The organism is Nonomuraea sp. NPDC004354, from assembly GCF_053602555.1.
Genome location: NZ_JBSGDV010000002.1, coordinates 357,718 through 415,388 on the forward strand (window position 1 = coordinate 357,718; position 57,671 = coordinate 415,388).

At 70.0% G+C, this 57,671-nt stretch carries 49 protein-coding genes and 1 tRNA gene (1 of these 50 running past the window's edge); 32 read left to right on the forward strand and 18 right to left on the reverse strand.

Annotation, left to right across the window (positions count from 1 at the left end):
- Positions 1-535: 535 nt before the first annotated feature.
- Positions 536-1,153 (reverse strand): GNAT family N-acetyltransferase, encoded by a 618-nt coding sequence (locus ACWENQ_RS07365; protein ID WP_354919262.1) that lies wholly within the window; start codon positions 1,151-1,153, stop codon positions 536-538.
- 262 nt (positions 1,154-1,415) lie between these two features.
- Here ACWENQ_RS07365 and ACWENQ_RS07370 point away from each other — a divergent pair, with 262 nt between their 5' ends.
- From ACWENQ_RS07370 to ACWENQ_RS07385, 4 genes are all read left to right on the forward strand, one after another.
- Positions 1,416-2,648, forward strand: a complete 1,233-nt coding sequence (locus tag ACWENQ_RS07370; protein WP_354919306.1) for an aminotransferase-like domain-containing protein — start codon at positions 1,416-1,418, stop codon at positions 2,646-2,648.
- Between the two features lie 675 nt (positions 2,649-3,323).
- Entirely contained in the window at positions 3,324-4,283 is a 960-nt protein-coding gene (locus ACWENQ_RS07375) for a D-alanine--D-alanine ligase family protein (protein ID WP_452413163.1), read from the forward strand.
- A 510-nt stretch (positions 4,284-4,793) separates the two neighbouring features.
- Positions 4,794-5,840 carry a threonine aldolase family protein gene (locus ACWENQ_RS07380; RefSeq protein ID WP_452413164.1) on the forward strand — a complete coding sequence of 349 codons (1,047 nt, stop codon included), beginning with the start codon at positions 4,794-4,796 and terminating at the stop codon, positions 5,838-5,840.
- A 1,404-nt stretch (positions 5,841-7,244) separates the two neighbouring features.
- Positions 7,245-7,520: a hypothetical protein gene (locus ACWENQ_RS07385; protein ID WP_452413165.1), complete on the forward strand. Its 276-nt coding sequence runs from the start codon at positions 7,245-7,247 to the stop codon at positions 7,518-7,520.
- A 308-nt stretch (positions 7,521-7,828) separates the two neighbouring features.
- On the opposite strand, the gene ACWENQ_RS07390 is transcribed toward ACWENQ_RS07385, so the two are convergent.
- The 8 genes from ACWENQ_RS07390 to rpmH form a co-directional block, all read right to left on the reverse strand.
- On the reverse strand, positions 7,829-8,794 hold the full coding sequence (locus ACWENQ_RS07390; protein WP_452413166.1) for a ParB/RepB/Spo0J family partition protein: 966 nt from the start codon (positions 8,792-8,794) through the stop codon (positions 7,829-7,831).
- A gap of 1,211 nt (positions 8,795-10,005) precedes the next feature.
- Positions 10,006-10,929, reverse strand: a complete 924-nt coding sequence (locus ACWENQ_RS07395; protein WP_449916032.1) for a ParA family protein — start codon at positions 10,927-10,929, stop codon at positions 10,006-10,008.
- A gap of 137 nt (positions 10,930-11,066) precedes the next feature.
- Positions 11,067-11,738, reverse strand: coding sequence for a 16S rRNA (guanine(527)-N(7))-methyltransferase RsmG (rsmG, locus tag ACWENQ_RS07400; RefSeq protein WP_449916033.1), 672 nt, complete (start codon positions 11,736-11,738; stop codon positions 11,067-11,069).
- A gap of 203 nt (positions 11,739-11,941) precedes the next feature.
- Positions 11,942-12,430, reverse strand: coding sequence for a Jag family protein (locus ACWENQ_RS07405; protein ID WP_354919277.1), 489 nt, complete (start codon positions 12,428-12,430; stop codon positions 11,942-11,944).
- 33 nt (positions 12,431-12,463) lie between these two features.
- Positions 12,464-13,420: a membrane protein insertase YidC gene (gene yidC / locus ACWENQ_RS07410; protein WP_449916036.1), complete on the reverse strand. Its 957-nt coding sequence runs from the start codon at positions 13,418-13,420 to the stop codon at positions 12,464-12,466.
- A 4-nt stretch (positions 13,421-13,424) separates the two neighbouring features.
- A complete protein-coding gene (gene yidD / locus ACWENQ_RS07415) occupies positions 13,425-13,703 on the reverse strand; it encodes a membrane protein insertion efficiency factor YidD (RefSeq protein WP_354919282.1) in 279 nt (92 codons plus the stop codon).
- Complete coding sequence (gene rnpA / locus ACWENQ_RS07420; RefSeq protein WP_449916039.1) at positions 13,700-14,050, reverse strand: ribonuclease P protein component; 351 nt, start codon at positions 14,048-14,050, stop codon at positions 13,700-13,702. Before rnpA ends, yidD begins: the two co-directional genes overlap by 4 nt.
- A gap of 65 nt (positions 14,051-14,115) precedes the next feature.
- Complete coding sequence (gene rpmH, locus ACWENQ_RS07425) at positions 14,116-14,253, reverse strand: 50S ribosomal protein L34 (RefSeq protein ID WP_043614899.1); 138 nt, start codon at positions 14,251-14,253, stop codon at positions 14,116-14,118.
- Between the two features lie 445 nt (positions 14,254-14,698).
- Between rpmH and dnaA the strand changes: the two genes are divergently transcribed.
- The 10 genes from dnaA (at position 14,699) to ACWENQ_RS07475 (ending at position 26,938) form a co-directional block, all read left to right on the forward strand.
- The gene (gene dnaA, locus ACWENQ_RS07430) at positions 14,699-16,216 is read left to right on the forward strand and encodes a chromosomal replication initiator protein DnaA (protein WP_449916042.1); all 1,518 of its coding nucleotides are present in this window, start codon (positions 14,699-14,701) and stop codon (positions 16,214-16,216) included.
- A gap of 523 nt (positions 16,217-16,739) precedes the next feature.
- Positions 16,740-17,879 carry a DNA polymerase III subunit beta gene (gene dnaN, locus ACWENQ_RS07435; RefSeq protein ID WP_354919292.1) on the forward strand — a complete coding sequence of 380 codons (1,140 nt, stop codon included), beginning with the start codon at positions 16,740-16,742 and terminating at the stop codon, positions 17,877-17,879.
- Positions 17,880-17,924: 45 nt separating this feature from the next.
- The gene (gnd, locus tag ACWENQ_RS07440; RefSeq protein ID WP_449916045.1) at positions 17,925-18,866 is read left to right on the forward strand and encodes a phosphogluconate dehydrogenase (NAD(+)-dependent, decarboxylating); all 942 of its coding nucleotides are present in this window, start codon (positions 17,925-17,927) and stop codon (positions 18,864-18,866) included.
- Between the two features lie 170 nt (positions 18,867-19,036).
- On the forward strand, positions 19,037-20,269 hold the full coding sequence (recF, locus tag ACWENQ_RS07445) for a DNA replication/repair protein RecF (protein ID WP_452413167.1): 1,233 nt from the start codon (positions 19,037-19,039) through the stop codon (positions 20,267-20,269).
- Positions 20,259-20,756: a DUF721 domain-containing protein gene (locus ACWENQ_RS07450; RefSeq protein ID WP_354916716.1), complete on the forward strand. Its 498-nt coding sequence runs from the start codon at positions 20,259-20,261 to the stop codon at positions 20,754-20,756. Before recF ends, ACWENQ_RS07450 begins: the two co-directional genes overlap by 11 nt.
- Positions 20,757-21,082: 326 nt before the next feature.
- A complete protein-coding gene (gene gyrB, locus ACWENQ_RS07455) occupies positions 21,083-23,005 on the forward strand; it encodes a DNA topoisomerase (ATP-hydrolyzing) subunit B (protein ID WP_449916187.1) in 1,923 nt (640 codons plus the stop codon).
- A 33-nt stretch (positions 23,006-23,038) separates the two neighbouring features.
- Complete coding sequence (gene gyrA, locus ACWENQ_RS07460) at positions 23,039-25,540, forward strand: DNA gyrase subunit A (RefSeq protein WP_354916722.1); 2,502 nt, start codon at positions 23,039-23,041, stop codon at positions 25,538-25,540.
- Positions 25,541-25,543: 3 nt separating this feature from the next.
- Positions 25,544-26,149, forward strand: coding sequence for a DUF3566 domain-containing protein (locus tag ACWENQ_RS07465; RefSeq protein ID WP_449916049.1), 606 nt, complete (start codon positions 25,544-25,546; stop codon positions 26,147-26,149).
- A 115-nt stretch (positions 26,150-26,264) separates the two neighbouring features.
- Positions 26,265-26,341 (forward strand) — tRNA-Ile (locus ACWENQ_RS07470).
- A 147-nt stretch (positions 26,342-26,488) separates the two neighbouring features.
- Positions 26,489-26,938 (forward strand): hypothetical protein, encoded by a 450-nt coding sequence (locus ACWENQ_RS07475; RefSeq protein ID WP_452413168.1) that lies wholly within the window; start codon positions 26,489-26,491, stop codon positions 26,936-26,938.
- Positions 26,939-27,721: 783 nt separating this feature from the next.
- Here ACWENQ_RS07475 and mltG read toward each other — a convergent pair.
- From mltG to ACWENQ_RS07505, 6 genes are all read right to left on the reverse strand, one after another.
- Positions 27,722-28,681, reverse strand: a complete 960-nt coding sequence (gene mltG, locus ACWENQ_RS07480; protein WP_452413169.1) for an endolytic transglycosylase MltG — start codon at positions 28,679-28,681, stop codon at positions 27,722-27,724.
- Positions 28,678-29,190, reverse strand: coding sequence for a SigE family RNA polymerase sigma factor (locus ACWENQ_RS07485; protein ID WP_449916056.1), 513 nt, complete (start codon positions 29,188-29,190; stop codon positions 28,678-28,680). Before ACWENQ_RS07485 ends, mltG begins: the two co-directional genes overlap by 4 nt.
- Before the next feature lie 253 nt (positions 29,191-29,443).
- A complete protein-coding gene (locus ACWENQ_RS07490; protein WP_452413170.1) occupies positions 29,444-29,809 on the reverse strand; it encodes a hypothetical protein in 366 nt (121 codons plus the stop codon).
- 176 nt (positions 29,810-29,985) lie between these two features.
- Positions 29,986-30,867: a carbonic anhydrase gene (locus tag ACWENQ_RS07495; RefSeq protein WP_452413171.1), complete on the reverse strand. Its 882-nt coding sequence runs from the start codon at positions 30,865-30,867 to the stop codon at positions 29,986-29,988.
- Positions 30,868-31,036: 169 nt separating this feature from the next.
- On the reverse strand, positions 31,037-32,335 hold the full coding sequence (locus ACWENQ_RS07500) for an APC family permease (protein WP_452413172.1): 1,299 nt from the start codon (positions 32,333-32,335) through the stop codon (positions 31,037-31,039).
- 269 nt (positions 32,336-32,604) lie between these two features.
- Positions 32,605-33,120, reverse strand: coding sequence for a DUF1269 domain-containing protein (locus ACWENQ_RS07505; RefSeq protein WP_449916066.1), 516 nt, complete (start codon positions 33,118-33,120; stop codon positions 32,605-32,607).
- A 279-nt stretch (positions 33,121-33,399) separates the two neighbouring features.
- On the opposite strand from ACWENQ_RS07505, the gene ACWENQ_RS07510 reads away from it, so the two are divergent.
- The 7 genes from ACWENQ_RS07510 (at position 33,400) to ACWENQ_RS07540 (ending at position 39,595) form a co-directional block, all read left to right on the forward strand.
- The gene (locus ACWENQ_RS07510) at positions 33,400-33,891 is read left to right on the forward strand and encodes a hypothetical protein (RefSeq protein WP_452413173.1); all 492 of its coding nucleotides are present in this window, start codon (positions 33,400-33,402) and stop codon (positions 33,889-33,891) included.
- Positions 33,892-34,014: 123 nt separating this feature from the next.
- Entirely contained in the window at positions 34,015-34,674 is a 660-nt protein-coding gene (locus ACWENQ_RS07515; protein ID WP_449916071.1) for an HNH endonuclease family protein, read from the forward strand.
- A 136-nt stretch (positions 34,675-34,810) separates the two neighbouring features.
- Positions 34,811-35,107, forward strand: a complete 297-nt coding sequence (locus ACWENQ_RS07520) for a hypothetical protein (RefSeq protein WP_452413174.1) — start codon at positions 34,811-34,813, stop codon at positions 35,105-35,107.
- Positions 35,108-35,115: 8 nt separating this feature from the next.
- Complete coding sequence (locus ACWENQ_RS07525; protein WP_452413175.1) at positions 35,116-35,913, forward strand: saccharopine dehydrogenase NADP-binding domain-containing protein; 798 nt, start codon at positions 35,116-35,118, stop codon at positions 35,911-35,913.
- A gap of 123 nt (positions 35,914-36,036) precedes the next feature.
- Positions 36,037-37,251 (forward strand): amidohydrolase family protein, encoded by a 1,215-nt coding sequence (locus tag ACWENQ_RS07530; RefSeq protein WP_452413176.1) that lies wholly within the window; start codon positions 36,037-36,039, stop codon positions 37,249-37,251.
- 233 nt (positions 37,252-37,484) lie between these two features.
- A complete protein-coding gene (locus tag ACWENQ_RS07535; protein WP_452413177.1) occupies positions 37,485-38,051 on the forward strand; it encodes a hypothetical protein in 567 nt (188 codons plus the stop codon).
- 149 nt (positions 38,052-38,200) lie between these two features.
- Positions 38,201-39,595 carry a PepSY-associated TM helix domain-containing protein gene (locus tag ACWENQ_RS07540; protein ID WP_452413178.1) on the forward strand — a complete coding sequence of 465 codons (1,395 nt, stop codon included), beginning with the start codon at positions 38,201-38,203 and terminating at the stop codon, positions 39,593-39,595.
- 120 nt (positions 39,596-39,715) lie between these two features.
- Here ACWENQ_RS07540 and ACWENQ_RS07545 read toward each other — a convergent pair whose 3' ends face one another.
- Positions 39,716-40,930, reverse strand: a complete 1,215-nt coding sequence (locus tag ACWENQ_RS07545; RefSeq protein ID WP_452413179.1) for a PP2C family protein-serine/threonine phosphatase — start codon at positions 40,928-40,930, stop codon at positions 39,716-39,718.
- Between the two features lie 123 nt (positions 40,931-41,053).
- Between ACWENQ_RS07545 and ACWENQ_RS07550 the strand changes: the two genes are divergently transcribed.
- The 11 genes from ACWENQ_RS07550 (at position 41,054) to ACWENQ_RS07600 (ending at position 55,727) form a co-directional block, all read left to right on the forward strand.
- Positions 41,054-41,524: a hypothetical protein gene (locus ACWENQ_RS07550; RefSeq protein WP_449916084.1), complete on the forward strand. Its 471-nt coding sequence runs from the start codon at positions 41,054-41,056 to the stop codon at positions 41,522-41,524.
- A 102-nt stretch (positions 41,525-41,626) separates the two neighbouring features.
- Positions 41,627-43,138 (forward strand): M28 family metallopeptidase, encoded by a 1,512-nt coding sequence (locus tag ACWENQ_RS07555; protein ID WP_452413180.1) that lies wholly within the window; start codon positions 41,627-41,629, stop codon positions 43,136-43,138.
- Between the two features lie 83 nt (positions 43,139-43,221).
- Positions 43,222-44,730, forward strand: coding sequence for a M28 family peptidase (locus tag ACWENQ_RS07560; protein WP_452413181.1), 1,509 nt, complete (start codon positions 43,222-43,224; stop codon positions 44,728-44,730).
- A 189-nt stretch (positions 44,731-44,919) separates the two neighbouring features.
- Complete coding sequence (locus ACWENQ_RS07565) at positions 44,920-46,038, forward strand: PP2C family protein-serine/threonine phosphatase (RefSeq protein WP_452413182.1); 1,119 nt, start codon at positions 44,920-44,922, stop codon at positions 46,036-46,038.
- 5 nt (positions 46,039-46,043) lie between these two features.
- Positions 46,044-46,661, forward strand: coding sequence for a class I SAM-dependent methyltransferase (locus ACWENQ_RS07570; protein WP_452413183.1), 618 nt, complete (start codon positions 46,044-46,046; stop codon positions 46,659-46,661).
- 81 nt (positions 46,662-46,742) lie between these two features.
- A complete protein-coding gene (locus ACWENQ_RS07575) occupies positions 46,743-48,818 on the forward strand; it encodes a prolyl oligopeptidase family serine peptidase (RefSeq protein ID WP_452413184.1) in 2,076 nt (691 codons plus the stop codon).
- Positions 48,819-48,920: 102 nt separating this feature from the next.
- A complete protein-coding gene (locus ACWENQ_RS07580; RefSeq protein WP_449916097.1) occupies positions 48,921-49,421 on the forward strand; it encodes a hypothetical protein in 501 nt (166 codons plus the stop codon).
- On the forward strand, positions 49,421-50,689 hold the full coding sequence (locus ACWENQ_RS07585) for a hypothetical protein (protein ID WP_452413185.1): 1,269 nt from the start codon (positions 49,421-49,423) through the stop codon (positions 50,687-50,689). The genes ACWENQ_RS07580 and ACWENQ_RS07585 overlap by 1 nt, the downstream gene beginning before the upstream one ends.
- Positions 50,686-51,912, forward strand: coding sequence for a VWA domain-containing protein (locus ACWENQ_RS07590; RefSeq protein ID WP_449916102.1), 1,227 nt, complete (start codon positions 50,686-50,688; stop codon positions 51,910-51,912). The genes ACWENQ_RS07585 and ACWENQ_RS07590 overlap by 4 nt, the downstream gene beginning before the upstream one ends.
- 9 nt (positions 51,913-51,921) lie before the next feature.
- Positions 51,922-53,031, forward strand: a complete 1,110-nt coding sequence (locus ACWENQ_RS07595; protein WP_449916104.1) for an ATP-binding protein — start codon at positions 51,922-51,924, stop codon at positions 53,029-53,031.
- A complete protein-coding gene (locus tag ACWENQ_RS07600; protein WP_452413186.1) occupies positions 53,028-55,727 on the forward strand; it encodes a DUF5682 family protein in 2,700 nt (899 codons plus the stop codon). The genes ACWENQ_RS07595 and ACWENQ_RS07600 overlap by 4 nt, the downstream gene beginning before the upstream one ends.
- Before the next feature lie 50 nt (positions 55,728-55,777).
- On the opposite strand, the gene ACWENQ_RS07605 is transcribed toward ACWENQ_RS07600, so the two are convergent.
- Complete coding sequence (locus ACWENQ_RS07605; RefSeq protein ID WP_354916796.1) at positions 55,778-56,989, reverse strand: MFS transporter; 1,212 nt, start codon at positions 56,987-56,989, stop codon at positions 55,778-55,780.
- Positions 56,986-57,671, reverse strand: the end of a protein-coding gene (pdxR, locus tag ACWENQ_RS07610; RefSeq protein ID WP_452413187.1) for a MocR-like pyridoxine biosynthesis transcription factor PdxR. Its footprint extends 688 nt past the window's final position; the window shows 686 of its 1,374 coding nt (coding positions 689-1,374); its start codon lies beyond the right edge, outside the window — the gene reads right to left on this strand; it ends in the stop codon at positions 56,986-56,988. Before pdxR ends, ACWENQ_RS07605 begins: the two co-directional genes overlap by 4 nt.

Below are 57,671 nucleotides of genomic sequence, written 5' to 3' on the forward strand. Positions count from 1 at the left end.
CGCACTCAGGACGGTCGGGACAGCCTCCGACCCCGCGACCTCGCCCTTCCGGAACCCCCGCCGCACTCAGGACGGTCGGGACAGCCTCCGACCCCGCGACCTCGCCCTTCCGGAACCCCCGCCGCACTCAGGACGGTCGGGACAGCCTCCGACCCCGCGTCCCACGCCCTTTAGGAACCCCGCCACGCGCAGGACGGTCACGACCCCACACGACGCAGCATCCCTGTCCTCCAGGAAATCCCAGCCGCACCAGGGACGATCACGGCCGCACTTGACGACGTGGCAGCCGGTGTGTGGCGGTCGCGGCCGCGCTCGACGGACGCCCTTCGGGGACCGGCCGGGGGTTGGTCAAGGGTGAGAGCCGTTGCTTGTGCCGTTCTGCCGACCGGGGACACCTGGCCGTGCGGGGGATCACCGCCGGTCTGGGAACCGTGGTGGCCGTGGCCCAAGCCGTCGGTCGCGCGCGCACTCGCCGGTTCCGGGCGGTGAAGGGCGCGACCGAGGCCGTCGCCGTGCGAGCGGCCCCAGAAGCGCGTCAGACGGGGCGGAGGGCGCGCTCCGGGGTCATGGAGCCCAAGAGGCGTTCCAGGGCCACCTCGACGTCCTCACGCCACGAGATGGCCGTCTTCAGTTCCAGCCTCAGCCGCGGGAACCGCAGATGCGGGCGAACCGTCTTGAACCCCACCGACAACAGGTACTCGGCGGGCACCACGCAGCTCGGCTCCTCCCACTTCAGGTCGCCGAACGCCTCGATCGCCCGCACCCCGCGCCGCGTCAGGTCCTTCGCCACTCCCTGGATGAGCATGCGCCCCAGCCCGCCGCCCGAGAACTCGGGGATGATGTGGGCGGTCATCAGCAGGACGGCGTCCGCGCTGACCGGCGAGGTCGGGAACGCCACCGACCGCGGGCTGTAGAGCGGCGGGCTGTACAGGACGAACCCGGCGGGCACCCCGTCGACATAGACGATCTTTCCGCAGCTGCCCCATTCGAGGAGCGTCGCCGAGATCCAGGCCTCCTTCTCCAGGCCCGGGTCGCCCGTCTTCACCGCCCGCTCCCCGCTGACGGGGTCGAGTTCCCAGAAGACGCACTGCCGGCACCGGCGCGGCAGATCATCCAGGTTGTCCAGGGTGACATTGGCCAGCCGACGCGACAACTCTGCCCCAATCGTTGCTTGGCGGAAAAGCGCGCGATTACCGCGTCCTCAGCTGGCATCGTAGCTCAGAGGCGCATTCGCCAGAGGACTCTCCCGGTCGAGGGCGAGTCACGGCTTTGACGTACTCTGGTCTCTCGGCCCCCATTTGACACCTAGGAGGTGGACCGTGACGGAAGAAGAGACGGATCACGGTCGGACGCCCGTGACCCAAGGGTCGCGCATCGACGCCTATGTCGATCGGTACGCGGCACGAGCTACCGGGATGGTCGCCTCCGAGATTCGAGCTCTCTTCGCCGTCGCGTCGAGGCCCGAGGTGGTCTCGCTCGCCGGCGGCATGCCGTACGTCACGGCCCTTCCCCTCGACGTCGTGGGCGAGCTGGTCTCCGACCTGGTCGCGCGCCGGGGCCCCGTCGCCCTCCAGTACGGCTCCGCGCAGGGCGATCCGCACCTGCGCGAGCAGATCTGCGAGGTCATGCGGCTCGAGGGCATCGAGGCCAGCCCTGACGACGTCGTGGCCACCGTCGGCTCGCAGCAGGCGCTCGACCTGATCACCCGCATCTTCATCGACCCGGGCGACGTCGTGCTCGCCGAGGGTCCCTCGTACGTCGGCGCACTGGGAACATTTGCCGCATATCAGGCGAAAGTTGTCCATATCGCGATGGATGACCAGGGACTCATTCCCGAATCGCTCGCGCAGACGATTTACGCGTTGCGCGCCGCGGGAAGCCGTATCAAATTCCTTTACACGATCCCGACCTTCCACAACCCCGGCGGCGTCACGCTCAACACCGCCCGCCGCCAGCAGGTGCTCGACATCTGCCAGCGGGCCGGGATCCTGATCGTCGAGGACAACCCGTACGGCCTGCTCGGGTTCGACGGCGACCCCATGCGCACCCTCCGCGCGGACAATCCTGACGGAGTGGTGTACCTCGGGTCGTTCTCCAAGACGCTCGCCCCCGGCTTCCGCGTCGGCTGGGCCCTCGCCCCGCACGCCATCCGCGACAAGCTCGTCCTCGCGATGGAGTCGGCGGTCCTGTCCCACTCGACGTTCACCCAGCTCGCCGTCGGGCAGTACCTCGCGACCCAGCCGTGGCGCGAGCAGATCAAGTCGTTCCGCGAGCTCTACCGGGACCGCCGCGACGCCATGCTCACGTCGCTGGAATCGCTGATGCCGCCCGGCGTCACCTGGACCCGCCCCGGAGGCGGGTTCTTCGTCTGGGCGACGCTCCCCGAAGGGCTCGACTCCAAGGCGATCCTGCCGCGGGCGGTGGCCGAACGAGTGGCGTTCGTGCCGGGCACCGGCTTCTTCTCCGACGGCAGCGGGGCCAGGCACATGCGCCTGTCGTTCTGCTACCCGAAGCCGGACCGGATCAGGGAAGGGGTGCGCAGGCTCGCCGGGGTCATCGAACAGGAGATCCAGCTCCGCGACACGTTCGGCACCGGGTCCGTTCCCGCGCCGCACGGCGTGGACACGCCCGGACCTGATCTGGCCTGAGATCCGCTCATCCACCTGAGATCCGCTCATCCAGTGGTACGGCCGGCACCCCGTTCGGGGGGTGCCGGCTGTTTCACTTTCTTGCAGGAGAGCGATTCTGCGGAGCGGGGGGTCAAGGGGCTCGGCGGTCGGATTCCGCCCGTGGCCCCTGGCAAGACGCGCTACCGGCCGTGGGCTTGGCGGTTCGATCCTGGCCGTGGGCGTGGTGAGCCTGTGGGCGTGGTGAGCCTGTGGGCGTGGTGGGCCCGTGGGCTTGGGCTTGGTGGGCCCGTGGGCTTGGCGGTCCGACTCCGCCTGTGGGCTAGGCGGTCCGATCCCGGCCGTGGCTGAACGGCCAGACGCGCCTACCGGCCGGCCCTGCTTCCCTTCCCCGTTCTCCCGCGGCCGTCGAGGCTCCCCGTTCTCCCTCGGCCGTCCAGGCGCGGCGTCCGGCTGGGCGGCTTTTCGCTTTCCGGGTGGCCAGGTGTGGAATCCGTTTGTCGGTTCGCCGTTGCGGCGGCCGGCCACGTGCGCACGAGGAGCGTCCTTTGGACGGGCGGTCAGTGGTGACTGCGGAGGCGCGTGGGACGGCGTGCCGTACGGGATGATCCGAGGGCACAGGAGGGCGAACGGGCGGCGCTCAGGACGGGTACGGTGGAACATCGTGCGGCGCCGGCGACATGCGGAGGGGTTTTGATGAGCGACCTGAGTCACGTGCTCGTGCTTGCCGGCGGACTGTCCTACGAGCGGGAGGTCTCGCTGCGTTCGGGGCGGCGGGTGAGCGAGGTCCTGCGCGCGACCGGCATCGACGTCGAGACCAGGGACACCGACGCCTCGCTGGTCCCCGCGGTGCTCGCGGACCGGCCTGACGCCGTGTTCGTCACCCTGCACGGCGGGGCGGGCGAGGACGGCGCGATCCGCTCCGTGCTCGAACTGCTCGGCGTCCCCTACGTCGGCGCGGACCCGGACGCGTGCAGGGTCGCCTTCGACAAGCCGTCGGCGAAGGCGGTCGTCCGGTCGGTCGGTCTGCGCACGCCCGACTCGGTGACGCTGCCCAAGGAGACGTTCCACGACCTCGGAGCCTCCGCCGTGCTGGCGCGCATCGTCGACCGCTTGGGCCTGCCGCTGTTCGTCAAGCCCGCGCGCGGCGGTTCGGCGTTGGGAGCGTCGTTCGTCCGGACGGCCGAGGAGCTCCCGGCGGCGATGGTGGGTTGCTTCGCGTACGGTGACACGGCGCTGATCGAGCGCTACGTGGACGGCGTCGAGGTGTCGGTGTCCGTCGTCGACCTCGGCGAGGGGCCCGTGGCGCTGCCGCCGGTCGAGATCGTCCCCGACGAGGGCGTGTACGACTACGCGGCCCGCTACACCGCCGGGCACACCGAGTTCTTCGCCCCCGCCCGCCTCTCCTCCGACGCCGCGGCCGCGTGCGCCGAGATGGCCGTCACCGCGCACACCGCCCTGGGACTGCGGGACGTTTCCCGTACCGACCTCATCGTGGACGCCGACGGGTTGCCACACTTCCTCGAGGTGAACGTCGCTCCCGGCATGACGGAGACGTCGCTGCTGCCGATGGCGGTGGAGGCCGCCGGACAGGACCTTGGTGTGCTCTGCCGCACCCTCCTCGAGCGCGCCGCCCAGCGCGCCACCACCCCCTGACCTTTCCCTCGCCCCGCCCCCTGCCCCTCCGGCCCGCCCTGCCCCTGCAGGCATGCCAGAGCGCCGCTCTGTGGGGCCCGTTCGCGTTGTTCCGTGAGCACACCACCATGTGCTGCCTTCAAGCACGCCGGCCATCACCGCGCCGGATGGTTCCGTGCGCCCTCCTCAGGCCGCCCCACTTTCTGCCGCCGTGCGACCTTCCTCAGTACTCCGCGAGCCGCGTCACCCGCTGATCCGGTGTGCGTTCCTCGGGTGCGCCCCACCTCCGCGGGTTCCTAACGCGCGGCCCTCCTGGCGCCGATCGCCAGACACGCAGCAGGCCCGCCGAGCCCCCGCATCCGGGTCCGTCCCCAGTTCGAGGCCGCCCTCGCCCTCGCGCGCGAGACCCGAGGCGGCTCGGCAGAAATCGGGGCCCAGGTCAACATCCTGCTGACCAGTGACCGTGCCCTCGACCGCCAGCGCTGAAGGGCTCGGTGCACCGAGATGACACCGGGTCATTAGCCTGGCGATGTGCTCAACGACTCCCTGTATCCCAAGAGCTTCGCCAGCGACAACCACGCCGGCGTACACCAGGCGATCCTCGACGCCATCTCCGCGGCCAACGTCGGCGACGCCCCCGCGTACGGTGGCGACGCGGCGACCGCCGTCTTCGAGAGCCAGATCAGGACCGAGTTCGGTGGCGCCGCCGAGGGCTTCGCCGTGCTGAACGGCGCCGGCGCCAACATGGTCGGTCTGGCGCTCATGCTCGGCCGGTACGACGCCATCATCTGCGCCGACACCGCCCACATCGCCACCCACGAAGCGGGCGCCGCGGAACGGCTGCTCGGCGTCAAGCTCGTCACCGTTCCGACCGCCGACGGCAAGCTCACCCCGGAGGACATCACCGCTCGCCTCGGCGGCCTCGGCAACCCGCACGAGTCGCAGCCGAAGGTCGTCTCCATCTCGCAGGTGACCGAACTCGGCACGTGCTACTCCCCCGACGAGATCGCCGCCCTCGCCGAGGCGGCCCACGAGGCGGGACTCTTCCTCCACGTGGACGGCGCCCGCCTGGCCAACGCGGCGGCACATCTCGGCTGCTCCCTGAGGGCGATCACCACCGACGCGGGAGTCGACGTGTTCAGCCTCGGTGGCACCAAGAACGGCGCGCTGGCCGCCGAGGCCGTCGTGGTGCTGGAACCGTCGTTGAGCCGCGGTGTGCCGTTCCTTCGGCGGCAGTCGCTCCAGCTGGCGTCCAAGATGCGCTTCGTCTCGGCGCAGCTGTCGGCGCTTCTCACGGACGAGCTCTGGCGCGCCAACGCCGCCCACGCCAACACGATGGCCACTCGGCTCGCCGCGGGGGTGGCGGGGCTGACCGGCGTCGACCTCGCCTACCCCGTGGAGTCGAACGCGGTGTTCGCCACCCTCCCGGAGAAAGCGACCAGGGGGCTTCAGGAGCGGTACCTGTTCCACGTGTGGGACGAGCAAACGGGGGTCGTTCGCTGGATGACCGCTTTCAACACGACGCCCGAGCAGGTCGACGACTTCGTCCGCGACATCAGGAGCGCGTTGACCGCCTGACCGCGCACCGCCTTCATCGAGTGCCGCGGTTCCGGTGGAACCGGTTGGCCGCAGGCGCACTCCCCCGATCCCCCGACCCGCCACCGCCTGAGTTTCACGTGAAACTTGATAGCGCCTGGGGTGCCTGTAGGTTGCCCTGTGGCATCGGTTTCACGTGAAGCGGGACGGCTGGCCCCGTACAGCGCTACGCCTGCATCGCGAGACCGTGCCCGCCGCGGCGGGAGGCGTCCTCGTCGCCGGGCTTCCCTCAGGAGGCATCGCTGTCGCCGCTGAAGCTGTTGGTTTCACGTGAAACCGGCAGCCCCGTTTGGTTGCGCGTGAAACGCAGCGTGCCGCTGTTCACCCTCCCCTCGCGTGCGCGTGCTCGGCCGTTTCACGTGAAACAGCGCCCGTCCCCGAACGAGACCGTTTCACGTGGAACGACGCGCACGTGAAGCGTGGGACATGACGGTGTGCAATCTCGGCGACCGACCGGAAGGCAGTCGAATACGCGACTACGCCGTGTGCCGCACCATGGCCACTGTCAACGCCCACGCCGACCGCTGCACACTCCGCCCCTCCTGCCCGTCCTCGTCCGTACGGCAGGCACGGCTCGGCGCATCCAGTGCCCGGTCTGCCGTGCGGGCCTGTGCCATCAGCGCGTGGCTGAATAGGACTCCCCTGACTCCACGCCACCGTCCCCTACGCCTTCGAGGCCGCAACGCGGCTACGCCTTCGAGGACGGCAACGCGGCAAGGGGGCGGCCGTCCCAGCCACGCGTGCCGCGGCTGCGCATCCGCCGTGCCGCAGTTACGCAGACCGCTTCGGTTGGCAGGGGTCGGTGCGGTGGGATGAGTCAACGGTGGGATGGAGTCAGGCACAGCGCCATCGCCGCCGGGCAGGAGAGGCCTGCTCAGGCCCAACGCCATGACCGCCACGCAAGACGGGCGAGGGTCTCTCCCTGGGGGCGATGGTGTCGTGGCTGTGCGGCATGATGCCCGCTCGGCGCCCTGCGGGCGTGAACGGCGTCCCGGGGGCCGTCACCATGACCGCAGGGCACGGTGTTCCTCTGGGCAGCACAGCATCATCACCGCCGGGCGCCATCGCCATCGGGCGTCGCCGCCGCCGGGCGTGGTCACCGCCGGGCTTCGCCACCGCCGGGCGTGGTCACCGCCGAGCTTCGCCACCGCCGGGCGCCATCGCCGCCGGGAGTCACCACCACCGAGTGCCATCGCCGCCGGATGGCATGGCCGGTGGGGCTGACACCATGCCATGACCGCCACGCAAGGTAGCCGCCTGGGGCCCATCGCCATGGGCGCCGGAGAAGATCGCCGCCGGAGCAGACGCCATGGCCGCCGCACAGGGTCGCCGGAGCAGACGCCGTGGTCGTCCGCCTCACGGGATGGCCGCGCAAGGCCCGACGCCATGGTCGTCAGGCAAGGTGCCGCCTGGATCGCCATCGAGGTCACCGCACACGATGGCCGCCCGGGTCCCGACCCCATGGTCGTCGGGCAAGGTGACCGCTCTGGCATGACGCCATGGTTGCTGGGCAAGGTGGGCCGCTCTGGCATCACGCCGTCCATGGTCGTCGGAGGCTGGCCGCTGAGCGGCACGGCACCATGGCTGCCTGACAGTCAGCGCGGCGCGATTGGCCGCAGGGCAGCACGACACGGGGAGCTCAATATGGCGCTCGTGCAGTGAGCAGCCGCCTGGTGCTGCGAGCACGCGGACGACGCGGCTGTGCGGCGAGGAGCCGACTGGCGTGGGTAAGAAGCCGGCAATGGCGCGGGCGAGGAGCCGGACGCTGGGTGCGGGCGAGGAGCCGACTGGCACGGGCGAGGAGCCGACGTTGGGTGCGAGCGAGGATCCCACTGGCGCGGGCGAGGAGCCGACGTTGGGTGGCGTGCAGGTCGCCGGGGACTGGCACAGCGGTCGGCGCGACGGGTGTTTCACGTGAAACGGGAGGCCAGCTTCAGCCGACCTCCCGTTGTTTCACGTGAAACGCGAAGCTAGAACTCCCCGTCTCCGTCGCGCATCGCCTGGGCCGCCTCGGGAGCCATCGCGCTGATGATGCGCTCGAGATCGTCGATCGTGGCGAACTCCACGATGATCCGGCCCTTCCTACGCCCCTGGTCCACCTTCACCTTCGTCTCGAAGTGGTCGGACAGGCGGTCGGCCAGGCGGACGAGTCCGGGCATCGAAGGGCGCTTCGCCGTACGGGATCGGGGTTCGGTGCCGGCCGCCTTGGCGCCGCCGGTCGCGACGATCTCCTCCACCGTCCGGACAGAGAGCCCTTCGGCGACGATGCGCTTGGCGAGGTACTCCATGGCGCGCGGGTCGTCGAGGGTGAGGAGGGCGCGGGCGTGCCCGGCCGTGATGATCCCGGCGGCGACTCGCACCTGGACGTCGGGCGGGAGGTTGAGGAGGCGGAGCGTGTTGGTGATGTGCGGACGTGACCGGCCGACCCGCTGGGCGAGCTGCTCGTGGGTGGCGCCGAAGTCGTCGAGGAGTTGCTGGTAGGCGGCCGCCTCTTCAAGGGGGTTGAGCTGCTCGCGCTGGAGGTTCTCGATCAGGGCGTCGCGGAGCAGGTCGTCGTCCTGGGTGTTCCTGACGATGGCGGGAACGGGGTCGAGCCCGGCGAGGTGGCAGGCGCGCCACCTGCGCTCCCCCATGATGAGTTCGTAGCTGCCGGCGCCCACGGCTCGCACGACGATCGGCTGGAGGAGGCCGACTTCCTTGATCGAGGCGGCGAGCTCGTCCAGGCGCTCCTGGTCGAACACCTCGCGTGGCTGGCGAGGGTTCGGGGTGATGGCGCTGAGGGCGACCTCCCTGAAGTACGCCCCGGCGATGGGCTGCGGGCCCGCTTCCTGAGGGGAAGCGGACGTGGATGGCACCGCGCCTGTGCCGTCAACGATCGGGCCGGTCGGGATGAGCGCCCCGAGTCCCTTGCCCAGTCCCCGCCGCTGCTGACTCACTGCGTCTCCTCATCCACCCGGCCGCTCCTGTCGCTTCTGGAGAGGTTACCGTCGAGAGCGTGTCGGAGTGCCCGCTCGCCACACGCAGTTCGGTCGGGTTTGCCACATCCCACCCGAACCGGAACCGGAACGGCACAGAGATGTGGCGTCGGTGAAGAGTTGACCGGGGAGTGGACGCGATTGGGGCAGTCACCCGCAAGCCGGGAGCCATCGGACCCCCTTCGCCCCCCCTGGTTGCCCCACACGCGGTCATCGGGCTGGATGGGGTTCGGGGATGGGACGAGCGAGGGATGCCCTGTGGTCGGGCTTCTCGCGGGCCTGATGTCCATCCGCCGATTGCCGCGGAAGGCGGCCGTCAGGCGTTCCAGGCGCGGTAGCGGCGCCCAGCGTGGACCCAGGCAGGACCGACCGTAAGCAGCGCTCGGTGCGACCGATGAGCCTGGAAGCGGCGTCTGGGACGGACGGCAGGCAGGCGCGGGAGCCGCGCGCCCGGCGCGGACTCAGGCATGACGGCAAGCGGCACCCGGTGCAGCCGGACGGCGTAGAAGCCGCGCCTGGCCCGGACCGCACGGGCGGCGCGGAAGCGGCGTCTGGCGGGGACCCCGGCGCGGCGCGCAAGCGGCGCCCAGCGCGGGCTCAGGCAGGCGCGCAAGCGGCGTCTGGCACGGACCGCACGGGAGGCGCGGAACCGGGTCCTTAGCGCGGGCGGCGTGGAAACGGGACCGATGCGAGCACCGGCAAGCGTAGAGGCGGTGCCTGGCGCGGCCAGATGACGCAGACGGGGTGCCCTGGCTCGGCGGGACGTGGAAGCGGTGTCTGGCGCGGCTGGACGGGCGCTGGACCGGCGCGGAAGTGGGGACCGGGCGGGCGGGGCCTGGGCGTGCCGAGCCTGAGGCCATGGAGGCGAGTCCTGGTCCGGGCGGCGTGGAACTGGGACCGACGCGGGGCACAGGCAAGCGTGGAAGGGCGCCTGAAACTGATGCGGATGCAGGTCCGGCGTAGGCAGGGGCTGTGTACAGCGCGCGCATGGAACGCGCGGAAGGTGCGCTACCCGATGTGAAGCGCGCGAAGTGTGCGGCCGCGGCAGCGCCCCAGGTAGGCGCGGAGCGCGGCTGTCGAGCCCTGCAGGCCAGGAGCAGAGCGCGCCAACCAGTACGGCCGGCGGCGAGGAGAGCCCTCATGCTGAAGGACTCCCCTGTCCGCGTGGCCCGTCAGACGCTCACCGCGCGGTAAGCGATCTCCCGAGCCGCGTCCATGTACGCCATCGCCCCGCTGGACCCCGGGTCGTACGTCATCACGGACTGCCCGTAGCTGGGCGCCTCGGACAGCCGCACGCTCCGCGGGATCACCGTGTTCAGCACCGTGTCCCCGAAGTGTGCCCGCACCTCCTCGGCCACCTGGGAGGCCAGGCGCGTCCGCCCGTCGTACATCGTCAGCACGATCGTCGACAGGCTCAGCGTCGGGTTGAGGTGCGCCTTGATCAGGTCGACGTTCCTGAGCAGCTGGCCGAGTCCTTCGAGGGCGTAGTACTCGCACTGGATCGGGATGAGCACCTCGTCGGCCGCCACGAGCGCGTTCACGGTCAGCAGTCCGAGCGACGGCGGGCAGTCGATGATGATGTAGTCGAGTTCCACCGCGTCAAAGGCGGTCAGCGCCCGCCGCAGCCGGGCCTCGCGGGCCACGAGGGAGACCAGTTCGATCTCGGCTCCCGCCAGGTCGATGGTCGCGGGCGCGCAGTACAGACCGGGCATGTCGGGCACGGCCTTGACGATGTCGGCCATCGGGAGGTCATCGACGAGCACCTGGTACACATCGGGGACATCACCGCGGTGCTCGGTGGCAAGGGCGGTCGACGCGTTGCCCTGGGGGTCGAGGTCGACGACCAGGACGCGCTCGCCGTTCATCGACAGGGCGGCAGCGAGGTTCACCGACGTCGTGGTCTTACCGACACCGCCCTTCTGGTTGGCAACGGCGATGATGCGAGTCTTGGACGGGCGCGGCCAGGAGTCGTCACCCGGCGTTACGGTGTCCGCTGTCTGAGTCGCAGATGTTTCACGTGAAACCACGGAGCTGAGTGCCTCTCGTACCAGCGGCGAATCGCCGGGGTTAAGGGGGGTCTGGGTCACGATGGCCATCCTTTCAACCAGCGGCCGGGTCCTGCCCGTCATCCGGTGCCGCGACACGCCCAAATCCGGCCAGCCGACACCCTCGAGGCTCTCGGGACCGGGTTCACCCGGCCAACCGAGTCCACTGGACGTGCCCGGCACAACCGTCACCTCTTTCGTCGGCGCCGACCTGGCTCTGGCGCGCGACCCGCGACCACGCGGACCAAAGTTGCAGGCGGCTCGACCTTACCGTGCCCGACCGTGATCAGCTCAGCCGTCTGTGCCCCGCTGGCCCGCAATTGGGCTTCGGCCTCGGCGAGTTCCTCCGCGGCCCGCTCCCCCTTCATCGCGATCAGCTCGCCGCCTTCGCGCAGGAGCGGCATCGACCACTTGAGCAGCCGGTCGAGCGGCGCCACGGCGCGGGCGCAGGCGACGTCGAACACCCGCTTGCCCGCCAGTTCCTCGGCTCGCCCGCGCAGCACCTCGACGTTGTCGAGCTTGAGCGTGTCGACGCACTCCTCGAGGAAGACGGTACGGCGCAGCAGCGGCTCCAGCAGCGTGACCGACAGGTCCTGCCGTACGATCGCCAGGACCAGGCCGGGCAGCCCGGCGCCCGAGCCGATGTCGACCAGGCGGACGTCCTGGGGGACGGCCTCGGCGACCACCGCGCAGTTGAGCAGGTGCCGGTCCCAGATCCTGGGCACCTCGCGCGGGCCGAGCAGCCCGCGCACGACGCCTGGACCGGCGAGCAGCTCAGCGAACTGCCGCGCTCTGTCCCAGGCGTCGCCGGTGAACACCTCGCGCGCTATCTGCGGGGGAGCCGTCAGCTCGTCGCTCACTGATCCGGTGGCCTTTCCTGAAGGTGCGTGTTCTTGGGGTGGTACGGCGGAGCGCCGGTAAGGACGAAGACTAGCCGTCTCCGCCGTCGCTCCGGTCGAGGCGCGGAAGCCGGGAGCCAGAACGGTGTGATCTCAAACGAAAGGCCGCCAGCCCCGAAGGAGCCGACGGCCTGGCGTTGGTGCCTGCCGTACCCGGTGGAGGGTCAGGCGGGCAGGACCACGACGAAACGGTTGGGCTCCTCGCCCTCGGACTCGCTGCGCAGCCCTGCGGCCGCCACCGCGTCGTGCACGATCTTGCGCTCGAAGGGGGTCATCGGGTGCAGGGACTTCGGTTCGCCGTTGCGCTTGACGGTCTCGGCGACCTCGGTGCCGAGCTTGCTCAGCTCGGCCCTGCGCTTCTCGCGGTAGCCGGCGACGTCGAGCATGAGGCGCGACCGCTCCCCCGTCTGCCGGTGGACGGCCAGCCTGGTCAGCTCCTGGAGCGCCTCGAGGATCTCGCCGCCGGGGCCGACGAGGTCGGTGCCCTTCACGCCGACGACGGAGACCAGCGCGCGGTCGCCCTCGACGTCCATGTCGATGTCGCCGTCGATGTCGGCGATGTCGAGCAGCCCCTCGACGTAGTCGGCCGCGATCTCGCCTTCCTGCTCAAGCGCCGCAAGATCGGGAGCCTTCTCCTGCTCGGCCTCGGTCACGTCAGGCCTCTCTTTCGTGCTGGTGGGTGAGGATCAAGACTTCTTGCTGCCCGTGCGCTTGCTGCGGGTCTGCTTGGCCGGCTGCCGCCGAACGATCTTAGGCTCCGTCGGCGCGGGCGGGGCCTCCTCCTCGGCGACGGCCGGGCTCTTTCGCACCTTGGACAGCAGGCTCGGCTTGGGCTTGACGGGGATCACGTTGCCCTTGGCGTCGTACTCCGGCATGGGGTGCCGGGAGTAGAACCAGTGCTGCTGGCCGAGCGTCCACAGGTTGGTGGTGACCCAGTAGAAGATCAGGCCCAGCGGGAAGTTGAGGCTGAAGAAGGCGAACAGCGGAGAGACGTACATCAGGATCTTCTGCTGCTGCGCCATCGGGTTGTCCGGCATCTGCTGCATGGAGCGGGTGACGGACTGCCTGACGGTGAGGAAGGTCGTGAGCGAGCTGATCGCCACGAAGATCGCCAGCACGATCTTGGTCTGCAGCACGCCGGCGTTGAAGGACTCGATCTGCTCGGCGCTCATCCAGAAGTTGGCCGGCAGGGGCGCGCCGAAGATGTGCGCGGCTCGGGCGCTGTCGACGAACTCCTTGGTCATCCCGAACTTGACCTGGCCGTGCGCCATCGCGTTCAGCACGGTGAACATCGAGATGAAGATGGGGAACTGCGCGACAACGGGGAGGCAGCCGCCAAGAGGGTTGGCGCCGGCGCCCCGGTAGAGGTTCATGACCTCTTCGTTCATGCGCTGCTTGTCGTTCTTGTAGCGCTTGCGGATCTCCTGCACCTTGGGCGCGAGTTCCTGCATCTTGCGCGAAGAACGCATCTGCTTGAGGAAGAGCGGGAAGATCGCCAGCCGCATGAGGACCGTGATCGTGATGAGGGTCAGCGACCAGGTCAGCCCGCTGTCCGGGTCGAGAACGGTGCTGTAGGCCTGGTGGATCCAGGTCAGGATTTGGGCGATGGCTGTGTAGAGCCAGTTAAGCCAGGACAGCTCCACCGAGCTAGCTCCCTTGCGTTTCGTCGGACGGAACCGGGCGTGGGGGCACCGGGTCAAAACCTCCGGGGTGGAATGGGTGGCAACGCCCGATTCGCCGGACAGTCAGCCATATGCCGCGCAAAGCACCATGTACGGCTATCGCCTCAAGCCCATAAGCACTGCATGAGGGGTAGAAACGGCAACGCGGACCCAGCATCGGGCTGATGAACGCCCGATAGAACCGGATGGGGGCGATGAGGATCCGAGCCGGTAGGCTCGGCGCCCCTTGCGTCTGCTCCGTCATCGTTGTTGTTCTCGCCTTGACAAACGATCCAGCGCGGCATCGAGGTCAGCGGCAAGGCGCTCGTGTCGCGCGGACGCGGCAGGTGGATTAGCGCGTACCACAAGCAGGCTACCTCGCGGCAGCCGCACTATACGGTCCCGCACCAGGTGTCGGAGCCGCCGCTTGACCTTGTTGCGCACGACAGCACCGCCCACGGCCTTGCTGACCACGAAGCCGACCATCGGTGGCCGGTCTTCCTCGGTCAGTTTCAGATGCAGGACGAGGGTGGGACGGCCGGCGCGGGCACCGCGCTTGACCGCGGTGGAGAAGTCTTCACCCCGCCGCATGCGGGACTCTCGCGACAACACGTCAGACGCCTATCGCCCGCCGACAAGCAGCGCCGGCGGGCGACCAAGCTGAGACAGGACGACCGTCAGGCCGACAGCTTCTCGCGGCCCTTGCGGCGACGAGCGGCGAGGATCGCGCGGCCGGCCCGGGTGCGCATACGCAGCCGGAAGCCGTGGGTCTTCGCGCGGCGACGGTTGTTCGGCTGGAAAGTACGCTTGCTCACGAGTGGGCTCCAGGCTTGAAAGTGCGCCCCCACCTGCAAGCGAGAGCGCGTGACACACATGGCTGGCCTGCCGAGCTCGCGAGGGCATGCAAAAGAGCCGTCACGTGACAAGCCGACCGTCGTACGTTACGGGTCAGGCAGGGCCGAGGTCAAACCGGCGGGGTTTTCCACGTTTCCACAGGCAAGTTTTCCACCGTGGATAGCACGTCCACAGTCTGTGCACTCAGGTGCCACTAGGCTGTGGACAACGACTTGAACACAGGTGTGCACAACTCCCCGAGCCCGGCCGTAATGGTGGGATCACTCTGTGCACAGCCTGTGGATCTCCTGTGGATCACGTGTGGATCGTCTGCGGAGATCGCTCGAGACACACCTGTGGATAGACACGCAATCCGCGATCATGGCGGTTGCGATCTGTGGAAAACGACGGAGGGGAAGCCACACCATGAACGAGGACGACCTCGGGACGGTATGGGCCCACGCGCTGGCCAACTTCCTCAACGACAACCTGCCGATCCAGCAGCGCACCTGGCTGGCGATGGTCAGGCCGATCGCCATGGCGGGCGACACGATCGTGCTCGGCGTCCCCAACGAGTTCCTCAAGGACCTGATCGAGGGCAAACTGCGCACGCCGGTGAGCCACGCGCTGTCCCACGAGCTCGGCAGGCCGGTGCGCGTGGCCGTGATGATCGACACCACCACCCCGGACCAGCCCGTCGCCGAGCCTCATCCCCAGCCCGCGGCGCCGAGTTATCCCCAGGCGCCGGAGCCTGTGCCGGGTTATGCACAGCCCGCCTACCAGGCGCCGGATCCCTCTCTCTTCTTCGCCCCGCCGTCGGAGCCGTCGCAGATATCCACCGAATATCCACAGGCGCAGCCCGAGCCTCCACAGAACCGGTGGGAAGCCAAGAGCACCAAGCCGAGCGAGCCGGCCAGGCTCAACCAGAAGTACACGTTCGAGACGTTCGTCATCGGCGCCAGCAACCGGTTCGCGCACGCGGCCGCCGTCGCGGTGGCCGAGGCGCCCGCCAAGGCCTACAACCCGCTGTTCATCTACGGCGACTCGGGCCTGGGGAAAACCCACCTGCTGCACGCCATCGGCCACTACGCGCAGTCCCTGTACGACGGCGCCAGGGTGCGGTACGTGAGCTCGGAGGAGTTCACCAACGACTTCATCAACAGCATCCGCGACCACAAGGCCGACGGGTTCCGCAGCCGCTACCGCGCGATCGACATCCTGCTTGTGGACGACATCCAGTTCCTGGAGGGCAAGGAGCAGACGCAGGAGGAGTTCTTCCACACCTTCAACACCCTCCACAACGCCAACAAGCAGATCGTCATCTCCAGCGACCGGGCGCCCAAGCAGCTGATCACCCTGGAGGACCGGCTGCGCAACAGGTTCGAGTGGGGCCTGATCACCGACGTCCAGCCGCCCGAGCTGGAGACCCGCATCGCGATCCTGCGGAAGAAGGCCATCCAGGAGGGCCTGGCCGCGCCGCCCGAGGTGCTGGAGTACATCGCCAGCCGGATCTCCACCAACATCCGCGAGCTCGAGGGCGCGCTGATCAGGGTCACGGCGTTCGCCAGCCTCAACCGGCAGGGTGTGGATCTCCAGCTGGCCGAGGTGGTGCTGAAAGACCTCATCACCACCGACGCGAGCTCCGAGATCACGATCGCCACGATCATGGCCAAGACGGCCGAGTACTTCGGCATCTCGATCGACGACCTGTGTGGAAGCTCGCGCAGCAGGGCGCTGGTCAGCGCCCGCCAGATCGCGATGTACCTGGCCAGAGAGCTGACCGACCTGTCGTTGCCGAAGATCGGGCAGCAGTTCGGCGGCCGTGACCACACCACGGTGATGCACGCCGAACGGAAGATACGCTCCCTCATCGCCGAGCGCAGGTCGATGTACAACCAGGTCAACGAACTGACAATGCGTATCAAGCAGACATCCAAAGCCTGATTGTGCACAGCCTGTGGATAACTCTGTGGACCAGCTCAGACGGCCTTTCCGGGGCCAGATGAAGATCAAAAAGCGCGAACGCCGCCCACAGAGCCTGGGGATAAGGCTGGGGACATGTTGGGGACAACCTGGGGACAGCTCGTGGACAACCTGTGGACGCCCTGTGAACATCGGAAACGGGAGCTCCAGGTGACCCCTTCTACCCCGTGGATAACCTGTTGAAACCCAGTGGATAACCGGTGGATGAAGACCCCCAGATCTGGGGACGGCCTGTGGGCAACGATCCGTCATCCCCAGGCGGCGAAGTTCTCCCCAGGCTTCGCCCACATGGGCAGTGGATGAACATCGACGGGATGAGCTGCGGAAACGCCGGTTATCCACAACATCCACAGCCCCTATGAAGATGACTCCACTTATCTCTAACGAAGAAATTCAAAGACCCATAGAGGGGTTCTCCCCGAGCTCATGTGCGGGAGAGTGAAGACTTGACAACCAGCGACGACCAACCAGGAGGGTGATCCCCGTGATGTTCCGGATCGAGCGCGACGTGCTCGCTGAGGCGGTCGCATGGACGGCACGCAGCCTGCCTGCGCGCCCGTCCGTGCCCGTCCTGGCAGGCATGCGCATGGAAGTCACCGACGCGGGCCAGCTGAAGCTGTCGGGCTTCGACTACGAGGTCTCGGCCGAGGTGACGCTCGAGCCGCAGACCGGTGAGGCGGGCGTGGTGCTCGTCTCCGGCAAGCTGCTCGCCGAGATCACCCGCGCGCTTCCCGCACAGCCTGTGGATTTCGTGGTGGACGGCGCCAAGGCGGTCGTCACGTGCGGCAGCGCTCGATTCACCCTGCTGACCATGCCTGTGGAGGACTACCCGTCCCTTCCCACGATGCCGCCCGCGGCCGGCCGGGTGGGCAGCGACGTGTTCGCCTCCGCCGTCAGCCAGGTCGCCGTCGCCGCAGGCAGGGACGACACGCTGCCGATGCTCACCGGTGTGCGGATGGAGATCGAGGGCGACACCGTGACGCTCGCGGCCACCGACAGGTACCGCCTGGCCGTACGGGAGCTGAAGTGGCAGCCGGGACAGCCCGACTTCTCGGCGATCGCCATGATCCCCGGCAAGACGCTGGCCGACACCGCCAAGGCACTGGGATCGACCGGCGCCGAGGTCGAGATCGCGCTCAGCTCCGTGGGCGGCACGGGCGAGGGGATGATCGGCTTCTCCAGCGCGGGCCGGCGCACCACCACGCGGCTGCTGGACCCCGAGTTCCCCAAGTACCGCTCGCTGCTGCCGACCGAGTTCTCCGCCAAGGCGGACCTGTCCACAGGCCCGTTCGTCGAGGCCGTCAAGCGTGTGGCGCTGGTCGCCGAGCGCAACACCCCGGTACGGCTGGCCTTCCGCGGCGGCGAGGTCGTCCTGGAGGCGGGCAGCGGCGACGAGGCGCAGGCCGTCGAGGTGCTGCCGGTGGACTACGAGGGCGAGGAGATGAACATCGCCTTCAACCACCAGTTCCTGCTGGAGGGTCTCGGCGCGATCGACTCCGATGTGGCCAGGCTGCAGATGACCACCTCGACCAAGCCCGCTATCCTCACTGGCGGCAAGCCTGTGGACGACGGTGGCACGCCTGACTACCGTTACCTGATCATGCCCATCCGCTTGTCCAGCTGACCAGGCCATCAGAGATGATGGAAGCCTGACAAGGGGGTTATCAACATGCAGATCGGCATGGTCGGGCTCGGGAAGATGGGCGGCAACATGGCCGAGCGGCTGCGCCGCGGCGGCCATGAGGTGGTCGGCTACGATCGCGATCCCGAGGTCAGCGACGTCGCCAGCCTCAAGGAGCTCGTCGAACGCCTCCAGACGCCCCGCGCGGTGTGGGTCATGGTCCCGGCGGGCGGTCCCACCCAGCAGACGATCAACGTGCTCGGCGAGCTTCTCGAGCCGGGCGACCTCGTGGTCGACGGCGGCAACTCGCACTATGTGGACGACCAGCGCCACGCCGAGGAGCTCAAGACCCACGGCATCGGTTTCGTCGACTGCGGCGTCAGCGGCGGCGTGTGGGGCCTGGAGAACGGCTACGCGCTCATGTGCGGCGGCGCCGAGGCCGACGTCCAGCGGCTGATGCCCGTCTTCGAGACGCTCAAGCCCGAGGGCGAGAACGGCTTCGTCCACGCCGGCGAGGTCGGCGCGGGACACTTCGCGAAGATGGTCCACAACGGCATCGAGTACGGCATGATGCAGGCCTACGCCGAGGGCTGGGAGCTGCTCGAGGCCTCCGACATCGTCAAGGACGTCCGCGGCAGCTTCGCCAGCTGGCGCACCGGCACGGTGATCAGGTCGTGGCTGCTCGACCTGCTGGTGCGGGCGCTCGACTCCGACGAGCACCTCGACAAGCTCAAGGGTTATGCACAGGACTCGGGCGAGGGCCGGTGGACCGTCCAGGCGGCGGTCGACCACGCGGTCCCGCTGCCGGTGATCACGGCCGCGCTGTACGCGCGGTTCGCCTCGCGGCAGGACGACTCGCCGGCCATGAAGATGGTCGCGGCGCTGCGCAACCAGTTCGGCGGGCACGCGGTCGTCTCGGAGGCGGGCGCCCACGCGAAGGGCGCCGACTCCCCCGGCGCCGACGTCGTCCCGCCGAAGGAAGCCGAGTAACCCGGTATCCCGTTCGCTCCCCCGGTTCGTCCACAGGGCGCGCCGGGATGTGGACAGGGATCCACCGGGCGCGGCAGGTTGTGCACAGGGTGCGGCGGGCCATATCGGTTTTCCACAGGGGAGCCCGACGGTGACCCCAGTGGTCGGTGTGGCCCACTAACCTTCGTGGGGTGCACGTCGCCCACCTGTCGCTGACCGACTTCCGGTCCTACGCCTCCGTGGAGCTCGGCCTGGAGCCGGGCGTCACGGCGTTCGTCGGTCCCAACGGCCAGGGCAAGACCAACCTCGTCGAGGCCATGGGCTACGTGGCGACGCACTCCAGCCACCGGGTGGCCACCGATGCCCCTCTCGTCCGGCAGGGCGCCAGCAGGGCGATCATCCGCTGCGCCGTCCACAGGGACGACCGGCGCGCGCTGATCGAGCTGGAGATCAACCCGGGCAGGGCCAACAGGGCCAGGCTCAACCGCTCCCCCGTCTCCCGGCCCCGCGACGTCCTCGGGCTGCTCCGCACGGTGCTCTTCGCCCCCGAGGACCTCGCGCTCGTCAAGGGCGACCCGGGCGAGCGCAGACGCTTCCTCGACGACCTGCTCGTGGCCCGCGCGCCCCGCTTCGCCGGGGTCAGGGCCGACTACGACCGGGTGCTGAAGCAGCGCGGCGCCCTGCTGCGTACGGCCGCCCAGGCGCGCAGGGGGCGCGGTGGCGGGCGCAGGGCGGAGCGGGAGGCGGCCTTCGCCGCGGCGGGCGCGGGAGACGTCCTGAGCACGCTGGAGGTGTGGGACGCGCACCTCGCCCGGCACGGCGCGGAGTTGCTGCGCGCCAGACTCGATCTGATCGAAGCGCTGCGGCCACTGGTCGCCTCCGCCTATGCTTCGCTGGCACCCACGAGCGCTCCCGCGCGGCTGGCCTATCGCAGCACGTTGTCCACAGGCGGGGATGCCGTGGACGGCGAAGAGGCCGGTGAAGCCGGATCTCCCGATGCACACACGTTATCCACAGACCTGGGGAAAACCCTTGAGTCGAGGTTGAAAGAGCGGCTGATCGAGGTCCGCGAGGCCGAACTGGAGCGCGGCGTCACCCTGGTCGGCCCGCACCGCGACGACCTCGTTCTCGGCCTCGGCGACCTGCCCGCGCGCGGCTACGCCAGCCACGGCGAGTCGTGGTCGTTCGCGCTGGCGCTCCGGCTGGCCGCCTACGACCTGCTGCGCGCCGACGGCGGCGATCCCGTCCTGATCCTCGACGACGTCTTCGCCGAGCTCGACAGCCAGCGCAGGCGCAGGCTGGCCGAGATCGTCGCGCCCGCCGAGCAGGTGCTGATCACCGCGGCGGTGGCCGACGACGTGCCGAGGGAGCTGACCGGTGCCCGATTCGATGTAGCAGGGGGGAGCGTGACCCGTGTCAGGTGACGACAACCCGACCGCCCGTGGGGCGGCGTTGGCCAGGGAGAAGCTCGCCCAGGCCAAGGCCGACGCGGCCAGGCGGGGGCAGTTGCCGCGCCGGGAGCCGCGCCGCCGGTCGGTGGCCCAGCGTGACGCGGGCGACCCCCAGCTGTTCGGCAAGGCGATCACCGACCTGCTGGCCGCCCGCGGCTGGGAGCGCTCGGCCGCGGTCGGCGGCGTCTTCGGCCGGTGGCCCGACATCGTGGGTCCCGACCTGGCCGCGCACACCAAACCGGAGGCGTTCGAGGACGGCGAGGTGGTCATCGCCGCCGACTCCACCGCCTGGGCCACCCAGGTCCGGCTGCTGGCCCGCACGCTCATCCACAGGCTGAACGAGGAACTCGGCCCTGGAACGGTCAAGAAGGTCAAGGTCAGAGGCCCGCAGAACGGGCCGAGGCCGTCCGGGGGGCTGCGGGTCACGGGCAGCCGAGGCCCGGGCGACACGTACGGCTAAATCCCGCGTCGGGCGATCAGAAGGCCGCAGACGGGAGCGGCCCTCCTCCAAGAGGGGGGATGCTCGACAGGGGGGAAAACGAGCTACAGGGCATCACAGGCGCGTTCGATGCCACCTTCGGCGCTCAGAGCCGGTAGAATGAAAGCGGATTCCGGACACGTCCGCTTGCGTGTCACCCGCGGCATGCGAGCCGACTCCCCTGGGTGACCGCGCATCGGGGCACTCACGACGGTGACGGGCACGGCAGGGGCAGCTGGCGGTTGTCGCCTCCCCGGCCGCGTGTCCGCGGCAGGAGGATTTCGCACTTGTCCTACGACGCTAGCTCAATCACCGTACTCGAAGGGCTTGAGGCGGTCCGCAAGCGCCCGGGTATGTATATCGGTTCGACCGGTGAGCGCGGTCTGCACCATCTCGTCTACGAGATCGTCGACAACTCCGTCGACGAGGCCCTCGCGGGTCACGCCGACCGCATCGACGTGACGCTCCTCGCCGACAACGGCGTGCGGGTCGTCGACAACGGCCGTGGCATCCCCACGGGTATCCACCCTGTGGAAAAGCGCTCCGCGGTCGAGGTCGTGCTAACCACGCTCCACGCGGGCGGCAAGTTCGACGGCAAGTCCTACGCGGTCTCCGGCGGCCTGCACGGCGTCGGTTCGGCGGTCGTCAACGCGCTGTCGACCGCCATGGACGTCGTCGTCGAGCAGAACGGCCACGTCTGGCGCCAGCGCTTCGAGATGTCCAAGCCGGTGGCTCCGCTGGCCAAGGGCGAGACCACCGACCAGAGTGGCACGTCGATCACCTTCTGGGCCGACCCGGCGATCTTCGAGACCACCACGTGGAACTTCGAGACGCTCTCGCGCCGCTTCCAGGAGATGGCCTTCCTCAACAAGGGCCTGACGATCACGCTGACCGACGAGCGGCCCGACCACATCAACGGCGAGGTCCACAAGGTCCACTACCACTACGAGGGCGGCCTGTCCGACTTCGTCAGGCACCTCAACTCCAAGAAGGAGCCGGCCCACGCGTCGGTCGTCGACTTCGAGGCCCACGGTGAGGGCATCTCCGTCGAGATCGCCATGCAGTGGAACAACTCCTACTCCGAGTCGGTCTACACCTTCGCCAACACGATCAACACGGCTGAGGGCGGCACCCACGAGGAGGGCTTCCGCGCGGCCCTGACGTCCATCGTCAACCGCTACGCGCGCGAGCAGAAGTTCCTCAAGGAGGGCAAGGACGACAACCTCTCCGGTGAGGACGTCCGCGAGGGCCTGACCGCGATCGTCTCGGTCAAGCTGGCCGACCCGCAGTTCGAGGGCCAGACCAAGACCAAGCTGGGCAACACCGAGGCCAAGTCCTTCGTCCAGAAGGCCTGCAACGACCACCTGCGCGACTGGTTCGAGCGCAACCCCGGCGAGGCCAAGGACATCATCAACAAGTCGCTGCAGGCCGCCCGCGCCCGCCTCGCGGCACGCCAGGCCCGCGACCTGACCAGGCGCAAGTCGCTGCTGGAGTCCGGCAGCGGCCTGCCGGGCAAGCTGGCCGACTGCCAGTGGAACGAGCCCGACAAGTGCGAGCTGTTCATCGTCGAGGGCGACTCGGCCGGCGGCTCCGCCAAGGGCGGCCGCGACTCCCGCTTCCAGGCGATCCTGCCCATCCGGGGCAAGATCCTCAACGTGGAGAAGGCCAGGATCGACAAGGTCCTGAAGAACAACGAGGTCCAGGCGCTGATCACCGCGCTCGGCACCGGCGTGCACGACGAGTTCGACATCGCCAAGCTGCGCTACCACAAGGTGATCCTGATGGCCGACGCCGACGTCGACGGCCAGCACATCAACACGCTGCTGCTGACCCTGCTGTTCCGCTTCATGCGGCCGCTGATCGAGGCCGGTCACGTCTACCTGTCGTGCCCGCCGCTCTACAAGATCAAGTGGGACCGCAAGGGTGACGACGCCTCCTACGCCTACTCCGACTCCGAGCGCGACGCGGTCATCGCCGAGGGCATCGCGGCGGGCAAGCCCGACCCGCGCCCGCGCGACAACGTCCAGCGCTTCAAGGGTCTGGGCGAGATGAACGCCGGGCAGCTGTGGGAGACCACGATGAACCCCGCGACGCGGCTGCTGCGCCTGGTCACGCTCGACGACGCCGCGCAGGCCGACGACCTGTTCAGCGTGCTCATGGGCGAGGACGTCGAGGCCAGGCGCGACTTCATCATCCGCAACGCGCGTGACGTCCGCTTCCTCGACGTATAGCGGTAGCCGTACCAGAAAAAAGGATCTTCACCTGTGACGGAAGTGAACACCACTCCCCCGGCTGACCGCATCGAGCCTGTGGACATCCAGTCCGAGATGCAGCGCAGCTACATGGACTACGCGATGTCCGTCATCGTGTCCCGTGCGCTGCCCGACGTCCGCGACGGTCTCAAGCCGGTGCACCGCCGGGTGCTCTACGCCATGTACGACGGTGGCTACCGTCCCGACCGCGGCTACTTCAAGTGCGCCCGCGTCGTCGGTGACGTCATGGGCACCTACCACCCGCATGGCGACACCTCCATTTACGACGCGCTCGTACGGCTGGCGCAGCCGTGGTCGCTGCGCTACCCGCTGGTCGACGGGCAGGGCAACTTCGGCTCGCCCGGCAACGACCCCGCGGCGGCGATGCGCTACACCGAGTGCAAGCTCGCGCCCATCGCCATGGAGATGCTGCGCGACATCGACAAGGACACCGTCGACTTCCGGCCCAACTACGACGGCAAGTCGCAGGAGCCCGACGTCCTGCCCGCGCGCATCCCGCAGCTGCTCGTCAACGGCTCGGGCGGCATCGCGGTCGGCATGGCCACCAACATCCCGCCGCACAACCTGCGCGAGGTGGCCGCGGCCGTCAAGTGGTGCCTGGAGAACCCCGACGCCACTGACGAGGAGCTGCTCGAGGCGGCCATCGGGCTGGTCAAGGGGCCCGACTTCCCGACCCACGGCCTGATCGTCGGTCGGCGCGGCATCGAGGACGCCTACCGCACCGGCCGCGGCTCCATCACCATGCGGGCCGTCGTCGAGGTCGAGGAGGACGGCAAGGGCCGCCAGTCGCTGGTGGTCACCGAGCTGCCCTACCAGGTCAACCCGGACAACCTGGCCCTCAAGATCGCCGAGCTGGTGCGCGAGGGCAAGCTGACCGGCATCGCCGACGTCCGCGACGAGTCCTCCTCGCGGGTCGGCCAGCGCCTGGTGATCGTGCTCAAGCGCGACGCGGTCGCCAAGGTCGTGCTGAACAACCTCTACAAGCACACCCAGCTGCAGGACACCTTCGGCGCCAACATGCTGGCGCTGGTCGACGGCGTGCCCCGCACGCTGCGCCTCGACCAGTTCATCCGCCACTACGTGGCGCACCAGATCGAGGTCATCGTCCGCAGGACCCGCTACCTGCTGCGCAAGGCCGAGGAGCGCGCCCACATCCTGCGCGGGCTGCTCAAGGCGCTGGAGCGGATGGACGAGGTCATCGCGCTGATCAGGCGCTCCCCCTCGGCCGCTGAGGCGCAGGGCGGCCTGATGACGCTGCTCGACATCGACGAGGTCCAGGCCCAGGCCATCCTCGACATGCAGCTGCGCAAGCTGGCCGCCCTGGAGCGCCAGGCGATCCAGGACGAGTACGACAACCTGATGACCCAGATCGCCGAGTACAACGCGATCCTGGCCAGCCAGGCCCGCCAGCGCGAGATCATCAACGACGAGCTGTCGGAGATCGTCGCCAAGTACGGCGACGACCGGCGCACCGAGATCATCGCCTACGACGGCGACATGTCGATCGAGGACCTCATCGCCGAGGACGAGATCGTCGTCACGATCACCCGCGGCGGCTACGCCAAGCGCACCAAGACCGACCTCTACCGGGCGCAGAAGCGCGGCGGCAAGGGCGTGCGCGGGGCGCAGCTGCGCCAGGACGACATCGTCGACCACTTCTTCGTCACCACGACCCACCACTGGCTGCTGTTCTTCACCAACAAGGGCCGCGTCTACCGGGTCAAGGCCTACGAGCTGCCCGAGTCGGGGCGTGACGCGCGCGGCCTGCACCTGGCCAACCTGCTGGCCATGCAGCCCGACGAGACCGTCATGGAGGTCCTCGACCTGCGTGACTACGACGTCGCGCCGTACCTGGTGCTGGCCACCCGCAGCGGCCTGGTCAAGAAGACGAGGCTGGCGGAGTACGACTCCCCCAGGTCCGGCGGCCTGATCGCGATCAACCTGCGTGAGGACGACGAGGTGATCGCCGCACGGCTGGTCTCCGAACAGGACGACCTGCTGCTCGTCTCCAAGGGCGCGCAGGCCATCCGCTTCACCGCCACCGACGACGCGCTGCGCCCCATGGGCAGGGCGACAAGTGGTGTCATCGGCATGAGATTCCTAGAAGGTGACGAACTTCTCGCCATGAATCGCATGGGTGATGGCGAAGACGTGCTTATCGCCACCGAGGGCGGGTACGCGAAACGGACAGCTGTTGAGCAGTATCCGGTCCAGGGACGTGGCGGCAAGGGCGTGCTTACTGCGAAGATTGTTACCTCTCGTGGCAAGCTGGTCGGAGCCGTCATGGTCAACCCGGAGGACGAGGTCTTCGCGATCACATCCAACGGCGGGGTGATCCGGACGAGTGCTGGGGAGATCAAGCAGTCTGGCCGTCAGACCATGGGAGTGCGCCTGATGAATCTCGCCGAAGGCGACAGCGTCGTGGCCCTCGCTCGGAACGCCGAGTCGATGGAGACTTCGGCGGAAGCTGAGGAAGACGGGGGAGGAGAGTAGTCCATGAACGCCCAGGGCGGTTCCGCGAAGACGACATCGTCTCGGGAGAACGGGCAGAAGCCTGCCAAGCCCAACGAGACGGAAGTCCTTGACATCACGGAGGACCAGGCCCAGGACGAGGCGGAGCGGAAGAACGAGACGGTCCGTCTCCGTCCGTCTCTGACCTCCGAGGCCCCACCGCCGCCGGCCGTCGAGCTGCCGAAGAAGAAGGCGGCCGCAGCGGCGGCCCGCCTGCCTCGCAAGGCGCACCTGGTGCTGCGGCGCGTGGAACCGTGGTCGGCGATGAAGTTCAGCTTCGTCGTCTCCCTGGTCTGCTTCGTGATCCTGTTCGTCGCGGTCGCCGTCCTGTACGGCGTGCTGTCGGCCATCGGGGTCTTCGACTCGATCGTCCAGACGGTCAACCAGCTGACCCAGGCCGACGGGCAGAGCTCGGGGAGCTTCGACATCTCTGCGTGGTTCGAGCCGGTCAGGATCCTCGGGTACACCGCGCTCATCGGCGCGGTCAACGTCGTGCTGATCACGGCGCTGTCGACGCTGGGCGCGGTCATCTACAACATCGCCGCCGACCTGGTAGGCGGCGTCGAGGTGACGTTCAGCGAGGCCGAATAGGCCCTTTGCCGTGTCCCGGACGCGGCGCGAGCAGCGCCCGGGACACGGTAAGCTTTCCTCGTACGAACAACCGGTTCGCCTCCGGCTGACGGATGCGATAACGTTCTTTGTGCGCGGGGCTATAGCTCAGACGGTTAGAGCGCTTCCCTGATAAGGAAGAGGTCCCAGGTTCAAGTCCTGGTAGCCCCACCACAGCTCAGAGGCCATTTCTCGTAATGAGAAGTGGCCTTTTTGATCTTCCGAGTGACTAACTGGGTGACTAAGGTGGAACACTGAGCCTCCCCGTCCCGAGGCCCGCGCGGAGGATGAGCGGTTGTGGGGTCCTGGGGGATATAGGCGATGAAGCACCGCGCGCTGTTGTGCTGGATGGGTGCCGTCCTTCTGTCCACCCTTCCTAACTGGGCTTCGTTACCAGTGGATACAGAGATCTACATCTGTGCCTACCTGAACACCGAAGACGGATACACCGGTCGTGATGTGCTCGGCCTGGGCTTCGGCGCGATGGCCACCCTTCTTCCCCCTGCCTTGATAGCGCTGGCCGTGGCCGCATGGCGATCACTGCCCCAAAGGCGCCGACTCTTGGCCTGGACAGGAGCGGGCGGAGCGCTCGCGACAGCCGCTTACTACGCACTGTCGACCATTGCGTTCTTCTCCCCCTATTGCCCTGAGGGTTCGCAGGGGCTTGGGTTCGTGATCCCGCTCTACGGCGCTATTGCTGCGCTCATCCTGATCGCCGGCGTGCCACGAGCCGAAGACAAGCCCAACGCGAAGGCCGAGACGCGGACATGAACAGCGTTTAAGCCTGCGGGAAGATCTGATCCATCGCCTCGGCGCCTTCCAGTAGTACCGGGCGGAGCTGTTTCCGGTAGACCTTCTCGGTCACCACAGTGCCCTTGTGGCCGACCAGGCGGGAGATGTTCTCCAGCGCTCGATCTTGGACGGCGCCTCAGGTGCGGACTCCCGCGCCCTCCAGAGAGCGATCAACTCATCCAGGGTCGCGACCGGCGAAGCAGGGCCCCTCGTGGGCCGCTCGGCTGCGAGCTCCCCCACAGCGGCCCAGAAGCGCGCCTCCAGGGCCGCGCAGATCTGCTTCTCCATCTCGTCCGAGACGTGGGTGTAGATCGTCTCGATCTTCTATGTCTTGTGCCCCATCCGCCGGTTGATCGCCTTCTGTGCGACCTGATCGCGAGCACCCGCCCCCTCCTGCCCACCACGACGAACTGACACTCGCTGCCCGCGCCATCCTTCAATGTTGGAGCGCACCGCTGAGGCGATCGGCGCGTCCCCGGCGCCCGTACGCGTGCCGGTCGTCGATCTGCTGTCGCCTCCTGGCCGGCGTTGGCCGCCTGGGTCGGGGTGCTCGGCCTCATGGACTTGCGGATGAGTTCGTCGGGCGAAGGCGAGCTGCCCCCATGCAACCCGCCGCGCCGAGCCACGCCGCTCTGAACGACGTGGGCGACGCGACGGATGCAGCGGCAGCCGCGCGTGCCGGGCGTCGTCGCGGCCCGATGGAGGTACGAGGAGGGGGAGCGTGCCCGATCGGTGAACCGAGGACTGCGGCGCGCCGCTCCATCACCCGTTCCTGCGGTTCTTGTTGTATTCCTCGACCAGCTTGAAGAACTCGGATTCCGAGTCGGCGAACTTCGTGATGCCCTTCTCCGGATCGGTCGTCACGAAGAACAGCCAGGGCCCAGCGGCCGGCTTCAGGGCAGCCTCGATGGCGTCGGCGCCCGGGTTGCAGATGGGACCGGGGGGCAGGCCGAGGCGCGCATAGGTGTTGTACCGCGACCGGCTCTTGAGATCCTCGTTCGAGGCCCTGACTCCGAACTTGTTCAGGCCGTACAGGACCGTGCTGTCCACCTGCAGCCTCATCTCGGGCGTGTGGTTCAGCCGGTTGTAGACAACTCGCGCGATCTTGGGCATGTCGCGCTTGTTGGCCGACTCGGCCTGGACGATGCTGGCGATGGTCAGGATCTCCAGCGGCGTACGGCCGACACGCCTGGCACCGTCCACCAGGTGGCTGTCCTCGGCGGTGCGATTAAAGCGTGTCACCATCGCGGCGAGGATCTCGTCGGGGCTCGACGTGGGCGAGACCTCGTAGGTTCCGGAGAAGGCGAATCCTTCCAGCGCGCCGTTGGCGTAGGCCGGAAGGCCAAGCGCCCTGCCGTCCTTGGCGGCCCGCTCGAACTCCACCAGTGGTCTGCCGGTGGCGGTCGACAGCTGCTCCAGGATCTGTGAGAGCCGTAGTCCTTCTCTCACCGTCAGGGTGGTCTGTCCCTGTTGGGTCTCCGCAAGCGCCTCGCCGGAGCCCTGCTCGGCGAAGTCCTTGGAGACCGCCACCCGAAAGGACAGCCCCTGGACCACGAGCGTGGATCCGACCGCCATCACGGTTACGGCCGCGGTCGCCGCCAGGGCGAGGCTGCGCCAACGGGATCGACTCCGGTCGACCTGGAAGAACCGGCTCGGTGAGGGTGGCTGCTCCTCACGGGCCATGTCGGAAAGGGTCTCACGCAGCAGATCCTCGATGTTCATCCGAACTCCCTCACGGTGTTCAGTTCAGGTGCGGCCTTCTTCAGACGCTCCAACGATCGGTAAATCTGGCTGCGCACCGACCCCACCCTGACACCGAGCAGCCGCGCGATCTCGGTCTCGGACAGGTCTTCGAAGTAGCGCAGCACGAGCATGGTCCGCTGCCGGGGCGTCAGCCGGGCAAGAGCCGCGCGCATCACCAGGCGAAGATCCACCATCTCGGCGTGCCCATCGCCGATCTGTTCGGGCAGCCATCCGGTGGACACTTCCGCGATGCGGGAACGGCGCCGCCACCAGCTCACCTGCTCGTGGTACATGGCGCGGCGGACGTAGCCCTCGATGGCCGCCGGGTCGCGCAGGCCGCGCCACTTCGCGGCGGTCTTCGCCAGCGCCGACTGGATCAAGTCCTCAGCGGCGTGCCGGTCACCGGTCAGCAGGTACGCGGTACGGAACAGCGCCCCTGATCGACCGATGACGAACTCCCGGAAGTCCGCCTCAAATCCTGGATCCACCCGTCCTCCTCGCGATGTCACCAAGCAAGGACGCGGACAGGGCGTCGATCTATGCCGGCATGGCCGCACTGATCTGCATCAAGGGCCGCATGCCTGCATCATCTACCTCCGCCGCTTGCGGGCCTCAGCCTGAAACGACTTTCGAAGGGCGAAGGGCGCGGAGTGAGTTCTCGACGAGGACGCGGTCCTGGATCGGTGCTGCCCTCCCGATCGCCTGATGGTGGCCGATCTCCGTTCAGGGCCGGGGTGATCTTTAATCAGCATCCTGCTCATGGTCATCGGCCGGAACCGCACCGCACGCACGGTCGATCTCTCCCGTTTCGATCATGCCCCGTACGGCGTCGGCCATCGAGGCGAAGCCCGGCTCACGGATGACGATCAGATCGGAGCACCAGAAGTACCGGCCGTTGAGGCACTCGCCCGTGTCGCGCCACCGGTCCATGGTCCTGCCGATGACATCGAGAGTCATGAAGGTCGCATAACGACGAGTGCCGTCAGGAAGGGTGATGGTCGCGTCGGCCTCCTTCGCGGTCTCAGGGTCATGCCCTTCCCACTGCGGGATCAACATCTCGAAGCCGGGTTCGATGACGCGATAGAAGGGACCCTCGGTCTCGATCACGCAGCTCACTCTGCCGGTGGCTTCGGGATGCTGCAACGAATACTGCAACAGTCAGTGAGCACTGGTCGCGGGCAGGCAGTGAGCCGCTGATCTCGCCGCGGACAGTTCTGATAGCTCCCGGGTTCACGCCGAGGAAGATCAGGTCCGTTCTCCTGCCACGACTCCCCCGCCTGCGCTCAGGCGGGGGCGCCGTTCAGGGTTTCGACCTGGCCGGTGTCCAGCGAGTAGTACGCGCTGACCACGGCCAGGCTTCCGTCGCTCACCAGCGGCGCGAGGTCTCGATTGCCGCGCAAGTTGTCCGCCGTCAACCTCACCTGGGCTCTGGCCATCGTCTCGACGGGGTCGGCGCCGGGGTTCCTGATGGTCTGTTCGTATGCCGGACGGAGAGCCTGCGCGATCGCCTGCAGGTTGCCCGGAAGCGGCTTGCCTTCCCGCAGGGCCTTGTACGCGGCGGAGACGGCGCCGCACCGCTGGTGTCCGAGGACGACGATGAGCGGGGTACCGCTGGTCATCGGCCCGTACTCGACGGATCCCGTGACCACGGGCCCCACGGCCAGCCCGCCGGTACGCATCACGAACAGGTCGCCCAGCCCGGTGTCGAAGACGAGCTCGGGCGCGACCCGGGAGTCGATGCACGACAGCACCACTCCATAGGGCTGCTGCTTGGCGGCCAGCAGCTCGCGGCGTGTGGGATCGCGATCGGGGTGCTTGAGCGCGCCGGTCACCCAGCGCCTGTTGCCCTCCATCAGCCGTTCGTAGGCGGCCTTCGGCGAGTCCGGAGCCGGCCCCGTGGGCGACGCGGGCACCGTCCTGTCCGCATCGCTCACGGTGTGCACCGCATCGGCAGTCGAGCAGCCGGACGCACCCCGCCAGGTCTGCCCGTTCTTGTGCACCTCGGCCACGACACCGGCGGCACCGTCGGACGGGCGCACGGTGATCGCCTCGCGCAGGGCGGCACGGTCCAGACCGGTGGCGGGCTCGGCGGTCGCCGCCTGCGCGGGGGCGACGGCACCGAACGTCACGGCGGCGGCCAAGGACAGAGCCAAGAAACGGCGCATGGGGGAAGCTCCACTCGACAGACGGTGATCAAGTGCGCTCGAGTCTGTCCGCCCGGCTCGCCCGGTTCGACGGGGATCACCCCCGGCCCGACCCGGGCCCGACCCTGCCCCCGCATCAGGAGAACCCTGGCCGGCCGCACACGCCAGCGACCGGCAATGTCCCCGCGCCTTAGTGCGCCCCCGGTAGCGGGCCTGCCCGGTGGGTGTATCTGTGCTTCCAGCCGAGATCGAGGGCGACGCTCACCACGAGTACGGCCAGCAACGTGAGGATCGACGCGGGCTCGTGCACGAGCGTGGTGAAGACGAAGGTCAGCAGGACGGCGCCGGCTGATACGACGGCCAGTCCGAGGACGAGGGTGTTGGCGCCGGTCTGGGTCCGTACCCGGAAATGCGCCACCGTGATGAAGATGAAGACCAGGAGGGCGACGGCACTGCCGATGGAGGCGATCGCGTCGAGTTTGAAAGCGACGGCGAGCACCACGCATACCGCCGCCTCCACCAGCAGCCCGGCTGATGCTCGTCCACCGATCCGCCGTGCCATCAACGGCGGGAACTGCCGCGTGTGCGCGAGCCGCTCGCACAGGCCGGGTGCCGGGTACAGTCCCGCGTTGGTTGCTCCCGCGGTGGCGAACAGGGCGGTCACGCTCATCAGCCAGTAGCCGGCCGTACCGAGGGACGGCTCGGCGGCCACGGCGAGCGCGGTCCCCCCGGAGGCGATGACCTCCTCCGCGGTGAGCGTGCCGAACACGCCTACCGCGATGGCGACATAGATGACCGTCGCGATCCCGAGGGCGAGGTACATGGCCTTCGGAAGCTGGCGTGTCGGATCGGCGAGATCCTTGGCCGTGAACGTGATGATGCCGAATCCGAGGAACGCGAAGAACGTCAGCGCGACGCTGGCGACGATGTCGCGGAGCGGCGGGTATCCGGACGGCGCCAGCAGCGACAACCGCATGTTGGCGATCGTCACCACCGCGAAGACGACGAGGATTCCCAGGACGACGTACACGATCACGGTCTGTGCCTTGGCGACGAGCGTCGATCCGATGATGTTCACGGCGGTCATCGCCAGGATGATGAGCACGGAGAACGCCTTGGCCCATGTCGCGTTCGCGTCGGTGAACATGGCGCTCGCGTAGCTGCCGAACGACACCGCCACCATCGCGGTGACGATGGCGTTGGCCACGTAGATGAGCCAGGCGGTGATGCCGGTGATGTGGCCTTCACCGAAGCCCTTGGCCACGTACTCGAGCAGGCCTCCGGCCGAGGGGTACTTGGCGCCGAGCTTGGCGAACGAATAGCCCTGCAGGGCCGCGACCACGCCCGCGATGAGGAACGACAGCCACACGGCCGACCCCGCCACCTCGCCGGCCGCACCCAGGAGTGCGAAGATGCCGGCTCCCACCATGGCGCCGACGCCGATGAACGCGGCCTGCCGTACGGTCATGAATCTCGACGGCGATGACATCAGCGGCAGCCTCCCTCTCATGGCGCGGCCTTGCCCAGGGCCTCGACCGCTCCGCTCGGCCGGCCGGGCCTGTGCCACGGCGGCACCGCCGGCCGCATTCCGGGTCACTGCGGCACCGCCGACCGGTTTCCGGGTCACTGCTGGACCGTCGGCCGTTTCCGGCGTCACAGCGTCAGCTACGGCCGTTTCCGGCGCCATAGCGTCAGCTACGGCCGCTTTCCGGCGTCACGGCGTCAGTGACGGCCGGACGGTGTTCCCGTACACCCCTTTCAGTCGGCGCCGTGCGGGCGGTTGGGCTTCGCGGCTGTGAGAGCCGCCTCGAGTTGCGCCTCGACTTCCGCGCTGAGCGTCGTGCGGATCACGTGCCCGCGCTGCTGGATGAGCGGGAGGACCTTCTCCGGCGTCATGTCGCGGACGAGGACGATGAGCGCGGCGCTTCCGGGCGGCAGGTTCGCGCTGAGCTCGTTGACGAAGTCCTGTGCCCCGCCGGTGGAGCCGAAGGTGCTCTTCCATATCGTGCCGCCCGCGACCGCGCCGACCGCCATGCCGAACAGCGGCGCCAGGAGCAGCAGGCCGATCATGCCGCCCCAGAGGGCTCCGCCGGTGGCCGCCGCGCGGACGCCGGTGCCGCCCTGCTGCACCTCGATCTTGCCGTCCTGGCCCCTGATCATGACGACGACGTCCTCGATCTGGACCGAGCCCTCCGCGCCCGATCGGCGGAGGCGCTTCTCGGCCTGCTCGACCGCCGCCCGGTCGGGGTACGCGATCGCTATGAGATCACTCACTGGCGCCCTCTCACCGGATCATCGAGCACGTGCGGCAGTGGATGCAGGGGAAGACAGGCCCCCGCAGCGGTAGGCGTCAGTCACCCTGGCCGCCTCTTGCCGCACATTCTACTCCGCGCGTGTTCCCTCCGGATTTGTCCCGCGACCGTGCGTGACGATCAGTCAATCCCGGCGGACCCGCGGGTCTCGGGACCGGTGCGGGATCTGGCCCGAGGGGATGGTGAATGCGGTGGTACCGCTGTCCGGCCCCGAGGCGTGCCGGCGGAGTACGGTCATGCCATGTCCCCTGACGTCGAACTGGCCTGCGAGCAGTTGGTGAAGGCCCTTCGCGATCTTGCCGCCGGGTCGTCCCAGGAGGAGGCGGTCGCCACGGTGAGATCCACCGCGCGTGCCTATGCGGACGCGATCGCCGAGGCCACCGGATGGACGGACGTCTTCGCCGACCTGGACGAGGAGGACAGCGAGCCGTATGACGAGGTCGAGCGGGTCAGCGTGACAGGACGGTGGGACTTCGTGGTGGAGGACCCCGAAGCTTTCATGCGTCACGCCTACGATCGCCTGATCGAGAACGGCTGGCCCGAGGATGCCGCGGCGGAGCATTCGGAGTCTCCTGCCGCAGCGCTGGACACGCTGCTCAGCCTGGACGGCTGGGACGCGCGGCGGTACGACCGGCATGGCGCCAAAGCATCCGGACAGATCTGGACCGCACGCCATGTCGACAGGACCCTGTGGGAGATGAGCCACACCGAACAGTGGAGAGCCCGCTTCTGACCGGCGCCCGACGCCACGCACCCCTGGTGAAAGCGCGAACCAGGGGAGGCCCATGGTCGTCTCACCCTTCGGTGTCTCAGATGTCGCTCTAGTCACGGGGGAGTCATGGGTATGGGTGGAAGCATGATCTTCCTGAGGCGGGCGCTCCGCATCGCTGTCTTCACGCTTGTCGTCCTCCCCCTCACCGCTGTCATCGCCACCCAGCAGGCGGCGGCCGACTCCCGCAGGCAGCACCAGGCCGACGCGGGGACGGCCCGCCGGATGCTGGCCCAGCTGAAGGTCGCCCGGCCGTTATCCCTGCGCGGCTACAGCCACCGCCGGTTCCAGCCCCGGTGGGCGCACCACAAGGGCAGGTGCGACGCGCGGGAGACGGTGCTGTCCCGCGACGGGCGAGGCGTGCGCAGGAACGCGGCCTGCCACCCGGTCAAGGGCGTCTGGTACAGCCCGTACGACGGCAAACGGCTGAGAAGCGAGAAGCTGGTCGACGTCGACCATGTGGTGCCGCTGGCGTACGCCTGGCGTACCGGCGCCCGCACCTGGAGCCAGGCGCGGCGGCGCGCCTTCGCCAACGACCTCACCCGGCCGGAGCTGGTCACGGTCAGCCACTCCGCCAACATCGCCAAGGGCGGCCAGGGCCCGCAGAGCTGGCGGCCGCAGCGCCGCGGCTACTGGTGCCGTTACGCGACCTCATGGATCACCGTGAAGCATCACTACCGGCTCTTCGTGACCCGGAAGGAGAAGGTCGCCCTCCTCAACATGCTGCGCACCTGCAGCAGGTCCTGACCCTTTCCCGGGGACCACGCGGCGGAACGGCGGTCGCCGAGCCGGCGAACGGGACATAAGGGATCTTGGGGGAGCAGCCTGAGCGTTCTACACTCCTGCGACGAGTTGATCATTCCCCCCCTCTGTGTGAGGAACCATGAGAAACGTCTTCGCGGCGACCGTCGCCACCGCCTCCCTTCTGCTGGCCGTCCTTCCGCCCGCCGCCTCCGCGGGCACCGCCGCGCGGCCGTACTGCAACGAGAAGCATCCGCCCAAGGACCGGTACTACTACAAGCACAAGAACCACTGGGACTGTGTCGGCGAGCACCTGACCTGCTCCAAGGAGCAGCGCGGCGCCTACGGCTACTCGATGAGCCATGCCCCGCACACCCGCCGGCTCAGGTGCGTCTTCTGGACGGACGCCTACCGCTGGAAGCCTGCCCCCACGCGGTAGGAGCGCTCATGTGCGCCGAGATCGACAACGTCCGCGTGGCCCGTGCCTGCCTCGAGCGCGGTATCGGCTACGTGGACGTCTCGGCCTCCCACCACGTGCTCGCCGCGATCGAGGACCTCGACCCGCTGGCCAGGCGGCGCGGTGCGAGGGCCGTCCTCAGCGTCGGACTGGTCCCCGGCGTCACCAACCTGCTGGCGCGGATCTGCGTCGAGCGTTCGCAGGCCGACGACCTGCGCGTCGGCGTGCTGCTCGGCTCGGGCGAGCAGCACGGGCCTGCGGCGCCGGCGTGGACCCTGGACGGCCTGGGCTGGCTCGCGGGCTCGTGGACGATGCGCTTCCCACCGCCGTACGGCACGCGCACCGTCCACCGCTTCCCGTTCTCCGACCAGTACACGCTTCCCGGCACGCTCGGCGTCGCCTCGGCGGGCACAGGGCTGTGCCTCGACTCCCGGCTCACCACCGGCCTGCTGGCCGCGGCCGGGCGGCCCGCCGTCGCCCGGCTGCTGCGCCGTCCCAGGGTTCGCGAACTGCTGCTGACCGCGCTGGCGAAGGTGCACGTCGGCGGTGACGGGTTCGCCGTGACCGCCCGCTGCGGTGCCGTCCAGGCGGCCTTCAACGGGCGGCTGCAGAGCCGCGCCACCGGACGGACCGCCGCGCTGGTGCTGCGCCGGCTGCCCGGCCTGCCGCCGGGGGTCGGACACCTGGAGCAACTGGTGGACCCGGTGGCCTTCCTGACCGAGCTCGCCGCCGACGGGTTCCGCCTCGACCTGCGCACCGCCGCCAGGCACGCCGACCACACCGCCTGACACCGACGGGCGGCCTGACACCACCTGGCTGCTGCCTGGACGGCGCTCCTTCGGGGGTGGTTTCACCTCTGATAGTTAGACGCCTTACTATCAGGGATGAGATCACTGCAGAGGAGTGCCGACATGCGTACCCTGATCACCGACGTGCGCGTCTTCGACGGCGAGCGCGTCCAGCCCCGGGCCACCGTCCTGATCGTCGACGACCTGATCGCCCCCTCCGACGGCCGGCCCGCGGACCTGAAGATCGACGGCTCGGGCAAGACCCTGCTGCCCGGCCTGATCGACGCGCACACCCACGTCTCGGACGGCATGCTCGCCCAGGCGCTGACCTTCGGCGTCACCACCGAGCTCGACATGTTCTGCCTGCCGTCCAACCTGGCCCGCCAGCGCCGTCTCGCCGCCGAGCGGGACGACGTGGCCGACCTGCGCAGCGCCGGAGTCCTGGCGACCGCGCCGGACGGGCACCCGAGCCAGATCATGGCCGCCGAGGCGGGCGCGCTCGACTGGCTGGGCGACGCCGTCGGGCCGTTCGACACGATCGCCGACGCGGCCCACGCCACGGAGTTCGTCGAGAAGCGGCTGGCCGAGGGCATCGACTACCTGAAGATCGTGGTCGACGACGGCCGCACCGCAGGGCTGGACCTGCCGGTCATGGGCCCCGAGGTGGTCGCCGCGCTGGTCGAGGCGGGGCACGCGGCGGGGCTGACGACCATCGCGCACGTGGCGACGGCACGCGACACCGTCATCGCGCTGGACGCGGGCGTCGACGGCCTCGCGCACGTCTTCCACCACGGGGAGCCGGGCGACCCGACCGCCGAGGAACTGGCCGCCCGGATCGCCGCGCACGGCGTCTTCGTGGTCACCACGCTCTCCTACATCGAGACGATCACCCAGGACCCCGCCCAGGTCGAGCTGGTGCGGGACGAGCGCATCGCCTCGCGCCTGCCCGAGGGGGCGCGAACGGCCATCGACAGGGACTACACGGCCGTGCCCGTCCACCCGGAAGGCGTCGCCAACGCCCTGCGCGCGACCACGGCGCTCCACGCGGCCGGGGTGCCGCTGCTGGCCGGCACGGACGCGAACGCCTTCGCGCCCCTGCACGGCGCCGCCATGCACAGGGAACTGCTCCTGCTCACCCGGGCGGGACTGGCCCCTGAGGCGGCGCTGGCCGCCGCGACCAGCGTCCCGGCCCGGCACTTCGGCCTGACCGACCGCGGCAGGATCGCCCCCGGCCTCCGCGCCGACCTGGTGCTGGTGGACGGCGACCCGACCAGCGACATCACCGCCACCCGCGCCGTCGCGGAGGTGTGGCGCCGCGGCGCCCGCCAGTCCCGCTGACCCGTCCCCACGACGGATACCGCCACCCGGCCCTCCACCCGGTCCGCCGTCACCCGGTCCGGTCCTCCACTCGGTCCGCCGTCACCCGGTCTGGTCTTCCACCGACGGCCTCCCGGCGAAAGCCCTGGCGGGGGAGGTACCGGACACCGGCCAGGGGGACCGGTGGCGCCGACGGCTGAAGGCGGTGAGAGACCGGGCTGGGCGGCGCGGTCGATCGATGGCACCATGAGCGGGTGGATGTCGGCCGGCCTCTCATCCGCGCGCTGCGCGCCGCCGTGTTCGCGGTGGCGTGCGTGCTGGTGTCGGCCGTCCTGCACGTGCTGGCCGGAGGCGCGGGCGTCCGTCTCGAGACCATGGCCGGGGCCCTGACCCTCACCTGGGCGGGGGCCTTCCTGCTCGGCCGCCGCCAGCGCGGCCTCGAGGTGCTCCTGGCGGCCTGCTTCGCCGCGCAGTACGGCATGCACCACCTGTTCACCGCCGGCGCCCCGCCCGAGGTGCCGGCGCCGGCCACGCACGGCCACGGCACCGGCCTGGGCATGCTGCTGGTCCACGTCGTGGCGGCGGTCGGCTCGGCCTGGTGGCTGGCCCGCGGCGAGTCGGCCCTGGCGACCCTGCTGCACCTGGCGGGCGCTTCCGTGAGCATGGCGTGGGCCGCCCTGCTCCTCCTGCCGGCCGTTCCGATCGAGTTCGGGCCGGCCGTCCGGGTCACGCCCTGGCGCGGCCCCGTCCCACCGCGTCGCGCGCCGTTCGCGGTGGTGGTCTCCCGGCGTGGACCGCCGGTGTCGTTCTCCGTTCTCTGACCGGGCACCGCTGCCCGGATTCTGGCCCCGCCTGTGTCGCCGGGCCTGTTCGGCGTGGCCGCCATCGCGCGGCCACGCGTCGAAACCCTCGCCGAGACGGCGCGTACCTCGTTGTGGCGCGCCCTCTCACCGAACGGAGAAACGTCACCATGACCTCATCCACCGACGAGCGACCCGAGGCGACGGCGGCCGCGCCGCCCGCCCGGCGCGCCACCTGGGCGGCGCTGCGTCCCCTGGTGCTGCGGCTGCACTTCTACGCCGGTGTCCTCATCGCCCCCTTCCTGCTCGTCGCCGCGACCACCGGCCTGCTGTACGCCGCGTCGTACCAGATCGAGCAGATCGTCTACCGGCACGAGCTGACCGCGCCCACGGGCGGCCCGCCGCTGCCCCTGAGCGGGCAGATCGCCGCGGCCCGCGCGGCGCGGCCCGACGGGACCGTCACCGCGGTACGGCCCGCCGAGCCGGGCACGACCACGCGCGTGCTGCTCGACGTTCCCGGACTGGCTGACAGCACCCAGCTGGCCGTCTTCGTCAACCCCTCGACCGGACAGGTGCACGGCGTGCTGGAGAGCTACGGCAGCTCGGGCGCGCTGCCCGTGCGGGCCTGGATCTCCACGCTGCACCGCAGCCTGCACCTGGGCGAGCCGGGCCGGATCTACAGCGAGCTGGCCGCGAGCTGGCTGTGGGTGGTGGCCCTCGGCGGCCTGCTGCTGTGGGTCACCAGGCGCCGCCGCGAGGGGCGCCGCCTGCGCGGACTGGCCGCGCCCGAGCGTGGCGCCACCGGCCTGCGGCGCGTCCTGTCGTGGCACGGCTCCCTCGGTCTCTGGGCGGTGCTCGGCCTGTTCTTCCTGTCCGCGACCGGCCTGACCTGGTCGGCGTACGCGGGGGAGAACGTCGACGAGGTGCGCGCCGCGCTCGGCTGGACGACCCCGTCGATCTCCACCTCGTCCGGCGACCACGCCGCCCACAGCGGGGGAGGCCATCAGCACGCCGGGCCGTCGGACGCCGGTGTGGACCGCGTCGTCCAGGCGGCCGCGGGCAGGGGGCTGTCCGGCCCGCTGGAGATCGTCTGGCCGAAGGAGCCCGGCGGTTCCTACGTGGTCAAGGAGATCGACAAGGAGTGGCCGCAGCGGCTGGACCAGGTGGCGGTCGACGCGGGGACCGGCCAGGTGACGGACGAGCTGCGCTTCGCCGACTACCCGCCGGCCGCCAAGCTCGCACGCTGGGGCATCGACGGCCACATGGGCCTGCTGTTCGGCCTGGCCAACCAGATCCTGCTGGTCGCGCTGGCCGCCGGGATCATCACGCTGATCGTGCTGGGCTACCGGATGTGGTGGGCGCGGCGGCCGGGCCGCGGCTTCGGCGCGCCGTACCCGCGGGGTGGCCTGCGGCGGGTGCCGGTGGTGGTCCTGGCGCCGCTGGTCGTCGCCGCCGCGGCGGTGGGCTGGTTCCTGCCGCTGATGGGCCTCTCGCTGGCGGCGTTCGTCGTGCTCGACGTCCTGCTCGGGCTGCGCTCCAGGAGAACGGCCGCGCGCGCGGAGTGACACCGGCGGCGGCGCGCGCGTGGCGATACCCCCGGCGACACGCGGGCGGAGTGACATCGGCGGCGCCGTGCGGATGGCGTGGCGGGCGGTGGTGGAGCGGGGGCCCGCCCGCTCCACGCGTCACACGAGGAGCGGGCGGTCGTCGGGGCCGTACCACTCGGTGAGCAGCACCGCGGCGTCGTCGTCGAGCCGGCCGTTCCGGTAGGCCAGGATGCTCTTGATCAGGCGGCGGAGGGTCTCCGGCACGGGCAGGTCCGAGGCGGTGTGGCGGATGATGAAGTCGACGAACCTGGTCAGGCCGAACTCCCTGCCCTCCCTGGCGCCCGCCTCGACGATGCCGTCGGTGTAGAGCAGGATCCGGTCACCGGGTTCGAGCTGTTCCCTGCACGTGACGACGGGGATGCCGAGGTCGAGGCCCATGGGGTGGGCGGGCGGGCAGTCCACGGGGAACGTCCAGCGGCCGCCCCTGATGATGATCGGCAGGTGGTGGCCGCGGTTGACGCAGGTCAGCACGCCGGTGGCGAGGTGGAGGTCGGCCAGGATGCCGGTCACGAAGCGGGTGCCGCGCCCGAACTCGTCGATCAGCACCCGTTCGATCAGCTCGCTGTTGGCGGCCAGCGGTATGTCGTGCCGGCGATGGTTGCGGGAGGCCGTCATGGCCAGGTTGGCGGTCACGCCGGAGGAGACGTCGTGGCCCATGGAGTCGAAGACGGCCAGGTGGAGGATGTCGCCCGCCAGGGCGTAGTCGAAGGCGTCCCCGCCGACCTCGTAGGCGGGTTCCACCACCCCGCTCACCACCACCCTGCCGGTGGAGAAGGTCAACGGGGGCATGAGGTGCCACTGCAGCTCGGCTGCCAGGTTCATCGGCCGCGAGCGGACCACGCGCGGATGGGCGTCGCTGTGCGCCCGCTGGCTCACCAGCAGCAGCGCGACCAGCGACGCCAGGTGCCGCATGGCGTCCGCGGCCTCCTTCGTGCCGGAGGGAGCGGTGACCCGCAGGACGCCCAGCCGTTCGGTGCCGTCCAGGAGGGGCACCCACCAGTCGGTCGCGCCGTCGGCGCCCGCCTTGCCCAGGACCCGGACCTCCTGGAACGCCCGTCCGGCCAGGGTGGTGTCGATGTCGAGTTCCTTCGGCTCCTCGCCCGCCGGCTCGCCCCGCACCGCCAGCAGCCGCAGCATGCTCTGCTGGAGATCGGCCAGGTAGATCAGCACCGTCTCCAGCCCGGCGCCCGCGGCGTACCGGTTCACCAGCACGGGCAGCTCCTCCAGCGTGGCCGTGTGGCTGCGGTCGAGCAGTCCGGTGAGCATGCCCTCGATTCCGTGGGAATCGTCCATGGCGGTCACCCCCGATGCGCCGGCGACTGGCACCTACAGGCATACCCACTGTGGCGTCCCTGTCGTGATCGAGGTCTGTTCACTGACATGAGATGGCAGGGGAGGGGGCCTACCGTCCACCGCATGAGCGACTTCGACTTCTTGACTGGCACCTGGGACGTCACCAACCGGCGGCGGACCGACTTCCTCGAGGAGTCGTGCCTTCTCGGTGAGGCGACCGACTGGGAGGAGTTCCCCGGCGTCAGCCGCGCCTCCCGGCACTTCGGCGGCGGCGCGAACATCGACGAGATCGAGTTCCCGACGAAGGGGGTCAGCGGTCTCACGGTGCGGCTGTACGACCGCGAGAGCGAGTGCTGGTCCCTGTACTGGGCCAGCAGCAGCACCGGCCGGCTGTTCCCGCCGGTGGTGGGCGGGTTCGCGGCCGGCAGGGGCGAGTTCCACGGCGACGACGTGCACGCGGGCCGTCCGGTCAGGGTGCGCTTCGTGTGGTCGGACATCTCCGACCGGTCGGCCCGCTGGGAACAGGCCTTCTCCGTGGACGGCGAGCGCACCTGGATCACGAACTGGAGCATGGACTTGACACGTCGCGAATGACCAAATCTGCGGCACTAGGCGCGTAACGGGAAAAGAGGTACGTTCCAAAAGGCGTGCGCTCGGGGGATCTTGCGCACGCCCGGTTCTTTTTGAAGGAGCTTCATGCGCCTGTCCTTAGGCAGGGCCATCACCATGGCCGCCATCCTCGCCCTCCCCCTTTCCGCGATCGCCGTCCCTTCCGCCGCCGCCGGCCCCGTGGACGACGCGTTCGCCAAGCTCCTGGTCAAGAAAGTCCAGGGCGCCAACGTCAAGAAGCACCTGGACGCGCTCCAGGCCATCGCGACCGCCAACGGCGGCAACCGCGCCGCAGGGACGGCCGGATACGACGCCTCCCGCGACTACGTGGCCGGCAAGCTCCGCAAGGCGGGCTACAAGGTCACGCTCCAGCCGATCAACTACGTCGACAGCTGGACCGAGAACACCCCGCCGGTGCTGGGCTCCTCCGTGCCGAACGAGGACTTCTTCACCTTCCAGCCGTCGCCCGCCGGCGACGTCACCGCGCAGGTCCAGGGCGTGGACCTGACGCTGCCGCCCACCCCGACGCCGACCTCCACCAGCGGCTGCGAGATGTCCGACTTCTCGGGCTTCGTCGCCGGCCGTATCGCGCTCATCCAGCGCGGCACCTGCCCCTTCGCCACCAAGGTGCGCAACGCGGGCCAGGCGGGAGCATCGGGGATCATCGTCTTCAACGAGGGCCAGCCGGGCAGGACCGAGGCGTACCCGCTGGACCTCGGCGAATGGCGGGCCGGGATCCCGATGGTGTTCGCCGACTTCGCCGTCGGCAACGCGCTGGCCGGCACGCCGGGCGCCACCGTCCACCTCAAGGTCGACTCCACGCTCGTGCTCGGCACCGACGAGAACGTGATCGCCGAGACCAGGTTCGGTGACCCGAGCAACGTCGTCATGGTCGGCGCGCACCTCGACAGCGTGCCCGAGGGCCCCGGCATCAACGACAACGGTTCGGGCTCGGCCGCCATCCTGGAGACCGCGCTCCAGCTGAAGCAGTTCCCCGTGCGCAACAAGGTGCGCTTCGCCTTCTGGGCCGCGGAGGAGATCGGCCTGCTCGGCTCCGACCAGTACGTCGAGAAGCTGTCCCAGGAGCAGCGCGACCGGATCAAGCTCTACCTGAACTTCGACATGGTCGCCTCGCCCAACCACGCCTACAAGCTCTACGACGGCGACGACTCCGACAACGCCGGCTCGCCCGCGGGCCCGCCCGGATCGGCGGAGATCGAGCAGCAGCTGAAGGCCTTCTTCACCGGCCGCAGCCTGCCCACCGTCGGCACCGACTTCGACGGCCGCTCCGACTACGGCCCGTTCATCGCGGTCGGCATCCCCTCGGGCGGCATCTTCACCGGTGCCGAGCAGCTCAAGACCGCCGAGGAGGCCGCCATGTTCGGCGGTACGGCGGGCGTCGCCTACGACGCCTGCTACCACGCGGCGTGCGACGGCATCGCCAACATCAACGCGACGGCGCTGGACGTCAACGCCGACGCGATCGCCGACTCCGTCGCCCGCTACGCCTTCAACACGCGCGACATCCCCGACCGGCAGGCCGCGTCGGCGGCCCGCGCCGCCGTACCGGCCGCGACCACCGGTAGCGCCGCGAGCTGAGCACACCCGTGAGGGAGGGCGGTCTCCCACCGGAACCGCCCTCCCTCCATCGCACCCTCTGTCCACCCCCCACGGAGGAACCGATGAAGTCCCGCCTCCTGGTCGTGGCCGCCGCGCTCGCGCTGGCCGCGCCCCAGGCCCAGCCCGCCTCGGCGGCCGCCGTGCAGCTGGCGCCGCCGAACATCTCGCTGGCCAACGTGAAGGCACATCTCAGCCAGCTGCAGTCCATCGCCTCCGGCAACGGCGGCAACCGCGCCCACGGCCGCCCCGGCTACCTGGCCTCGGCCAACTACGTCAAGGCCCAGCTCGACGCGGCCGGGTTCCAGACCACGCTGCAGTCGTTCACCTACAACGGCGCCACCGGCTACAACGTCATCGCCGACTGGCCCGTCGGCGACCCCGACGACATCCTCATGGTCGGCGCCCACCTCGACAGCGTGACGGCCGGTCCCGGCATCAACGACAACGGCTCGGGCAGCGCCTCGATCCTGGAGACCGCCCTGGAGGTGTCGCGTCAGGCGTTGCAGCCGACCAAGCACCTGCGGTTCGCCTGGTGGGGCGCCGAGGAGCTGGGCCTGCGCGGCTCCCAGTTGTACGTCGGCAACCTGCCGGCCACCGACCGGGCCAAGATCAAGGGGTACCTGAACTTCGACATGGTCGGCTCGCCCAACGCCGGCTACTTCGTCTACGACGGCGACAACTCCGACGGCGTCGGTTCCGGTCCCGGCCCGGCGGGCTCGGCGGAGCTGGAGCGGACGCTGCAGGACTACTTCGCCTCCATCGGCGTGCCGACCAGGGGCACCGACTTCGACGGCCGCTCCGACTACGGCCCGTTCATCTCCCGCGGCATCCCCGCGGGCGGCACGTTCACCGGCGCCGAGGGCATCAAGTCCAGCGCCCAGGCCCAGCTCTGGGGCGGTACGGCGGGGCAGGCCTTCGACCCCTGCTACCACCGCTCGTGCGACACGACGAGCAACGTCAACGACACGGCGCTGGACCGCAACGCCGACGCGGCGGCGTACGCGGTGTGGACGCTCGGCACGGCCGTGCCGCCGACGACCGTGTGGTCGGACGACTTCGAGACCGCCACGGGCTGGACCGCCAACCCCGGCGGCACCGACACCGCGACGACCGGCCTCTGGGAGCGCGGCGACCCCGAGGCCACCACGTCCAGCGGCACCAAGCAGGTGGGCACGACGGCGAGCGGCGTCAACGACCTGGTCACCGGACGGCTGGCGGGCGCCGCCGCGGGCGATCACGACGTCGACGGCGGGACCACGTCGATCCAGTCGCCGCCGATCACGTTGCCGGCCTCCGGCGTGCTGCGGGTGTCCTTCTCGTGGTACCTGGCGCACGGCAGCAACTCCTCCAGCTCCGACTTCTTCCGGGTGAAGGTCGTGGGCAGCACGACCAGCACGGTGTTCCAGCAGCTGGGGGCCGCTTCCGACCGTGACGGCGCGTGGGGCTCGTCCACCGCCGACATCTCGTCGTTCGCGGGGCAGACGGTGCGCATCCTGGTCGAGGCGGCCGACGCCTCGGGCGCCAGCCTCGTGGAGGCGGGCGTCGACGACGTCAAGGTGACCCGCCAGTAGCACGCACGGCCCGGCGCCGCCCCTGACCGGGGGCGGCGCCGTTCCATTGGAAGGGAAGGTCACGTATATCCCTTATGTCTGGATAGTTGTTTTCCGTTCTCTTTGTCGCTTGTTACAGCGGGCGCGGTGTGCCGGGAAGTCTGGTCGGCGGTTGAGTGGAGGTTGACCAGGGGTTTGTGGAGGCATGCGATGGTGAGACCAGGGGGAGAGGCCGCCGACAACCGGGCGGCACACCTGATCATGACCGCGCTGCCGTACGCCATGATGGGGATCGTGGCGGTGCTCAGCCTGCTGTCGGGACCGGAGTTCGGGTTCCTCTCCCTGCTGGCCCTCGGCCCCGCCTTCGCCAGCCTCGTGGGGACCGTCCGCCGAACCGTGGTCATCGGCGGCATCGCGCTGGTGCTCTCCCTCCTGCTGGCCGCGCACGACAACCTGGTCGGGTCGCGCCAGAGCTACCAGAGCCTGCTGGTCATCGCAGGCGTCACCGCGGCGAGCCTGGTGGCCACGGTGGGCAGGCAACGGCGCGAGCGCGAGCTGGCCAACGTGCGGTCGGTGGCCGAGGTGGCCCAGCGGGTGCTGCTGCGCCCGCTGCCGCGGCGGGTGGGGCACCTGCGGGTCGGGCTCTCGTACTCCTCGGCCGCCGCCGACGCCCGCATCGGCGGCGACCTGTACGAGGTGGCGGCGGGCCCGAAAGGCGTCAGGGTGATCCTCGGTGACGTGCAGGGCAAGGGCCTGGAGGCGGTGGAGACCGCGGCCATCGTCCTGACCGCCTTCCGCGAGGCCGCCCACGACGAGCCCGACCTGCTGGGCGTCAGCACCCGCCTGGAGAAGGCGCTCAACCGGCGGCTCGAAGGGGAGGACTTCGTCACCGCCGTCCTGCTGGAGGCCACCCCCGACGGCACGATGACGCTGCTCAACTACGGGCATCCCGCGCCGCTGATCCTGCACCCCGGCGGGCAGGTCAGCTTCGCCGAGCCGGACGAGACGGCGCCGCCGCTCGGCATGGGGGCGCTCGACGTCGAGGGTCCGCTCCCGTACCGGATCCGGTTCCGCCCGGGAGACCAGATGCTGCTCTACACCGACGGGGTGATCGAGGCGCGCGACCCCGAGGGCGGGTTCTACCCGCTGGCCGAGCGCGCCTTCCTGCTGAAGGACGACAACCCGGAGGCGGCGCTCGAGGCGCTGCGCCTCGACCTGGTCGCGCACGTCGCCGGACCGCTGCACGACGACGCGGCCATGCTGCTGCTGCGCCCGTCCGGCAGGGACCTCAAGAGCTGGGGCAGAGCCGCTGCCCCGCTCATGGGGTGATCGCCATGCGGGACCCGGACGTCGGAAAGACGATCAACCATCCGCGTGCCTACGACCTGCTCTCCTCCATCGCCTTCCTCGGGCGGCGGAGGGAGGTGTTCACGCGGATCGCGGCGCTGTCCGGCGTCCGTCCCGGCGACAGGGTGCTGGACGTCGGCTGCGGCACGGGCTACCTGACCCGCGTGCTCGCCCCGCTCGTGGATCCCGGCGGGCAGGTGACCGGTGTCGACCCCGCACCGAAGATGATCGCGTACGCCAGGGCGCGGGCGCCCGGCGCCTGCTCCTACCTGGTGGGCCGGGCCCAGGCGCTGGAGCTGCCCGACGCCTCCTTCGACGTCGTCGTCTCCAGCCTCGTCGTGCACCACGTTCCCGCCGCCTCCCGGGGCGCCGCCGTCCAGGAGATGGCCCGCGTGCTGCGGCCCGGCGGGCGGCTGCTGATCGTGGAGTTCAGCCCGCCGACCACCGGCCTGGCCGCCACGCTCGCCCGGCCGGTCACCCGGCACGCCCTCCAGCCGAGCCCCGAGGACGTGCTCGACGAGCTGATCCCGGCGGCCGGAGGCAGCGTCAAGGTCAGGGGCACCCTGCCGCCGATGCTGTATTACGTGAGCGCCGTGGTAAAATGATCTCGATGGTGAGGCCGCTTCCCGCGTGACGGGGGCGGCCATTCTGCTTTTGACGTACTTTCCCGTACCGAAGGAAGTGGAATGACCGGCACCTCACTGCCTCACCAGATCGCCCGCACCAGACGCTTCACCCTCGGCGCCCCCTCCGCCTTCACCGTGTCGCCCGACGGCGGCACCGTCTTCTTCCTGCGCACCAGGGCGGGCGACGACCCCGTCTCCTGCCTGTGGGCGCTGGACGTCGCGACCGGGAGGGAACGGCTGCTCGCCGACCCGCTCACCCTGCTGGCGGGAGAGGAGGAGCGGCTGACCGCCGAGGAGCGGATCCGCCGCGAGCGCGCCCGCCAACTGTCGTCGGGAATCGTCGGCTACGCCGCCGACCGCGCCTGCGAGCTGCTGGCCTTCGCGCTGTCGGGACGGTTGTGGACGGTCAGGACCCGCGACGGCGAGGTCCGCGAGCTGCCCGCCGCCGGGCCGGTGGCCGACCCGCGTCCCGACCCGACGGGCCGAAACGTCGCCTACGTCAGCGGGGGCGAGCTGCGGGTGGTGGCGGCCGACGGCTCGGCCGATCGCGCGATCGCGGTGCCGGAGGGCCCCGAGGTGACCTACGGGCTGGCCGATCACATCGCGGCCGAGTCCATCGGCAGGCGCCGCGGCCACTGGTGGGCGCCGGACGGCCGGTCCCTCCTGGTGGCGCGGGTGGACACCACGCCCGTCCAGCGGTGGTACGTGTCCGACCCGGCCGACCCGACCCGGCCGCCCGTCGCCATCCGCTACCCCTCCGTGGGAACCGCCAACGCCGACGTGAGCCTGTGGATCACCGACCTGGACGGCGACGGCGTCGCCGTCCGGTGGGACAGCCAGGCGTTCGAGTACCTGACGGCCGCGGGCTGGGACGCCTTCGGGCCCTACGCCGCCGTGCAGAGCCGCGACCAGCGGCACGTCCAGGTGCTCGGCGTCGACGCCGCGACGGGCGCCGTCGAGGTGCTGGCCGAGCAGCGGGACGCCGCGTGGGTCACCCTGGTCGGCGGGCTGCCCGCGCGCACCGCCTCCGGCGCGCTGCTGACCTGCGCCGATCTCGGCGACACGCGCACGCTGCTGCGGGAGGGCGACCCCGTCACGCCGGAGGGGCTGCAGCTTCACGAGGTCCTTGCCGTGGACGGCGAGACCGTCCTGTTCACCGCGTCGGACGAGCCCACCGAGACGCACCTGTGGGCCCACGACCCGGACCACGGCCTGCGGAGGATCAGCGCGGAGCCGGGCGTGCACGGCGGCGCCACGCGGGGCGGCGCCACGGTCCTCGTCTCCCACACGACCAAGGGCGCCCGCGTCACGGTGCGGCGCGAGGAGGACGAGGTCGAGATCGCCTCGCGTGCCGAGCGCCCGGTGCTCGAACCCAGGATGGAACTGCTCAGCCTCGGCCCGCGGGCCCTCAGGGCCGCCCTGTTCCTGCCGTCGTGGCACCGCGAGGAGGACGGCCCGCTGCCCGTGCTGATGGACCCGTACGGCGGGCCGGCCATGCGCAAGGTGACCGCGTCGCTGTCGTGGCTGGTGTACGTGTCGCAGTGGTTCGCCGAGCAGGGCTTCGCCGTCCTGGCGGTGGACGGCAGGGGCACGCCGGGCCGGGGTCCCGCGTGGGAGCGGGCCATCCACCTCGACCTGGCGGGGCCCGTGCTGGAGGACCAGGTGGAGGGGTTGCACGAGGCGGCGCGGCTGCGGCCCTGCCTCGACCTGACCAGGGTGGGCATCCGCGGCTGGTCGTTCGGCGGGTTCCTGGCGGCCATGGCGGTGCTGCGCCGTCCCGACGTCTTCCACGCGGCGGTGGCGGGGGCGCCGGTGACCGACCAGCGCCTGTACGACACCCACTTCCGCGAGCGCCATCTCGGCCACCCCGACGAGCATCCCGAGGCCTACGACCGCAGCTCGCCCATCAGGGAGGCGGCGTCGCTGAGCCGTCCGCTCCTGCTGGTGCACGGGCTGGCCGACGACAACGTGGTGGCGGCGCACACGCTGCGGATGTCGGCGGCGCTGCTGGCGGCGGGCCGGCCGCACGAGGTGCTTCCGCTTTCCGGCGTGAGCCATCAGGCGCTGTCCGAGAACGTCCTGCTCCACCAGCTGGAGTTCCTGCGGCGCGCGCTCGGTCTGGAAGTGCTTCCCTGAATCTAGGCTTTTTGTGGTAGCGATATCGGCCTCCCGCATGATCGAGAAGCGTGTCCGGACGTATCGGGAATGGGGTAAGTTACCGACTCACTGATCGCCCGCATGCCGACAAGGCTGGAGGTCGAGGTCGTGAACGCGGACAGTCCCGCGTGGGAAATACGTAGCGCCGTACGGGTGATCGCACCCGTACAACCGCGCAAACTGGCCAAGGTGCCCTTCGTCGAACTGGCGGACGGCCGGCTGCAGGGCGTGGTGTCGAGCGGTTCCGACATCGCGAGGGTGTACGTCTCGTCGATCGCCGCGACGACCCATGAGTTCAACTGCAGCACGAACAACAACCGCCCGTGCGGCGGCCTGTACGGAGGGCCGTGCAAGCACCTGGAAGCGCTCGTCGACGAGGCGATCGTGCAGTACGGCCTCGACCGGGTCGCCAGGTACCTGCGCGTCGAGGTCGGCGAGGGCGAGCGCCTGATCCGCAAGCTGCACGGCCAGCACGCGCCGGCTCCCGCCGCCATGGTCTTCAGCCGCTTCCTGCGCCACCTGGCCTATCTGGAAGTGCCGGAGTCCACCATGCCCGTCCCCGAGATGCATTGGTTCCGTTGATGCGACTGGACGCTCCCCCCGCGGGAGTCGAAGAGGCCCTCGAGGTCGTGACCGGGTTCGACGAGGCCCTGACGCACGGGTTCGCGCGGTCCGGAGGAGAGCGGCTGAGGGCCCTGGCGGGCGCGCTGGCCACGACGCCGGTCGGTCAGCGCGTGGCCGAGGCCACCGAGAAGATCGCCGCGGGCTCCATCGGCGAGGAGCACCTGACGGTGCTGGCGGCCGGCCGGTCCGCGCTGCTCGGCGCGGTCCACGACGCGCTCCTCGGCCAGCTCGACACCGCGCTCGGCCGGCAGCGGGCCGAGCACGTCGCCGGCGAGAGCGGCTCGAAGGCCGCCGAGAGCTGCCGGTCGTGGCTGAGCGAGCTGGCGATCACCGGCTGGCGCGGGGTCGACCACGACCTGGTCTCCGCCTCCTCGCAGGTGGTCGAGGGACTGCTGGCCGACCCCGGCTCCCGGCGCCTGGCCGTCCTGCTCGACGGGCTGGCCGCCGAGCTGAGCGCGTCGGCTCCCGTGGCGACGATGGAGCACCTGCCCGCGCGGCGCTGGGCCGACCTGTGGTCGAGGGCGCTGCTGCTGTCGCAGGGCGGCTGGCCCGAGGCCGCCGCCGAGGAGGTGTCGGGACGGCTGCTGATCCTCGGCGTCGAGGTGCAGGAGCACGGCACCGCCGTCCAGGTGCAGGTCCACGGGGTCCTGGAGACCACGGGGCAGAACCTGCTGGTCCGCACCAGCGTGGTCGTCGCCAAGGTCGACACGATCGTCGGGCTCGCGCTGTGGCCGCTGCTCGGCGGCTACCCGCTGCTGCTGAAGGCACTGGCCGAGCAGCGTGCCGTCGAGGTCAGGGGCCTGACCCTGCTGAGCGGGGGCGACCTGCTGTGGCAGGAGGACAAGGTCGCGCTGCAGGATCCGGCCGACCCCTTCGTGACAGCCAGGGTGCTGCTGCCCGAGGCGGTCGCGCCTGGCGTGGCGCCGCTGGAGCGGCACCCGGTGCGCATCGCCGAGCCCGTGCTGATCGAGGGCAAGCTCGCCGACTACGACATCGAAGGACTGACGGCCGCGGGACCGATCACCCCTGAGCTCGCCGCGAGCGCCACGGCCTGCGTCGGCCTCATGCGGTGGGACGGCGGGCGCTGGGTCCTGCAGCCGCTGGCGGTGCAGAAGGGCAAGAAGGCGCCGCACAACGCCGAGCCGGCGCTCAGCCCCAAGGCCACCAAGGCGGGCGAGGCCGTGAACGTGCTGCGGGAACGAGCGGGACGGCTGCTGCGGAAATGAGCGACGAGAACAGAAGGCAGGTGCTCTACTGGCGCCTCCTCGCGCGGCTGTTCGAGCCCGACGAGCAGCCCTCGCTCGAGTCGGCCGGCGTCGCCATCGTCGACGACCTCGGACTGCCCGCGGCGCTGCTCGATCCGTCGATCTCGATCGACAACCTGACGCAGCGCTTCCCCGACCTGCGCGACCAGCTCGACAACCTTCACGACCTCGACTCCGTCCGCAAGGCCGCCCTGGTCAGCAAGCTGCTGCTCAACGTCTTCAACACCGGCTCGGGCACGGTCACCGCGACCCAGCTCGACACGTGGAAGAAGGACGCGGCCTGCTTCCAGCAGGTGATCGGTGACGAGTCCGGGCAGCTGGGCCAGATCGAGGCCGATCTGGTCAAGCGCATGCACCTGAGGGAAGTGCTGGCCGACCCCAACCTGGCCAGGCAGCTGACCCCGAGCATGTCGCTCATCGAGCAGCTGCTGCGCGACAAGGCCAACCTGTCGGGCATCGCGCTGGCCAACGCCAAGGCGCTGATCCGCAGGTTCGTCGACGAGGTGGCCGAGGTGCTGCGCACCCAGGTCGAGAAGACCAGCGCGGGCACGATCGACCGGTCGGTGCCGCCCAAGCGCGTCTTCCGCAATCTCGACCTCGAGCGGACCATCTGGAAGAACCTCACCAACTGGAGCCCCGAGGACGAGCGGCTGTACGTCGACCGCCTGTTCTACCGCCACACGGCCAAGCGGACGACGCCCGCGAAGATGATCGTGGTCGTCGACCAGTCGGGCTCGATGGTCGACGCGATGGTCAACTGCACCATCCTGGCCTCGATCTTCGCGGGCCTGCCGAAGGTCGACGTGCACCTGGTCGCCTACGACACCCGTGCCCTCGACCTGACGCCGTGGGTGAACGACCCCTTCGAGGTGCTGCTGCGCACGACGCTGGGCGGCGGCACCGACGGGACGGCCGCCATGGCACTGGCCAGGCCGAAGATCACCGATCCGCGCAACACCGTCATGGTGTGGATCTCGGACTTCTACGACAACCGGTCGCTGATCACCGACTTCGAGTCGATCCACCGCTCGGGTGTGAAGTTCATCCCCGTCGGCTCGGTGAACAGCTCGGGTCACGCGAGCGTGGACCCCTGGTTCCGCCAGAAGCTCAAGGACCTGGGCACTCCGGTAATTTCCGGACATATCCGCAAACTTGTGTTCGAGCTCAAGAGCTTTCTCTCCTAGGAGACCCTGTTGCTGCGCGCACCCGCTGAAACCAAGTACGCCGACGAGCTCGACTACCTGGAGTCGATCGACAAAGGCCCCAAGCCGTTCTCGTGGCGGCTCAGCCCCCGCATGGTGCGGATCTTCGTGCTCGGCTCCGAGCGCTCCGACGGGATCGAGCGCGAGATCCCGCAGAAGTGGTTCGGCGACCGCAGCTTCGTCGAACGCGCCATCGTCACCCTGGCCTCCGACCGCGGCCTGCTGCTGATCGGCGACCCCGGCACGGGCAAGAGCTGGCTGGCCGAGCTGCTCGCCGCCGCCGTCTGCCGCAACTCCACCCTGGTCGTGCAGGGTACGGCGGGCACCACCGAGGACCACATCAAGTACTCGTGGAACGTCTCCATGGTCATCGCCAAGGGCCAGTCCCGCGAGTCGATGATCCCCTCGCCGATCATGACGGCGATGGAGCAGGGCGTGATCGGCCGCTTCGAGGAGCTGACCAGGTCCACCAGCGACGTCCAGGACGCGCTCATCTCGATCCTGTCGGAGAAGTACGTCTCCATCCCCGAGCTCCCCGACGGCGACGACAACATCGTCTTCGCCCAGCCCGGCTTCTCGATCATCGCCACGGCCAACAGCCGAGACCGGGGCGTCAACGACCTGTCCTCCGCGCTGAAGCGCCGCTTCAACTTCGTCCGCATCCCCGTCGTCACCAACAAGAAGAGCGAGGCGGAGATCGTCCGCTTCCGCACGACGGAGCTGCTGCGCAGGCACCAGATCGAGCTCGACGTGCCGCCCACGCTGCTGGACATCCTGCTGCAGAGCTTCTCCGACCTGCGGGCCGCGGCCGCCTCGGCCACCAGCGACGACGAGAAGCTGGAGTCGGCGCTGTCCACGGCCGAGCAGATCGGCGTGCTCGAGGACGCCATCCTGCACAGCACCTTCTTCGGCGACACCAGGCTGCGGGCCCAGACCCTGGCCGGCTCGCTGGTCACCTCGCTGGCCCGGCGCAGCCCCGAGGACCTCGCCATCCTCAACAAGTACTGGCACGGGGTCGTCGAGCCGCGCAGCAAGAAGGAGGGCGGCGACTGGACGGAGTTCCTCGAAGGCGGCCGCCAGGCGATCGCCACGCTCTCATGAGCGGTCCCTTCGACCCGCTGCGCGAGCAGCTCGCCGCGGCGGCCCAGGAGTTCGCGGGCGTCGGCATCCTGCCCGGGATGGTCGACGACGTCGAGCGGGCGCTGGCCGAGGAGCTGGAGATCTTCCCGGTCTGCCACCACTCGCCGGCCTCCGCGCTGGCGATGGTGCGCAGGCTGAGGGAGAAGCAGCCCAAGGTCATCTACCTGGAGCTGTGCGAGGACCTGCGGCCCGTCCTCGACGAGCTGGTCAACTGCCGCCTGCCCGTGGCGTTGCAGGCCTTCGCCACCGACATCGACGGCTTCCCCGCCGAATGGGCGCCGCTGAGCGTGATCGCGCCCATCACCGAGTCGTCGGCGGAGTACCAGGCCATCGCCTACGCGCTCCAGACGCCCGGCGTGGAGATCGTCCTGGTCGACCGCTCGGTCGACCACGTCTTCCAGTGGGCGCCGCGCGAGCGCGACGGCGACCCGGCCGCGGAGAAGACGGTCGAACCGGTGGTCGACACGGTCGGCGTCGAGATCGGCGACCTGCGCCCCCGCTTCGCCGAACTCGAGGAGCACCTGCTCCACCACGGCAAGGTGCGGCACTGGTCGGAGTGGTGGGACCAGTACGTCGAGCAGCCGCTCTCCGGCGCCGACTACGACACCTACCGCCAGGTCATGGTGCTGATCGGCAGCCTGTTCCGGCGCCTGCGCCCCGACGGCAACGAGGTCGACGAGGACCGCGAGCGCTACATGTGGACCCGCATGCGCGAGCACCTGGCCGCCACCGGCGCCGACCCTGCGACCTGCCTGTACGTGTGCGGCGCCTTCCACGCCGCCAGCCCCGTGATGGGCGAGCACCTCGACATCACCCCCCGTACGGCCACGCAGTGGCTCTACGGCCTCATCCCCTCCAGCCACTCGCAGATCGAGCGGCAGTTCGCCCTGGCGCCAGGCTCGGTGTCGATCGCCTCGGCGACGTGGGAGAAGGCGGTCAAGCGCACCGGCGTCACGCCGTTCAGGCTCGGCGGCAAGCCCAGGAAGGGCAAGGCCACGCCGGCCACGCCCAGGCCCGTCAGCGACCGGCTGTCGGACTTCCTGCGGCAGCCGCCCTCCCTCGACAGTTTCGACGAGGCCGAGCTGCTCGACTGGTGCGTCGAGATCGTCCGGCTGGCCCGCCGCAACGGCTACCAGTCCAGCACCGCCGACGCCATCGCCGTGTACGAGACGTCGATCCTGCTGGCGGGCATGCGCAACAGGAAGCGGCCCACGCCGTACGACTTCCAGGACGCCGCGGTCACCTGCATCGAGAAGGACGTCGTGCCGGGCCGGCGCGACGTGCGCCGCCTGTGCGAGATCATGCTCGGCGGCGACAGGATCGGCCAGGTCGGCTACGACTCGCTGCCGCCGCTGGCCCGCGACGTGCTCGACCGCCTCGCCCCGCTCGGGCTCGACCTGCAGAAGCGCACGCTGTCCAGGGCGCTGATGAACCTCGACACCGACCCCGCGCTGGTGCCGTGCTCCGACCTGCTGTGGATGCTGCGCTACCTGCTGCCCGAGGGCGCGGTGAAGCCCATCATGGGCTCGCGGGTGCTCGGCGAGCGGTCCATCCAGGAGAGCTGGGACCTGTGGCTGGGCAAGTACCAGCGGGAGCTGATCGAGCTCGGCTACGAGGGCGTGACCATCGAGCAGGTGCTGGAGCAGCGGCTGCGCGCGGCGGCGTGGGACCAGAAGGCGACCGCCGCCACGGTGCTCGCCGCGGTCGAGGACTCACTCCTGTTCCTGGGCAGCCGCAGGTTCACCGAGGAGCTGGGCGCGCGGGCGGTGGAGCTGCTGGCCGCCGAGCGGACCGTGGACGACGCCCCCGAGGTGCTGCGGCGGATCCGGCGGCTGCTGGCCTACTACCGGTCGGCGGGCCACGGGCTGCCGGCCTGGTGCGAGGCGTTCGTGACCGCGGGCTACGCCCACTACTGCACGCTGCTGCCCACGGCCTTCGTCGACGAGGAGTCGGGGGTCAGGCAGGTCGGCGCGATGCTGGGCTTCCTGTTCTCCATGGAGAGCCTCGCGCTGTCCCTGGGCTGCGACAGGGCGCAGCTGGAGCTGGCGGTGCAGCAGTCGCACCCGGAGGCGCCGCCGAAGGTGGCGCTGCTGTGGACGGCCAAGTTCCAGCTCGGCCTGCTGTCCATGGCGGACCTGCGGGCGCTCACCGCCGACCTGCTGGACAACCCGCTCGTCGTGCCGTCGGTGCCGCTCTACGTCTCCGGCTTCGTGCAGGCGCTGGAGTCGGCTCCCGCGCTGACGTCCTTCGTGGTCGAGGTGCTGTCCGGCGCGTTCGGGCGGCTGCCCGACGACGTGCTGATCCCGTGGCTGCCGAAGCTGATCGCCGCGCTGCGCAAGGAGGCGCCCGAGCTCGTGCCCGTGCTGGTGCGCGAGGCGGGCCGTACCTTCCCCGGCACGCTGGCCGCCGTCGACGCGTGGGTGGCGCCCTGGTCGGCCCAGGCCGCTCCGGCGGCGCCCGCGGCCGTCGCGGCAGGACCCGTCGGGGAGCTGCTGGCCGCGCACCCCGCCGCCACGGACGCTCTCGCCGCGCTGCTCGGCTGCTCGGGCGAGTGGCAGCAGGCCGGCGGGCCGCCGGTCGCCGAGGGGAACCCCGAGGTGGCGACGCTCCTGGCCGCCCACCCGCAGACCGCCGCCGCCCTGGCCGCCCTGCTCTAGGGGGGGTTGCCGCCCTGCTCTCCACGGGTGGGGCGGCTGCGGCGGTGGTGTCATCGGGCGGTGAGGCCGCGCACCCCCGGCGACAGCAGCGCGGCCAGCGCGACGGCGACGATCAGCGCCGCGCAGCCCAGCAGTGCGGGCGCGGGCCCGGTCGCGACGGCGACCGGGCCGGCCACCAGCAGCCCGATCGGCCCGAACATCAGCGAGCCGAGCGCGTCGTAGGAGCTGACCCGCGACAGCGACGCGGGCGGGATCTCCCGCTGCATCGTGGTCTGCCACAGCACCCCGAAGACGTCCATGCAGACACCCATCAGCACCGCGCCCAGCACCACCGTCCACAGCGGCGCACCCGACCCCAGCAGCAGGTACGGCAGCGCCGTAGGGATCATCAGCAGCGTCCCGAGCAGGATGGGCCGCCGGGGACGCAGCCGCATCGCGACCACGACCCCGCCGATCATGCCGACCGCCTCACCCGCCAGGACGGCCGACCACGCCGGCGGGCCACCGAGGCTCTGCTTGGCCAGCAGCGGGCCGAGCACGCCGTGCGCCCCCTGCATCGCCATCACCATCACGGAGAACTGCGCCACGACCACCCACAGCCACTGGCGGGAGATGAACTCGCGCCAGCCGTCGCGCAGGTCGGCCAGCACCGAGTGACCGGGGGTCAGCATCCGCTCCGCGGGCGGCAGGCTGATCCCCGCCACGCAGGTCGCCCCCAGCGCGAACATCACGGCGCTGGCGACCAGCGCCCACCCGCTGCCCACCAGCGTCACCACGGCTCCGCTGAGCACCAGCCCGATCACGCGCCCGGCGTTCGTGCCGAGCCCGAGCAGGGCGTTGGCGGTCTGCAGCCGCTCGGACGGCACCACGTCGGGCACGATCCCCGTCAGCGCCGGATACATCATCGCCATCGCGACGCCGCTGACCGCCGCGGCGATCACCAGGGCCGGCACGGGCGTCCAGCGGGTCAGCAACATCAGGGCCAGGGCGGCGAAGGCCGCCGCGCTGGTCGCGTCGGCGGCGAGCATCACCCTGTTCCGCGGCAACCGGTCCGCGATCACCCCGCCGACCAGCATGAACACCACCATCGGGACGGCCTCGGCGGCCAGCACGACCGACAGCGTGGTGGCGTCGGCGCCGGGCAGGCCGAGCACGCCGAAGGCGAGCGCGACGGGCGCGAAGGCGCTGCCGAGGACCGAGACGAACCTGGCCGCCAGCAGTAACGCGAAGCGGCGCTCACGCAGCAGGCCGAGATCCTTCACCGTCGCCCCCTGTCTCCGGCCGCGAACAGCCTGCGCAGTCCCTCGTCGATGTGTTCGAGTGAGATGCCACCGTAGCCGAGGACGACCCCCCGCTGCGCGGGGCCCGCGTAGTAGGTCGTCAGGTCCTCGGCCGCGACCTCGGGCGCCGCGGCCGGATCGACCTCGCCCTTCGCGCACAGGTGCAGCCCCGCCGCCGAGGGCACCAGGTCGAGCCGGGCGTCCAGGAAGGCGGCGATGCGCGCCCGCCGGGCGGCGTACTCCTTGGTGGCCTTGCGCACGTGCCTGGCCAGCAGCCCCTCGTCGATGAACCGGGCGAGCGCCGCCTGCGTGGTGGTCTCGCTGTGCCAGTCGGTCAGCTGCTTGGCGGCGCGCAGCGCGGGCTGGAGCGACGCCGGGGCGACGAGGAAGCCGAGGCGGAGCATCGGGGCCAGCGTCTTGGAGAACGAGCCGACGTAGACGACCCTGCCGCTGCGGTCCAGGCTCTGCAGCGGTTCGAGCGGCCGGTCCTCGAAGCGGAACTCGCTGTCGTAGTCGTCCTCGATCACCAGCGCGTCGCGCCGTGCCGCCCACGCCAGCAGCGCCGTACGGCGGGCCAGCGACATCGGCGTCCCGAGCGGGAACTGGTGCGACGGCGTGACGTAGACCAGCCTGGCGGCGGTGGGAACGGCCGTCACGTCCACCC

Coding starts and splice junctions, on each gene's coding strand:
- ACWENQ_RS07555 (WP_452413180.1), top strand. CDS start 41,627: ATGCGCCTGTCCTTAGGCAGGGCCATCACCATGGCCGCCATCCTCGCC.
- ACWENQ_RS07540 (WP_452413178.1), top strand. CDS start 38,201: ATGACCTCATCCACCGACGAGCGACCCGAGGCGACGGCGGCCGCGCCG.
- ACWENQ_RS07565 (WP_452413182.1), top strand. CDS start 44,920: ATGGTGAGACCAGGGGGAGAGGCCGCCGACAACCGGGCGGCACACCTG.
- ACWENQ_RS07395 (WP_449916032.1), bottom strand. CDS start 10,929: ATGGCCATCGTGACCCAGACCCCCCTTAACCCCGGCGATTCGCCGCTG.
- ACWENQ_RS07475 (WP_452413168.1), top strand. CDS start 26,489: ATGAAGCACCGCGCGCTGTTGTGCTGGATGGGTGCCGTCCTTCTGTCC.
- ACWENQ_RS07585 (WP_452413185.1), top strand. CDS start 49,421: ATGCGACTGGACGCTCCCCCCGCGGGAGTCGAAGAGGCCCTCGAGGTC.
- ACWENQ_RS07590 (WP_449916102.1), top strand. CDS start 50,686: ATGAGCGACGAGAACAGAAGGCAGGTGCTCTACTGGCGCCTCCTCGCG.
- ACWENQ_RS07575 (WP_452413184.1), top strand. CDS start 46,743: ATGACCGGCACCTCACTGCCTCACCAGATCGCCCGCACCAGACGCTTC.
- ACWENQ_RS07550 (WP_449916084.1), top strand. CDS start 41,054: ATGAGCGACTTCGACTTCTTGACTGGCACCTGGGACGTCACCAACCGG.
- ACWENQ_RS07525 (WP_452413175.1), top strand. CDS start 35,116: ATGTGCGCCGAGATCGACAACGTCCGCGTGGCCCGTGCCTGCCTCGAG.
- ACWENQ_RS07530 (WP_452413176.1), top strand. CDS start 36,037: ATGCGTACCCTGATCACCGACGTGCGCGTCTTCGACGGCGAGCGCGTC.
- ACWENQ_RS07385 (WP_452413165.1), top strand. CDS start 7,245: ATGGTCGTCAGGCAAGGTGCCGCCTGGATCGCCATCGAGGTCACCGCA.
- ACWENQ_RS07375 (WP_452413163.1), top strand. CDS start 3,324: ATGAGCGACCTGAGTCACGTGCTCGTGCTTGCCGGCGGACTGTCCTAC.
- ACWENQ_RS07515 (WP_449916071.1), top strand. CDS start 34,015: ATGATCTTCCTGAGGCGGGCGCTCCGCATCGCTGTCTTCACGCTTGTC.
- ACWENQ_RS07370 (WP_354919306.1), top strand. CDS start 1,416: ATGGTCGCCTCCGAGATTCGAGCTCTCTTCGCCGTCGCGTCGAGGCCC.
- gnd (WP_449916045.1), top strand. CDS start 17,925: ATGCAGATCGGCATGGTCGGGCTCGGGAAGATGGGCGGCAACATGGCC.
- yidD (WP_354919282.1), bottom strand. CDS start 13,703: ATGACGGAGCAGACGCAAGGGGCGCCGAGCCTACCGGCTCGGATCCTC.
- ACWENQ_RS07510 (WP_452413173.1), top strand. CDS start 33,400: ATGTCCCCTGACGTCGAACTGGCCTGCGAGCAGTTGGTGAAGGCCCTT.
- ACWENQ_RS07545 (WP_452413179.1), bottom strand. CDS start 40,930: ATGGACGATTCCCACGGAATCGAGGGCATGCTCACCGGACTGCTCGAC.
- ACWENQ_RS07500 (WP_452413172.1), bottom strand. CDS start 32,335: ATGTCATCGCCGTCGAGATTCATGACCGTACGGCAGGCCGCGTTCATC.
- ACWENQ_RS07600 (WP_452413186.1), top strand. CDS start 53,028: ATGAGCGGTCCCTTCGACCCGCTGCGCGAGCAGCTCGCCGCGGCGGCC.
- mltG (WP_452413169.1), bottom strand. CDS start 28,681: ATGAACATCGAGGATCTGCTGCGTGAGACCCTTTCCGACATGGCCCGT.
- ACWENQ_RS07520 (WP_452413174.1), top strand. CDS start 34,811: ATGAGAAACGTCTTCGCGGCGACCGTCGCCACCGCCTCCCTTCTGCTG.
- ACWENQ_RS07560 (WP_452413181.1), top strand. CDS start 43,222: ATGAAGTCCCGCCTCCTGGTCGTGGCCGCCGCGCTCGCGCTGGCCGCG.
- ACWENQ_RS07495 (WP_452413171.1), bottom strand. CDS start 30,867: ATGCGCCGTTTCTTGGCTCTGTCCTTGGCCGCCGCCGTGACGTTCGGT.
- dnaA (WP_449916042.1), top strand. CDS start 14,699: ATGAACGAGGACGACCTCGGGACGGTATGGGCCCACGCGCTGGCCAAC.
- ACWENQ_RS07465 (WP_449916049.1), top strand. CDS start 25,544: ATGAACGCCCAGGGCGGTTCCGCGAAGACGACATCGTCTCGGGAGAAC.
- ACWENQ_RS07570 (WP_452413183.1), top strand. CDS start 46,044: ATGCGGGACCCGGACGTCGGAAAGACGATCAACCATCCGCGTGCCTAC.
- ACWENQ_RS07580 (WP_449916097.1), top strand. CDS start 48,921: ATGCCGACAAGGCTGGAGGTCGAGGTCGTGAACGCGGACAGTCCCGCG.